The sequence below is a fragment of the Jiella mangrovi genome (genome assembly GCF_017815135.1).
GTDB classification, from domain to species: domain Bacteria; phylum Pseudomonadota; class Alphaproteobacteria; order Rhizobiales; family Rhizobiaceae; genus Jiella; species Jiella mangrovi.
On the sequence record NZ_JAGJCF010000014.1, the window covers coordinates 1 to 57,671 of the forward strand.

A 57,671-nucleotide genomic window follows, 5' to 3' on the forward strand; every position below is an offset into this window, starting at 1 on the left:
CTTGGGTCATCCCATAAACTCGACAGAACCGAAAAGGATATCGATCCAGCCAAGCCGCAGAAACAACCGCCGCCCACGCTTCTCTTTCTTGTCTCAACTACCAACAATGTCAAAGAGCACGATCCCAAAGAAGGACCGTCGGGTGAAAAGGCGTTGCCGCATCACCACCCATTTTGCAGTTCTGACCGAAGTCTGAAGAACCTGTTTGACTGCGTTTCGGCTACCTCAGGGACGAACCGTCTGGCTCGCCGGCGGCGCCGCTGCCGTCGATGAGCGGCTTATAGGCCCTTCCCGTTTTCGAAGTCAACGCGTTTTTTTGAAAAAGTTTCAGCCCCCCTCAAACCGGCTGTTTTTGCGCAAAATACCTGGTTTCATGGGGTTCGGGCCGTCATGGACCGGTCATGATGACGAATCGACGTCGAAAATTTTTGGCCGGAGGATTCGATTTTTTCGCCTCGCGGGCGGCTCCGACCGGGCGATCGTCGCCGCCGGGGCTGCGTTTTCGGCCGGACCGGAAGGGAAGGCTAATTTCGGCTTCCGGACCGCACCTGGCTCCCGCGCGAGGCTCCTGCGCCCCAAAAGCCTGTTCTTGACCGATGCGCGAGAGCCCCTCGGTTCATCTTGAACCTACTATGGGCGGGGGAACGGCGAAGACGCCCCGTCGCTCGGCCCCGATGGCCCTCGCGTGTGGAGGCCGGGAACCGGCCCGAGGCGGGCCTCAGAAGCCGCCATGCAGAAAATCCCAGACCAGCTTGGCATTCAGCGCCACGATGACGACGGCGATCACGCTCGTCACGGCGAGGAGCCACAGGGCGGGCATATGCGCGCCCATCTTCCTTTTCTGGGCCGAGAACATCACCAGGGGAATCACCGCGAATGGCAGCTGCAGCGACAAGACCACCTGGCTGAGAACCAGGAGTTCGGCCGCGCCCTTTTCGCCATAGGCGACGATGACCGCGGCCGCGGGGACGATGGCGATGCCTCGCGTGATGAGCCGCCGCACGACGATCGGCAGGCGCAGCTTCAAGAAGCCCTGCATGACGATCTGGCCGGCCAGCGTCGCGGTGACGGTCGAGGAAAGGCCGGAGGCGAGCAGCGCCACGGCAAAGAGGATCGGCGCCAGCGACGAGCCGAGCAGCGGCTGCAGCAGCGCATGGGCATCGGTCAGATCGTCGACCTGGCCGGAGCCCGAGCCGTAAAAGGCGGCGGCGGCCAGAATCAGGATCGAGGCATTGACCAGAAAGGCGAAGCCGAGCGCCGCCGACGAATCGATCGTGGCGTATTTGATCGCCTGCTCACGTCCCGCGTGGTCGAGCTCATAGGCCCGCGTATGGAGGACGCCCGTATGGAGATAGAGATTGTGGGGCATCACCGTCGCGCCGAGAATGCCGAGGGCGAGGTAGAGCATCTGGTTGTTGGTGACGATGTCGGGGGAGGGGATCAGCCCCTCCAGCACCGCCGCGACCGAAGGCTGGGCGAGAATCAGCTGGCCGACGAAGCAGACGGCGATGACGAGGATCATCGAGGCGACGAAGGCTTCCAGCCGGCGAAAGCCTTTCGATTGCAGATAGAGAATCAGGAAGACGTCGAGCGCGGTGACGACGACGCCCCAGACCAGCGGCAGGCCGAAGAGCAGCTGCAGGGCGATGGCCGTGCCGATCACCTCGGCGAGATCCGTCGCGACGATGGCGAGTTCCGCCAGGATCCAGAGCGGGAAGGAGAGCCAGCGGGGAAAATATTCCCGGCACGCTTCGGCGAGATCGAGCCCGCTGGCGATGGCGAATCGGGCGCAGAGCGCCTGCAGGAGGATCGCCATCAGCGAGGACAGAAGCACCGCGGCCAGCAGCGTATAGCCAAATTGCGAGCCGCCGGCGATCGAGGTCGCCCAGTTGCCGGGGTCCATATAGCCGACGGCGACGAGATAGCCGGGGCCGAGAAAACCAATGAAGCGGCGCAAGGGCGAGCCGCCGCGAACGGAAATCGAGCGGTAGGACTGATCCAGTGAGGCCTCCCGCGGGTTCGCGGCAAGGCCTGGCGCCGATTCGATCCGGTCTTCGAAGGCAGCCATCTCTACTTCATCCCCTTTACGCATCGTCGCCATGCCGATTGCGCCGGCCGTGCTGGCCGTGCTGGCCGTGCTAGCCCGCAAGGACCAACATGGCACGTCTTGATAATAATGCAAATCATTTGCAAAAAGAATTCGAGAGGCGATCGCGGCGCCGGGTACCCTCGCTCGCAACGAGGGGAGAGGGCACCCTTCTAGCCGGCCGGCCCGGCGGGGGCCGGTGCGCATGGCCGCGAGGCAGCCGGGCGCGGCCGGCTGTTGCCACGCTCGCCCGAACCGGGCAGGAGGTTTGCCACGAAAGCGTGAACGGGGCAGTGTCGTAAGCACCATGACGGACAGACGGGACAATGGCGGGACCGACGATCTCGAGGCGGCGCTGCGGGGCGCCGGCCTGAGAATCACGCGGCAGCGCCGGGTGATTCTCGCGATTCTCGCCGGCGGCGACGACCATCCCGATGCTCTTGCCCTGTTTCGCCGCGCCGCGCGCCAGGACCCGTCGATCTCCCTGTCGACGGTCTACCGGACGATGAAGGTGCTCGAGGAACGGGGCGCGATCCAGCGCCACACCTTCGAAGGCGGCCCGGCCCGCTTCGAGCCGGCCGACGGCGTGCACCACGACCATCTGATCGACCTCGACAGCGGCGAGGTGATCGAATTTCGCTCCGAGCGGATCGAAAAGCTTCAGGACGAGATCGCCCGCGAGCTCGGCTACGAGATCGTTTCGCACCGGCTGGAGCTTTATGGCCGGCGGCGCAAATGATGAGCTAAGCCGACGCTGCGACGAATTTTCCTTCGCAACGACCCGCCCGCCGGTCCCGACAGGGATGCCGCCTGCGCCCGGCGCAAGCGAAGTCGCGCGACTGCAAATAGCTTCTAAGCTTCCATGACTTTTCGGCGTCTCGACGCGTTGAAGTCCGAGACCGCCGCAAACGTGGCGCGAAAAGCCGGGATCACCTCATGTCAAAAAAGACCAAAGCAGCCAGCGCGCAATCGCGTGGCGAGACACTCCATGCCGGCAATGGTGGCGAAATCCACCAGACCGCCGGTGGCGACGTGCCCGTCATGACCACTCAGGGCGGGATGCCCGTCTCAGACGACCAGAACTCGCTGAAAGCCGGGGCGCGCGGGCCGACGCTTCTGGAAGACCAGCATTTTCGCGAGAAGATCTTCCACTTCGACCACGAGCGCATCCCCGAGCGGGTGGTCCATGCCCGCGGCTACGGCGCCCACGGCGTCTTCGAGACCTACGAAACGCTCGCCGACATCACCAAGGCCGATCTGTTCCAGCGGGCCGGCGAGAAGACCGAGATGTTCGTCCGCTTCTCGACCGTCGCCGGCAACAAGGGATCGGGCGATCTCGCCCGCGACGTTCGCGGCTTTGCCACGCGCTTTTACACCAAGGAGGGCAACTGGGATCTCGTCGGCAACAACATCCCGGTGTTCTTCATCCAGGATGCCATCAAGTTTCCCGACCTCATCCATGCCGCCAAGGCCGAGCCCGATCGCGGCTTTCCGCAGGCACAGACCGCCCATGACAACTTCTGGGACTTCATCTCGCTGACGCCGGAAGCCATGAACATGGCACTGTGGATCATGTCCGACCGGACGATCCCGCGCTCCTTCCGCTTCATGGAAGGCTTCGGCGTCCACACCTTTCGGATGATCAATGCCGAAGGCAAGTCGACCTTCGTCAAGTTCCACTGGAAGCCCAAGCAGGGCCTGCAGTCGGTGGTCTGGAACGAGGCCCTGAAGCTCAACGGCGCCGATCCGGATTTCCATCGCCGCGATCTGTGGGACGCGATCAAGGCCGGCGACTATCCCGAATGGGAACTCGGCCTGCAGCTGTTCGACGAGAAATTCGCCGAAGAGTTCGAATTCGACGTCCTCGATGCGACCAAGATCATTCCCGAAGAGCAGGTGCCGATCCGCATCGTCGGCAAAATGACGCTCGATCGCTGCGTCGAGAATTTCTTCCAGGAAACCGAGCAGGTCGCCTTCCAGACCGGCAACGTCGTGCCCGGGATCGACTTCTCCAACGATCCGCTGCTGCAGGGGCGCAACTTTTCCTATCTCGACACCCAGCTGAAGCGCCTCGGCGGCCCGAACTTCACCCATATCCCGGTCAACGCGCCGCGCTGTCCCGTCCATAGCTTCCAGCAGGACGGCCACATGTCGATGCGCAATCCGAGGGGACGGGCCAATTACGAGCCGAACTCCTGGGGCGGCGAAAAGGGCGGTCCGCGCGAGGCGCCGGAAGCCGGGTTCTCGAGCTATCCCGAGGAGATCTCCGGCCAGAAGGCGCGCGTCCGCTCCGAGACCTTTGCCGACCATTACAGCCAGGCACGGCAGTTCTACCTGTCGCAGACCGAAACCGAGCAGACCCACATCGGCAACGCCTTCGTCTTCGAGCTGTCAAAGGTCGAGACCATGGCGATCCGGTCGAACGTCGTCGCCCATCTGCGCAATGTCGACGAGGATCTGGCGAAAACCGTTGCCGACGGTCTGAGGTTGCAGGAAATGCCGGCGGCCGCGAAGGCGGCGCGTCCCACCATCATGGATCTCGCCAAGTCCGACAAGTTGTCGATCATCCTCAACGGGCCGGACAGCTTCAAGGGCCGCAAGATCGGCATCCTCGTCAGCGACGGCGTCGATACCGCGCTCCTCGACGGGCTGAAGGCGGCGATCGCGGCGGAAGGAGCGATGATGGAAATCGTGGCGCCGATGGTCGGCGGCGTGACGACCAGCGACGGCGGCTTCGTCGAAGCCAAGCAGAAGATCGATGGCGGCCCCTCGATGCTCTACGACGCAGTGGCGGTTCTGGTCTCGAAAGACGGGGCAACGCTTCTGTCGAAGGAAGCGACGGCGAAGGACTTCGTCACCGACGCCTTTGCCCACTGCAAGTTCATCGCCTACTCGCCCGAAGCCATGACGCTGTTCGAAAAGGCCGGGATCAAGGACGATCTCGACGAGGGCTGCATTTCGATGTCCTCGGCAAAGGAGGCCAAGGCCTTCATCGCGCAATGCCGAAAGTTGCGCCACTGGCCACGGGAGACGATGGTCGACGTGGTCTGATCCGGAAACGGCGACACGCTCTCTTGAAAATCGCCCCGCATGGTCAAAAGCCATGCGGGGCGATTTGCATTGATGTCTGCGCTCAGACCAGCTTGGCGTCGAGGGTGACCTCGATGGCGGCAAGCGCCTTCGACAGCGGACAGCTTTCCTTGGCCTTGTTGGCAAGCGCCTCGAAGGCCGAGGCCTCGATGCCGGGGACCTTCGCCTCGAGGGTGAGCGCGCTCTTCTTGATGGCGAAGCCTTCGCCCTCCTGCTCGACGCTGACGACAGACCTGGCGTTCAGCTCGTCGGCCGGCGTGCCGTTCTCGGCGAGCATGTGGGACAGCTGCATGGCGAAGCAGCCGGCATGGGCCGCGGCCAAGAGCTCTTCGGGGTTGGTGCCCGACTTGCCGCTCTCGTCCTCGAATCTGGCCTTGAAGGAATAGCCGTGGTCGCTGAGGGCGCCGGACTGGGTGGTGATGGCGCCGGTTCCATCGGCAAGGGCGCCCTTCCAGATCGCGGTTGCATGACGTTTCATATGATTGTCTCCGTCGTTTCGTTGAAACAGGATCGGGGCGAGCGTCCGGTCTCTCCTTGAAAGAGACTGTCCCGCCCGAAGCCCGATGATGGTGACCCATTTGGTGCATGCGTGAACCAAATCGAGGCCACGGGTCCCGGCCGTTCATGGGAAAGACTCTTTTGAGATGTCGATGGTTTCATGCCCATCACCGGATATCGCGCGAAAACCCGGAGCGATTCGCCCGAATCGGGCGGGTCCTGCGGCTTGAACCATCGAGGTCTGCGACAATGAGCGGCACCATTCTCGTCCATGCGAGCCGGGACCTCCTCGAAGAAAAGGCCGCCTGGCTGGCGACGCTTCAAAACGAGCGCAATGCCAGCCCTCACACCATTGCCTCCTACGAACGCGATCTTCGCCAGTTTCTGGTGTTCCTCACCGACTATCATGCGCGGCCGGCGACGATCGCCGATCTGGCCGACCTCAAGACCACCGACCTGCGGGCGTTTCTCGCCGGACGGCGGCGCGACGGGGCGGGTGCCCGCTCGCTCGGGCGCAATCTTTCCGGCGTTCGCGCCTTTCTGAAGCATCTGGAAAAGAAGGGCCTCGCCTCGACCGCCGGAGCGCGAGCGATGCGCGCGCCCAAGGCTGCCAGATCGCTGCCCCGGCCGCTCGCCGTCAACGACGCGCTGGAAGTCGCCGAGGAGGCCGGCAGCTTCGCGCTGGAGCCCTGGATCGCCGCCCGCGACGTCGCCGTCCTGACGCTTCTTTACGGCTGCGGCCTGCGCATTTCCGAGGCGCTGAGCCTTCCCGGCGATGCGCTTTGCGACGAAGCCGCCCGCTCGATGCCGATTTTGGGCAAAGGCGGCAAGACGCGGATCGTGCCGCTGCTGCCGGCGGTGCTGCAGGCGGTCGGCGAATATCGCCGGCTTTGTCCCTTTGCGCTCTCGCCGCAGGAGCCGCTGTTTCGCGGCGCAAGGGGCGGGCCACTGAGGCCGCAGATCGTCCAGCGGGGGATGGCGCGTCTGCGCGGAGCGCTCGGGCTTCCCGCTTCCGCAACGCCCCATGCGCTGCGCCATTCCTTCGCCACCCATCTGCTTTCGGCCGGCGGCGATCTTCGCACCATCCAGGATCTCCTCGGCCATGCAAGCCTGTCGACGACGCAGAACTATACGGCGGTCGACGCCGGCCGGCTGATGTCCATCTATCGCGATGCCCATCCGCGCGCCCGCCGCCGCGGCTGAGACGATCCTCGCCAAAGGCGACGCGGCAAAAGGAGCATCAACTTGATCAAGACCCTGACGGCCTTCTTCCGCCGCCATTCTGCAAACCGCCGCCCTCGCATCGACCGCCTGCCAGTCCTTGCAGTTCTTGCCGCTTTGTCCTTCGCGCCGACGGCAGCGATCGCCGCCGAAACGACCTGCCGGGGCGAAAGCCTCATGCCCGCCCTGTCGCAGAGCGGCGCGATGGCATCGGTCGAGGCGAAGGCCGCCAAGGTCTCGAACGGTGAGGGACGGTTCTTCAGGATCGAGAAAGCCGGCCTCGCGCCCTCCTATCTTCTCGGCACCATGCATCTGGGAGATCCGCGTCTCCTGGCCTTGCCCGAGCCGATCGATCGCGCCTTCGAAGACAGCCAACGTCTCGTCATCGAGACGACGGACGTTCTCGATCCGATGAAAATGGCCGGCGCGATGTTTGCCGATCCGGCGCTGACGACGCTTCCAAAGGGCCAGACCCTCGGCGATTTTCTCAAACCCGCCGACAGGCAGAAGCTCGCCCGGATGCTCGATGCCAAGGGCGTGCCGCTCCAGGCGGTCGAGCGGCTGCAGCCCTGGTTCCTGTCGTCCGGTTTCATGCTGCCCGCCTGCATGGCCAAGACATCCGGCGGGATGCCCATCGTCCTCGACACCAGCCTGGCTGCACGGGCGAAGGCAGCCGGCATCCCTGTCGAAGGTCTGGAAACGGCGAGCGAGCAGCTGCGCAGCATGGCGGCGATCCCGATGAAGGAGCAGATCGACGGTTTCGTCGCGCTGCTTTCGGCCGAGGATCGCCTCGACGACATCTTCGAGACGATGATCGACCTTTATCTTCGCGAACACGTCTCGACGATCATGCCGGCGATCGAGGCGGCCGTGCCCGACGGCGGCATGATGGTCGGCGCCGGCGAGGGCTATGCGGCCTTCGAGGAGAAGGTGATCACCGAGCGCAACCTGCGCATGGCGGACAGGCTGGAGCCGTTTTTGAGCAAGGGCGGCAGTTTCGTCGCCGTCGGAGCGTTGCATCTGCCGGGCGAAAAGGGCCTCGTCGCCCTGCTGCGGGCACGCGGATATCGCCTCGTCCGGGTCCCGGCGCCCGTCGGCGCAGCGCCTGCCCGGCCGCACCTCGATGACGCGGAAGCCGCGCAATCGGGCGCACCATCCCGCCCCGAACCGGCCGGAGCCCCAAGGGAGAGCGACGCCGACGACACCAAGAAGTGATTCCGCCGTGTGGTTGTGCCGCTTGCGCGGCAGGGTTTGTCGGTTAGCATTCAGACCATCGAAACCGCAGACGGAGAATGCGACTCATGAAAGTCTTTCTCGCCGCGACGGCGGCCACCGGCCTCGTCCTCGCCAGCGCTTCCGGCGCTCTTGCCTGCAGCTTCAAGAAGGACGTCACGGCCGAAGCGCCGATGACGCCGATCGTCACCGCCGACCAGTCGACCGGCGACGTCACGCCCGCGCCGACTGCTCCGGTGATCGACCAGAAGAAGGGCTGAGCCTTTCGACGCGCCGGGTCCGTTACGGCATCGGCCCGAAATCGGGATCGATTTCTGGAAAAGCACGATGCGGTGATTGAAGATGTCAGAGCGTCCTTTGTGCGTCCGTTTGGACGCACAACACGATCATCGAGGGCCGGCCACGGCTTGATCGGGAAGCCGCATCATTCGACGCTTCGTCATTCTCGGGCTCCGTCCCGAGAATCCAGAAACGCTTGACACAACAGAAGCTTCATCGGCGCACTGGATGCTCGGGACGGGGCCCGAGCATGACGAGCGCGATAAAAGCGGACGCCCAATCCCGGAGTGCCAGGCACTCGATACGCGCTGTAAGACGAGAATGTCGCGCACGCTGGCGTCCGTTCGGACGCACGGCCCTCTCATGACGGGTCCCGGCCGTCACTTCACTTCAGGATTTTTTCCAAGATCGCCGCAACCTGGCGCCGGGCGTCTTCGATCCCGGTCGAGCTATCGACGACGAAGTCCGCGCGGGCGCGCTTTTCCGCGTCCGGCATCTGTTTGGCGAGGATCGCCTGAAATTTTTCCGCGCTCATGCCCGTTCGCGCGAGCACGCGCTCCGTCTGGACCGCGAAGGGCGCCGATACGACGACGACTAGGTCGCAGCGCGCTTGCGCCCCCGTCTCGAAGAGCAGCGGAATGTCGAGAATGGCGGCTGGCGCCCCGGCTTTTTCCGACCCTTGAATGAAATCTCGCTCCGCCGCGTGCACCAGCGGGTGGACGATCGCTTCCAGCCTTTCCATCGCCGCCTTGTTCCCGACGACCCGCTCGGACAACAGGGCCCGATCGACCGAACCCTCCCGCACCGTGCCGGGAAAAGCCGCCTCGATCGCGGGCACAGCCTCGCCCGAATAAAGCGCGTGCACGGCTTCGTCCGCCGAATGGACCGGCAGCCCCGCTTCGGCGAAAAGCGCGGCGGTGGTCGACTTGCCCATGCCGATCGATCCGGTCAGACCGACGATGATCATCGCAGCGAGACCTCCTCGTCATTGACGACGAGCGCGATCAGCCACTGGCCGGAGAGATCGTTGCGGCGAAGGGCATAGCGACAGGTGAACATCGCCGCCACCTCGCCGTCGCGCCGCTCCTGCGTCCAGGACAGGACCACGAAGGCGGCGTTGCCGGATGGAACCGCCTCGAGAAGGACGAAGTCGGACCGGGCGATCTCCTCACTGTCGAAGACCCCGAACAAGGCGACGACGTTCTCGGCCATCTCGTTGGCATCGGCAAAGACCGTGCCCCTGCCATGCTGCCAGATCGTCACCGGATAGGCGAAACAATCCACCACCTTGTCGACGTCGCCGTCTTCGAAACCTTCCGAATAGCGCTGGAAAAGACCTTCGACCGCCAGATGGAAGCCGGATGGTCTCTCGTCATCCACGTCCTGCCTCATCCTCAGCGTCCGCTTTCGATATCGGCGACGAGCTTTTCGCGCAAAGCATCGGAAACACTCGGCCGCTGGCCGAACCAGCGCTCGAAGCCGGGCACCGCCTGATGCAGAAGCATGCCGAGGCCGTCGGCAAAGGCGAGCCCGCGCGCCTCGGCCGCTTTCAGGAGAGGCGTCATCAGCGGCGAATAGACGATGTCGGTGACGAGCGCGTGGTCGGGAAGAGCGCCGAGGTCGGGCAGCCTTTCAGGGAACCAGTCGGGGGTCTCGTCATCGGCGTCCCTTTCGGGGATCGGCGCGGTGTTGACGAGGAGATCGGCGCGGGCAAGGAGCGCCGCTCTCGCCTCCTCGCCATGGCCGAAGATGCGCCCGGCAAACTGCGTCTCGAACCGCGCGGCGAGCTCTTCCGCCCGCGACGGGGTCCGGTTGACGATCTCCACCCGTTTCACGCCTCTCGACAACAAAGCGTGGACGACCGCGCGGGCAGCACCCCCAGCCCCGAGGACGACCGCCGTCTCGGCTTCTGTCCAGCCCTTGAGCCGCTCATCGAGATTGGCCGCGAACCCATAGGCATCCGTGTTGCCACCGACGAGGCTCTGCCCCTCGAACCACAGCGTGTTGACGGCGCCGATCGCCTCGGCGTCGCCGTCCCGCCGCTCGACGGCGCGAAAGGCCGCGACCTTGTGGGGAATGGTCACATTGCCGCCGACGTAACCCTGTTCGCCGAGCGTTGCGAAAAACGCGTCGATCTCTTCGGGCGGAACACCCATGCGGCCATAGGAGCCGGGAAGGCCGAGCTCCTTCAGCCAGGTGCCGTGGATGAGGGGCGAGCGTGAATGCCAGACCGGCCAGCCGGTGATGAAGGCGCGTTGCCCTTCCCTCTCCGCCGGCCGGCTGGCGGGATCGAAGATCGAGCCCTCGCCGCGCGGGCGGTCGGCGCCGCTCACATAAGGAGACGGCGTCCAGTCATCGTCCCTTTCAGCCATCGATCTCCCCCCTTGCCCGCAATTCCTTCAAGAGCGGCAGGATGGGCAATCCGATGATCGTGGTGAAATCACCGTCGATCGCCTCCATCAGCTGCACGCCCTCCCGTTCGATCTGATAGGCGCCGACACTCGTCAGGGCTCTCGCGCCGACCGAGGCGAGGTAGCGCCCGATGAAGCCGGGATCGAGTTCACGCATGGTCAGTCTCGCGACGGCGACATGCTGCCAGGTCACGACGCCGTTCTCGACGAGGACGACCGCACTGTTGAGTGTATGGGTCCTGCCGGACAAGGCGAGCAGCGTGCGCCGCGCTTCCTCCATCGTCGGCGGCTTGTGAAAGACGCGATCGCCGAGCGCCAGCGTCTGGTCGGCGCCGATCACGATCTCGCCGGGATGGTTCTGCGAAACATCGGTCGCCTTCGCCTCGGCCAGAACGGCGGCGACATCCTCCGGCGTCGCGCCGCTATCAAGAAGCGGCGCCTCGATCGCCCGCTCGTCGAGCTCGGACGGTCGCACGGTGAAATCGACACCGGCATTCTTCAAAAGCTCGCGGCGATGGACGCTGCCGGATGCGAGCACGATACCTTTGGGCATGGATCGGTACCTTTTTAGTGAAATCTTCACGATTCGGGATGCTTGATAGCCCCGTGACAGGGAAGACCCAAGGGGCGGGATTCGATTCTCCTTCCCGTGGCAAGCCAAAGCTTACGGAACGCACGGGATTCTCGGCGGCCTGTGGGAAGCCTGGTGTAAACCGATGGGTTTGCCGGCAGGGCTTTGTGTCCCTGTTCATCAAACCGTCACCTGTCCACAATCTCTCATCGATTTCGCCTTGTGAGCGGCGCCAGGCGAATCTGTGGCAAAGCCCCGTCAAGCCATCTTGCGAAATCAACGACCGGTCGACATCGGCGCCGGCCAAGCCATGATCGGCAAGCCCTTTTGATCATTTGCCGAATCCCGCGCCTCCCCGAACTTCACACCGCCCGGTGAAAGAGCGTTTCCCCGCCCTTGCGTCAAAGCCGTCGATGATCGGTCAAAATTGGCGCTCGGTGTGAATCCCGGCTATCCACCGACTCTAAGAATCATCAAATCTCTTTAAGATGGATTCTTTTAAGATTGGGAGATCGCTGCCTATGGAAGAGAAAAAGCTCCTGAGGGTGCTCGCCGGGGAAACGGTCTATCCCCCTCCGGTCTGGCTGATGCGCCAGGCGGGGCGTTATCTTCCAGAATATCGCGAGACCCGGGCAAAGGCCGGCGGCTTTCTCGATCTTTGCTACGATCCCGATTTTGCCACCGAGGTAACTCTGCAGCCGATCCGTCGCTTCGGCTTCGATGCGGCGATCCTGTTCTCCGACATTCTCGTGATCCCCGATGCTCTCGATCGCGGGCTCCATTTCGTCACCGGCGAGGGACCGAAACTGACGCCGATCCGCGAAGACGAGATCGCAGGCCTCGACCCAAGCCGGGGTGAAACTCATCTGGCGCCCGTAATCGCGACGGTCGCGAGGCTGCGGGACGAGCTGCCCGCCGAAACGACGCTGATCGGCTTTTGCGGTGCGCCCTGGACGGTCGCCACCTACATGATCGCCGGCCACGGCACGCCCGACCAGGCGCCGGCGCGGCTGTTCGGCTATCGCCATCCCGAGGCGATGGAAAAGCTTCTGTACCTCCTCGCCGAGATGAGCGCCGACTACCTGATCCGCCAGCTGACGGCCGGAGCGGACTGCGTCCAGATCTTCGATTCCTGGGCCGGTGTCCTCGATGAGGCGAGCTTCGAGGCCTATGCGATCGGGCCGGTGCGCCGGATGGTCGAAAAGGTGCGGGCCGCAAAGCCCGACGCCAAGATCATCGGTTTTGCCAAGGGTGCCGGGGCATTTCTGTCGACCTACCGGGAAAAGACCGGCATCGACGCGGTCGGACTTGACTGGCAGGTGCCGATGGATTTCGCCAAGGGTCTCCAGGCAAAGGGCGCCGTCCAGGGCAATCTCGATCCTTTGCGCCTGATCGCCGGCGGAAGGGCCCTGGAAGAGGGCGTCGACCGGATCCTCGAAAATCTCGGGCAAGGCCCGCTGATCTTCAATCTCGGCCACGGCATCACCCCCGACGCGCCGATCGCCCATGTCGAGGCGCTGTTGAAGCGGGTGCGGGCATAAGCCGGCGTAAGGCTCGCCAACAGCTTTCCCACAGGGGTATCTGTATGAGCGGGGTTTCGGCCGGCAACCGCTTTCGGTGAATTGACTCCGCACCTTCAAGCGAGTCACCAACGGGCCATCGCGAAAGGCGGGCGACTCGGCAGACCGGCCGCCCGCCGCCGCGGTGAAGCCGCCGCCCGAGAGGTTTGCCCAAGGCCCCGATGAAAAACGCGCTGATCGCCCTTGCCATCACTGTTCTTGCCGCGTTGCTGATGTTTCTCGTCTTGCCCGATGCGGCGTATCTGTGGGTGAAGTCGGTGCATGTCTTCGCGGTCATCGCCTGGATGGCCGGGATGCTCTATCTGCCGCGGCTTTTCGTCTATCACGCCGATGCCGAAATCGGCTCGGTCCAGTCGCAGACCTTCAAGGTGATGGAACGCCGGCTTCTCAAGGGGATCATGAACCCTTCGATGATCGCCACCTGGGTCGCGGGCATATGGCTCGCCGTTTCGGGGGGATGGCTCGCCAGCGGCGACGTCTGGATCCAGCTCAAGATCCTGCTCGTTCTCGCCATGTCCGCCATCCACGGCATGCTTTCGGCGGCGACCCGCCGCTTTGCCGAGGACCGCAACGAGAGATCGGCGCGCAGCTGGCGCATGCTCAACGAGGTGCCGGCAGTCTTGTTGATCGGGATCATCATTCTGGTGGTGGTAAAGCCGTTTTAAGCGCTTTTTGCGCTCAGCAAGCCGGGCCCCCATGAGGCTTGCTCCGCGGCGGCCAAGCGGCAAGGCCAGTCTCTGACACGCGGCTCATCGCCCTGCGAGCGCGACGTCAGATGTTCGCGAGCTGCCCATATTGCTGCGAAGGTTTCCGTCACCACACCAGTTGCGGCGCTTGCCGCCGCCATAGGGCGCGACGAGGCCTTCCTTCAACAGCGTCTTGCCGAGGTCCCGGTTGCCATCGACCGACAGTTTGGCGAGGACGCGGCCGAAATACTTGTCGCCGGAAATGTCGCTGAGAAAGACCCTGTCCTGGCCGACAAGCTCTTTCAGCCGGGCCGTCGCTCTGGCTGCGGCCGCTTTTTCGCCGTCGCATTTGCCGCGTTTTTCCGGCGCGTCGATGCCGCGCAGGCGCACGGCAACGTGAACACTCTGCATCGGCCAGACGAAGGCCTCGACCTCGACCGTGTCCCCATCGCGCACCTTCACCACTTTCGCCAGAACCGGTCCGGCGATCTCGCGCTCATAGGGCTTGTCGCCAGCCTGGGCACCGCCCGCAGCGATAATACAGCCTATGAGGGAAAGACACGCGAACGCGCGCATGGGGTCGATGCTCCAGATATGAACATCTTCCTATGTATGAATTATGCCTCGATTCGGCAAGGGGGGGTCGCGGGCACGGTCGCTGCGGCGGTCGGCTTCACCAGCGCTGACATTGAGACGGTGAAATCCTGATCCGCAGATTGGCTGAACGCTACGACTGCGGCTGCCATATTGAATCGTCAAGAGGGACGCGGCTCGGATCCACGAGAGCTAGGACGATGCACCTACACGCATAAGTTTATACCGCCTTATCAATCGCCTTCAAAAGTCCGAGATGATGCCGTTTTTTTCCCAGTCGCCGTAGCGGATCGGCTCCGGTCCGTCGCGGCCGGCGATTTCCTTGGGCAGGTCGCCGGGATGAACCTTCTCCGCTTCGCGTTTCTTGCGCCGCTCCTCCGCCTCGGCGAGGGCGCGCTGGGCGGCCGGCGTCAGGTTCCGGCGTATCTCGCCCTTCGCCGGCTGTTCGGAGGAAAGCCGCATGGCGGCGAGCGCTGGATCTGCGGCGTCTGCCGCATCGGCCCTCTTGTTTCGATCGTCACTCATCGCGTGTCCCATCCCGTATTGCCGATTCACACAGCCCACACATAGAACCTCGAGGCCTCGGTCCAAAGGGGGGGACGGAATGCTACGGGCCAGGGCCCGGCCGCGGGCGTCAGCCTTCAAGCTCGCCCCAGGCCGGATCCCACTCGACGCCGACTTCCATCTTCACCAGAACCTCGGTGTCTCCGAGCATCTCGCGATGGTTCTCGACCGTGCGAAAGGCCTCTTCGGGGTCCATTTCCTCGCTGGGAAAGATGGTCGGCTCGGCGGTGTCGCCGGTGTCCTTGTGAGCGATGATCATCGCTTTGACCATGTCGCCCTCGTTCAGGAGCTGTACGACGATCTGCCCTTCGTCGCGTTCGCCCTCGAGCCGTCGATATCGTGCCATTCCGATTTCTCCATGCGTTCAATGGATGAGCTTTGAGCTAAACATCGGTCGGCTCTGAAGGCTCCGGACTTGACGCGGAAAATCCTCGCGCCGGCCAGCGGCCTCGCGGGCATGGCGGTTCGAACTTGAAGAGGACGCCCGAACCCCCCAGATTTGCGGCGATCGGGCGGTACAATGCCCTTGTTGGATCTCCTGGTGCGAGGCACCCCATGAACATGATCAAGACGGCGATGCTGATCGCCTTTCTCACCGCGCTCTTCATGGGCGTCGGTCTTCTGATCGGCGGCCGGGGCGGCATGATGATCGCGCTGGTCATCGCGCTCGGCATGAACCTCTTGGCCTATTGGAACGGCGACAAGATGGTTCTGAAGATGTATGGCGCGCACCAGGTCGATCGGCGCTCGGCGCCGGAATTCTACGGGATCGTGGAGGCGCTGGCGGCCAGAGCCGGCCTGCCCATGCCCCGCGTCTTCGTCATCGACAGCGAGCAGCCCAACGCCTTTGCCACCGGCCGCAATCCCGACAACGCAGCCGTTGCGGCAAGTGTCGGGCTCCTGCAAAGCCTGTCGCAGGAAGAGGTCGCGGCCGTCATGGCTCACGAGCTCGCCCATGTCGAGCACCGCGACACGCTGACCATGACGATCACCGCGACGCTGGCCGGCGCGATTTCCATGCTGGCCAATTTCGGCTTCTTCTTCGGCGGCGGCCGGGGTAACAACAGCCCCTTCGGATTCGTCGGCGTCATCGTCGCGATGATCGTCGCGCCGCTCGCGGCGATGATGGTGCAGATGGCCGTGAGCCGTACGCGCGAATACGAAGCCGACCGGCGCGGCGCGGAAATCTGCGGCGAGCCGATGTGGCTCGCCTCGGCTCTCGGCAAGATCGCCGGGTCCTCCCGCCGCATTCCCAATCGCGGCGCCGAACGCAATCCCGCGACGGCGCATATGTTCATCATCAATCCCTTGAGTGGCCAACGCATGGACAGCCTGTTTTCGACCCACCCCGCGACCGAAAACCGGATCGCGGCGCTGCGCCAGCTGGCGGCGGAGATGGGCGCCAGAGGCGGCTCTGTCGGCGTCGATGCGCATGGCCGGCTCGGCGCTGGCGGCCACGAGAGCGACGGGCCGTGGGGGCAATCGTCGCGGCGCGACACGCGCAGCGGCACCGGCAGGGTCGGCCCCTTCGACGGCCGGGCCTACGATCCGCAAAAGGACGATGATGAGCCCGGCGAGCGCGGTCCGTGGGGTCGCGGCGGGTCTTCGCACAAGGGCTCCAATCGCGGGCCCTGGGGTTGAGCGCCCGGGAAGGGGGGGCCGGCGGCAGCACGGCGCGGTCACAGCGCCCGCAGCGCAGCGGCGGCAGGCGCGGCCCGGCAGGCCGCGTCGAGGCTTCCGGCGACGATCGCCCCGGCCTGAAAGCCCGGCAGGTGGCGGCGCGGCTGCTTGCGGCCGTCATCGACAAGAAGACCTCTCTCGACGGCCTCACCGACCCTTCCAACGGCCACCCGCATCTCAGACAGCTGGAACCGCGAGACCAGGCGCTGGTCAAAGCGATCCTTACCTCGGCCCTGCGGTTTCGCGGCTCGATCGACCGGGAAATCACTGTCCGGCTCGATCGCCCCCTGCCGCCCAACGCCTCGTCGCTGCGCCATATCCTGCATGTCGGGGCGGCGCAGATCCTGTGCCTCGACGTGCCGGTCTCGGCGGCCGTCGATCTCGCCGTCGCCAGCGCCTCCGGCGATCCGCGGGCCCAAAGGTTCTCCGGGCTCGTCAATGCGGTTCTCAGGCGGATCGCCCGCGAAGCGACGCGGCTTCCGGACGCAAGCGCCGATCCGCGGGAAAACTGTCCGGACTGGCTGTGGAGCCGTCTGGTGTCGCAGTTCGGCGCGGAGCGGGCGCTCTCGATCGCGCGCACCCATCTGTCACGCGCGCCGATCGATCTGACGGTGAAATCGGACGCTGCCGGCTGGGCCGACCGGCTCGGCGGCCGCGTTCTCGGGGCGGCGAGCGCAACAGGCACCGTGCGGCTTTCCGATTTCGAGGGCTCTGTCACGGGGCTCGAAGGCTACGACGCGGGCGAATGGTGGGTGCAGGACGTCGCCGCGGCGCTGCCCGTTCGGCTTCTCGGCGACATTTCGGGCAAGCGCGTCGCCGATCTGTGTGCCGCGCCGGGCGGCAAGACCGCGCAACTGGCGGCTGGCGGGGCAAATGTGACGGCGCTCGACCAGTCGTCCTCGCGGATGAAGCGCTTGGCGGAAAATCTCGAGAGGCTGCAATTTTCGGCCGAGACGGTGGTCGGCGATCTCATGGACTTTCAGCCGGAGACCGCTTTCGATGCGGTGCTTCTGGACGCGCCATGCTCCTCGACGGGCACGATCCGCCGCCATCCCGACGTCCTTTACACCAAGGATGACGGCGAGGTCGAAAAGCTCGCCGCCTTGCAGCTGCGCCTGCTTCTGGCCGCTGCCGAGCGCGTCTCGCCGGGCGGGCTCCTCGTCTTCGCCAATTGTTCGATCGACGCCCGCGAGGGGGAAGACGTCGCAAGTGCCTTCCTGTCAAAGCGGCCCGATTACGGGCTGATGCCGGTCGATCGACAAGAACTTCCAGGCTTCGAATTCGCCGTTTCCAGCGCCGGGCATCTTCGCACGACACCCGACATGCTGGAGGACGGCGGCCTCGACGGCTTTTTTGCCGCAAGGTTCAAACGAAAAACAGCTTGATCATCGGGTAAAACCGGCACCAGATTTCCTCAACGTCAAACGCCGCGATGGTAAGCCTTTATTTACCTTGTAGGCAGAAACTTGGCTCTCGACTGGCCGTATGCGCGCTCTCCCGTCAGGGCGCACGCCACGGCGTTGATGCGGTTCGAGACTTCGGCAAGGCCGGAGATGGGGTGAGCTGGAGTGTCGATGTCCTTGGTGGACAAGCCGCAGATCGCGGTCCTGACGTTCAAGGAGGCCTGGCGCCGCCTTCGCCGGCGGCTGCGCACCGGTCCGATCCACCATCTGCGCTTCGTCGGCATGGCGCCCGAACGTCTGGCCCTCGTTCCCCCGACGCTGCATCAGGGCGACCCCTTCGTCGCCGAGGCGATCTATGGCGGCCGTTTCCATCTCGCCGGCCGGCTGGTCGAGGCGGGTCGCGGATCGATCTTCCAGATGCCGGCGCCATCGCCGGAATTTGCAGCCGAGCTGCACGGCTTTTCCTGGCTCTGCCACCATGCCGCGATCGGCGACGCGCTGGCGGCGCAGAACGCCCGGGCTCTGGTCTCGGACTGGCTGAGGCACTGCTCGAACCAGCTGTCAGGCCCCGCCTTCGAACCGGAGGTCGCGGCGCGGCGGCTCATCGCCTTTCTCGTCAATGCCGACCTCCTTCTCGGCTCGGCGCAATACGACTTCTACCGGCGTTTCCTCAAAAGTCTGACGTCCCAGACCCGGTATCTGCGCTCGATCGCGCCCGAGGCGCCGGCCGGCCTGCCGCGCCTGATGGTTCGCATGGCGCTCGTCCTTTCCGCGCTCTGCCTGCCGCTGCCGCCGGCAAGGGCCCGCGCCGCGGTCCAGCATCTGGCCGACGAACTCGACCTGCAGATCCTGCCCGATGGCGGTCATTCGAGCCGCAATCCGGCGGCTGTGGCGACGATCCTCGCCGAGCTTCTGCCGATCCGCGAGACGCTGCTCTCGAACGGCCAGCCGGTGCCCAAGGGGATCTACTCGGCCATCGACCGGATGCTGCCGGCGCTCCGCTTCTTTCGCCATGCCGATGGAACGCTGGCCTTGTTCAACGGCACCGGCGCGTCCGACATGCGGCTGATGACGACGCTGACACGCTTCGACGAGACCCTCGGGGAGCCGCTGTCCAACGCCCGCCACTCGGGCTATCGCAGGCTCGCCTGCGGGGGAACGGTGGTGATCGCCGATACCGGCTGCCCGCCGCAGGTCGCCCTTTCCCGTCACGCCAATGCCGGGACGCTCGCCTTCGAGCTTTCTTCCGAGACCGGCCGCATCGTCGTCAATTGCGGCACGCCACAGGCCGGGCATCCCGATCTTCGGCGGCTGTCTCGCTCGACGGCCGCCCATTCGACGGTGACGGTCGGCGACCGGTCCTCGTCGCGCTTTGCCGCCCAGGCAAATCTCGACCGGTTCCTGGGATCGCCGCTGGTGCCGGGGCCGACCATGGTCGAGGTGAACGACCTCGAAACGGACGGCCCCGAGCGTGCGATCGGTTTCGAGGCGCGCCATGACGGCTACGAGCGCGACTTCGGCTTCGTGCACATGCGCCGGCTCGAACTTTGCGAAGGCGGCAGGAAGCTCGTCGGCCGAGACCGGCTGGTCGAGACGCGGCGCCATCGCGGCTACGAGGAGGCGCCGGCCGCCGCGGTGCGCTTTCATCTCCACCCGCAGGTCAGTGTCGAGACGATCGGCGACTTCGCCCGCCTGTCCCTGCGCGGCCAGATCTGGCGCTTCACGGCGGATCAGCCGGTGACGGTCGAGGATTCGATCCTGTTTGCCGACAGTTCCGGATCACGGCGGACCCTGCAGCTCGTTCTCACCGTCGATCCGGTGCTGACGCGGGAGATCGTCTGGGCGTTCGAACGGCTTTCCTGATCCGCGTCCGGTGACGAGCCGCGGCGTTTTCGACCCCCGGCTGGACCTTGGCGATCGTCCGGCCCAGATCTGATGGATGAAATCCTCCCGCCTTCCTCTCCTCGTCGTTCTCGCCCTCCTGCCGCTCGCTGGCGCCTGCGGCGGCATGAACCGCGCGGTGACCACGGTGCCGAAGACCTTCGACGATCTGGCAGTCGAGACCGCGCCCTTGCGGGACGGCCGGCGCGTGCTGGTGGAAGGCGGCTCGGCGCAGGCGTCCTGCTGATGGTGCGGCGGCGCTGATGCCAAAAAGGTGACGCACCGTTCTGATGCAGTGCACAATCGGGCCGGTTTTCGTCACCTTCGCGGCATTTTCTGGCTGAAATCAGGGCGCAACTGCGCTAAAGGCACGATCACCGCGCCGAGCTTCGGGCCGTCGTTCACCAGACCGTGGCGATCCTTGCGCGAACTTAATGCCGGCAGCGGCATTATGAGGCTGACAATCGCCTCTCGGCTGTCCACATTGTGCCCTTATCAGGGCAGACCGAGGGTGGAACGAGGTATGCCCTGACGACGACGTTGTTGTAGGATCGCCCAGCGAAGCGCCCGCGACAGGCAAGCCGCCCGCGATCCGCTCGGATCAGTCCCCCACATCTTCCCATATCGGCTCGTCCCTTACGGCAATCTCCGCCGCCAGGGATGTTGTAACGGAGTACGGCCGTCACGGCCGCTCGATCATGATCGACACCATCGCAGACGCTTCGCACAATGCCCGCTCCGACCAGGGCGCGGCTCTCAATCTCAGCTTGACGATCGGGGCGCTCGGCGTCGTCTTCGGCGATATCGGGACGAGCCCGCTCTATGCCTTCAAGGTAGCCCTGGCCGCGAGCGGCAGTGCCGGGCAGACCGCGGTCTTCGGCGTGCTTTCGCTGATCGTCTGGGCGCTCGTCATCGTCGTCACGGCCAAATACGTCTTCTGGATCCTGCGCGTCGACAATGCCGGCGAAGGCGGCATTCTGGCGCTCGCGGCCCTGCTGCGGCTCGATCGTCGCCATGACATGAAGCCGTACAGCTTCATGCTTCTCGCTATCGCCCTGGCCGGGGGTGCGCTGTTGTTCGGCGACGCCGTCCTGACGCCGGCGATCTCGGTGCTCTCGGCCGTCGAAGGGCTCGGCGAGATCACGTCCAGCCTCGATCATCTCATCGTCCCGGTGGCGCTGGCCATCGTCATCGGCCTGTTTGCCGTGCAGTTTCTCGGCGCCGGTCGGATCGGCAAGGCGTTCGGCCCGATCATGCTCGTCTGGTTCGCGATGCTGGGCGTTTCGGGGATCATCCAGATCGTCAGGATGCCGATGGTGCTCGAGGCGGTGTCGCCGGTCTATGCGATCCTGTTCCTCGCCAGCCACCCGGCCATAGCCTCGGCGATCGCCGGCGCGGTCTTCCTGGCGGTGACGGGCGGCGAAGCGCTTTATGCCGATCTCGGCCAGTTCGGCCGGCGCGCGATCACCAGCGCCTGGATGTTCATCGCCTTCCCGGCGCTCGTCCTCAACTATTTCGGCCAGGGCGCGCTCGTCCTGTCCGGCGGCGCGACCGACAACACCTTCTACGGCCTCTTCAACGGCCTCTGCCTGCCGTTCGCCGTCGTTCTCGCGACGCTCGCCTCGATCATCGCCTCGCAGGCGGTGATCACCGGCATCGCCAGCCTCGCCAGCCAGTCGATGCGCCTCGATTTCCTGCCCTCGATGCGGATCCAGTATTTCTCCCCCACGAACCCGCACGATCTTCTCGCACCGGCGGTCAACACGATCGTCGGCATCTGCACCGCCATCGTGGTGCTCAGCTTCCGCTCGTCCGACGCTTTGTCCAACGCCTATGGCATCGCGGTGGCGGGCGCGATGCTGAGCACGACGGCGCTCTATCTCGCCCATCGTGTCGCGCAGCCGGGCAGTGGCGTGTGGCGCACCCTGTCGGTGGGCATCACCGTGCTCTTCCTCCTCCTCGACCTCGTCCTCGTCGCGGCCAATCTCGGCAAGCTGGAGGCTGGCGGTCTCCTGCCGATCGGGCTTGCCTTCGCGGTCGTCTTCCTCGCTTTGTCCTGGAGGATCGGCCAGATGCGCATGGGGCGCCTGCAGGAGGCGGACGAGCAGGGACTGCGCGACTATCTGAAGTCATGCGCCAATCTGCCGGCGACGACGAAGCGCTCGGCGGTGTTCCTCGTCAGGCGCGGGGCGAACGTTCCGCATACGCTGGTCGAGCTGACCGACCTTGCCGCCGCGCGCTTTGCCCACAGCATTCTCGTCTCGGTGCGCACGCGGGCGGTCCCGCGCGTCTCCCAGGAGGATCGGATCCAGCGCAGCGAGATCCGGCCCGATCTCACCCGCGTCGTCGTCAATGTCGGCTATCTGCAGCGGATCAACCTGCCCTCGCTGATCGCCGCCGATCTGCAGAGCCTCGGGGTCGATCCCGAGGACACCGTCTATATCGTCGGTCTGGAACGGCCGGTCTCGCCCTCGATCTTCTCGCGCTGGCTCGGCCCGTTCTACGTCGCCTATGCCGCCATGGCGCGGCTGGCTTTGCGGCCAGCCGATCGCTTCAACCTTCCGCCGACCCGGACCCTCGAGCTCGGCATGCCGCGCTATCTGTGATCGGCGAGCTTGGGCAAAGGGCCATTGTCGCGGCGCGGCAAGCCGACTATCAGGTCCAAAGACCTGCGGCGACGCCAGCCGCCGCGCAAAATCGCCCATGCGTCTCGCCATCTCCAGGCTGACGGCGGCGGGCGAATGTGAGGAAGACCACCATGTCCGTCAAAGCCAATGCCACGCCGCTGCCCGATCGGGTGAAGATCCGCCGGGCCCTGATCTCGGTCTCCGACAAGACCGGCCTCGTGGATTTTGCCAAGGGCCTCGCCGATCTTGGCGTCGAACTCGTCTCGACCGGCGGGACGGCGAAGGCGCTGGCCGAGGCCGGTCTGGCGGTCCGCGACGTTTCCGATCTCACCGGCTTTCCGGAGATCATGGACGGTCGGGTGAAGACCCTGCATCCCGGCGTCCATGGCGGCCTGCTCGGCATTCGCGACGATGCGGCCCATGCCGCCGCGATGGACGAGCATGGCATCGCCGCGATCGATCTTCTGGTGGTCAATCTCTATCCCTTCGAGGAGACACGGGCCTCCGGCGCGTCCCGCGACACCATCGTCGAGAACATCGACATTGGCGGGCCGGCGATGATCCGCGCCGGCGCCAAGAACCACGGCTATGTCGCCGTCGTCGTCGATCCGGCCGATTATCAGGAAGTCCTCGGCGCCCTGAAGGAAAACGCCGGCGAAACCTCGATCGCGCTCCGCCGCCAGCTGGCGGCACGCGCCTATGCGCGCACGGCCGCCTATGATGCGGCGGTTTCCGGCTGGTTCGCCGAAAGCCTCGGCGAGACGACGCCGAAGCGGATCGCCTTTGCCGGCGAACTCGCCGAGGCCCTGCGCTATGGCGAAAATCCGCATCAGTGGGCGGGCTTCTACAGGACGGGCGAGGCGCGGCCGGGCGTCGCCACGGCCCGGCAGCTCCAGGGCAAGGCGCTTTCCTACAACAACATCAACGACACCGATGCCGCCTTCGAGCTGGTCGGCGAGTTCGATCCCGCCCGCACGGCGGCCGTCGCGATCATCAAGCACGCCAACCCCTGCGGCGTCGCCGAAGGTGGCGATCTCGTCGCGGCCTACAAGGCGGCGCTCGCCTGCGATCCGGTCTCGGCTTTTGGCGGCATCGTCGCTTTGAACGGGCGGCTCGATGCGAGAACGGCCGAAGAGATTGTCAAGGTCTTCACCGAGGTCATCATCGCGCCGGAAGCCGACGACGAGGCTATCGCAATCGTCGCCGCCAAGAAGAACCTGCGGCTGCTTCTGACCGGCGGTCTGCCCGATCCGCGCGCCGGCGGGCGCTTCGTCAAGTCGGTCGCCGGCGGGCTGCTGGTCCAGTCGCGCGATGCCGGCGTCGTCGACGACCTTGATCTCAAGGTCGTCACCAGGCGCGCGCCCAGCGAGGCGGAGCTGACCGATCTGCGGTTCGCCTTCAGGGTGGCCAAGCACGTGAAGTCGAACACCATCGTCTACGCCAAGAACGGCGCCACGGTGGGCATCGGGGCAGGGCAGATGAGCCGGGTGGATTCGGCGCGCATCGCCGCCCGCAAGGCCGAGGATGCGGCAAAGGCGGCCGGCGCCGACAAGCCGGCCACCATTGGCTCGGTCGTCGCATCGGACGCCTTCTTTCCCTTTGCCGACGGGCTGCTTTCGGCGGTCGAGGCCGGCGCGACGGCGGTGATCCAGCCGGGCGGATCGATGCGCGACGACGAGGTGATCGCGGCCGCCGACGAGCATGGCATCGCCATGGTCCTGACCGGCATGCGCCATTTCCGGCACTGACCGCATCGGGCGGAAGGGCGAAGCTCGCGGCGAATTGATGCAGCGGTCCTGAGGGAAGCGGGAGAAGCGTTTCCGCCCGTTCTGCGCGGCCCTAGATCCTTCGCCATGACCGCGACCCTGTCCGACTGCCCGAACTGGAAGTATCTCCTCCAGGAGTTCGACACGCTGTATCGCTACGGCTCGGCTGGCGGCAGCAAGGCGATCAGAAGCCACCGCAAACGGGTGCGCGACGCTCTGTCGGCGATCATCGACACGAACCCGGAGATCGTCGTCGTCGAGCCGACGCGAAAGCCCGTCGTCGAGCATCTTCCAAGGGCGCTCGATCTCGGCGCGCGAGCCGCCGTCAGCGGTGTCGCGCGGGCGCTCGGCCATGTCGCGGCCCATCTTGCCTGGGACTACGGCTATCCGAGCGTGCCGAAATCGCTGTCGAAGAAATACGCCTATGCGGAGATATTGGGGCCGAAGGGGCCGGTCAGGGCCCAGGGGCTGATCCTCGGCTTCGTCCTGTTCGCCCCCGGCACCACCTATCCCCAGCACGCCCATCAGGACATCGAGGAAAGCTACGTCTCGGTCGCGGGCGCCTGGTCGGAAAACGACAATGCCGTCTATGCGCCGGGATCGCTGATCCTCAATCGATCGGGGGTGGAGCACCGGATCACCACCGGAGACCTCGATCCGTGCCTTCTAGCCTATGCCTGGGCCGGGCCGCGGGAACGGCTGGCGGCCCCCGGCATGAAGTTTTCGGCAAGGCGCGGTAGTGCAAGGGACGGCACCTGATCCCGCCCGGGGCGCGCCACGGGACGCTTTCGGCGCTTTCGGCCAGGTGCCGATACGGGGCCCATTGCCGCCGCAATTTGCTCCGCCGACGAAATCGCAGCGAAACATAAGTCTCATAAGAGGCCCCGACGCGTCTCATGATGGTCCGGGGGCGGATCGCTCATCAGTGGCGCGCGGGTTTACGGGCACGGCACAATCGATAGGATGAAGACGCATCGGTTTCACGCGGGACGGCGGGTTCCGGCGCGCGTGTCGGTGGCGTTCGGGGCAGGGCGGTGGTTGTGGCGCGTCACGATCTGAGCTTTCATCCCGAGCCTTCGCCGGCGCCACCTGAAACCGCGTCCGTCAGAAAGGGCCACGGCATCTTCCGGCTCTCGATCACGCGCAGGGTCTTCCTCGTCGGAGCGATCCCGATCGCGCTGGCCGTCGTTCTCGGCATCGCGTCGATCATCCTCCTCGACCGTGCCGATCAGGCCCGCCGCGACGCACTTGCCGTGTCCACCGTCTTTCGCAACGTCGTCTCGGCGATGAGCGCCCGCGACGATTTCATCAATGCCGCGCCCTCCTCGCGCAGCACCCATCTCGGCGCCTTCATGGCGAATATCGGCGCGGCCACCACGGGCCTTTCGCAGATCGGTGCTGACACCGACGACGCCGACAACGCGGAGGCTATCGCGACGACCATCGCCTCGCTCGAGCGCTTTCGCCGCGCCATGGGCGAGTTGCAGAGCGCGATCAGCGAGAACGACCAGCGGGCGCTTTTGATGGACACCCGCATCGACCGGCTGATCACCCTTGCCGAGGAAGCCAGGGCCCGCCAGCACGCCGCCAATACCGGCGTCGTGGAACAGCTTCGCCAGCGCGATGCGACCCTCGAGGCATCGCTCGATCTGTCGGTCTCTGCGGTGCAGATGCGCCAGGCCGTGGTCGACGCCTGGGTGCGCCGCTTGCGGCTGGAGGCAAGTGCGGCGGAGGCGGGAGAGCCGGGCGGCGGCGCGGGCGCGGCGTCGACGGGCGCACAGACGGCCGTCACCGTCGTCCCCGCGCGGGACGACCAGCTCGCGGCGGCGCGGCTTTCCAACGCCGCGGACGATTTTCGCGCCGCCTTTCGCAGCGCCGGACGTGGGCAGAAGCTGGGGGATTTCGAGGCGGCGCTCGCCGCCTTTCGCGGCGGCGGCTCGCCCGAGGACCTCATCGTTTTCCTCGATCGCTGTCTCAAGGTGGACGGGACCGCGGTCCAGGCCGCACAGGATGCGTTTTCGCAACTGCTCGACGTGGCGGTCGCAGCCCAGGGCGCCGAGCAGGAGGCCCAGAACGTTGCGGTCGAGACCATCCGCCTCGGCGAGCGGACGCGCGAGGCGATGCGCCGCCGCGACAGCCGCGCGATCGGCGGAACGATCGACCGGAACGCCAGCCTGCGGGAGACCGTCGCTCGGCTTGCGATCTCGCCTCTCGTCCAGTCGCAGATGCTCGATGCGCTGGACTCCTGGCGCCAGGAGCTGATCGCCGCCCGGGACGGGCTGTCGGCCCAGGAGGCGATCCTCAGGCGGATGGCCGTTGCCTCGAGCGGGATCGTCTTCGAGGTGGCCAATCTCAACGCGGCGCTGTCCGACAATGCCGACGACATCGGCATGGCCGCGCGCCGGATCCTCCTCGTCAGCGCCGCTCTGTGCCTCTTCGTGGCGACGATGTTCGGGCTTGGCGTCGCGCGGTCGATCACCCGCCCCCTGAAGCGGCTGGAGCAGGGCATGCTCGCCCGGGCGGCCGATTCGAGCCTCGGGCCGCTCGACGAGGCCGAGCGGGGCGACGAGGTCGGCCGGATGACCCGCGCCACCAACCATTTCCTCTCGGAGCTGAAAAAGCGCGAGGCCTCGCTCCAGCTTGCCAAGGACGAGACCGATCGCGCCCTCGCCGAACTGAAGCGGACGCAGGGCGAGCTGATCCAGAGCGAAAAGCTCGCGTCCCTCGGCCAGCTCGTCGCCGGCATTGCCCACGAGATCAACACGCCGCTCGGCGTGGCGCTGACCACCGCCACGGTGATGCGCCACGAGACCGACAAGTTTCGCAAGGCAACGAGCGAGGGCAAGGTCACCCGCCAGGCCTTCGACGACTTCATCGAGCGCACCGGGGAGGGAACCGAACTCCTCGATACCAATCTGGCGCGCGCGGCGGCGCTCGTCGTCAGCTTCAAGCAGATGGCCGCCGATCAGGCCAGCGGCGAGAAGCGCAGCTTCGTGATGGCCGATTTCGTCGACGACCTCTTCCGCAGCCTCGGCCCGATGCGCCGACGCGCCGGGCACGAACTCGCGCTCGACTGTGAGGACGGCATCACCATGTCGACCTATCCGGGCGCGCTCTCGCAGGTGCTCACCAATCTCCTGACCAACAGCTATGCCCACGCCTTCGGCGAGGGTGAAAAAGGGACGGTCCGGGTTCTGATCCGGCGCAACGGACCCGACCGGGTCCGCATCACCTTTTCGGACGACGGGCGGGGCATTGCCGACGCAAACCTTGCCAGGATCTTCGATCCCTTCTTCACCACGGGCCGGGCTTCGGGCTCGACCGGCCTTGGCCTTCACATCGTCTACAACCTCGTGGTGGCGACCCTCGGCGGCACGATCACCGCGACGAGCGAGGCGGGTAAGGGCACCAGCTTCGTCGTCGATATCCCAAGGGTGCGCATGGACGCGTCCAAGGAAGGCGAAACCCTCGGCGCTTCGCCGAAGGGCGAGCCGGCGGTCAACGCCTGACGCCGCGTGAAAGGAATTTTGTCGTGACCCGTCTTCTGCGCGCCCTCGGCCTTGCCCTTGCCACCGTGATGGCCGGCCCGGCGCTCCATTCGGCCGCCGCCAAGACGCTGGTCTTCTGCTCGCAGGGCAGTCCCGAGACCCTGTCGCCGGACGCCGCGGTCTCGAGCCTTGCCATGGACGCGGTGAGGCCGGTGTTCGACACGCTGGTGACCTTCGCGCCCGGCACCACCGACGTCGTGCCTTCGCTGGCGACGGGCTGGACGATCTCGCCGGACGGTCTCGACTACACCTTCACGCTCCGCGAGGATGTCGCGTTCCAGACCAGCGCGATCTTCGCGCCGACCCGGTCGATGAACGCCGAGGACGTCGTCTTCAGCTTCGAGCGGCAACTGCCGGGGCCCGGAGCGGCAAAGACGCTCGGCGGCGTTTATGCCCAGTTTCGCGGCCCGCGCCTCGCTTCGCTGGTCGAGAGTGTCACGAAGCTCGACGAGCGCAGTGTCCGGTTTCGGCTGAAGCGGCCGGCGGCCCGCTTCCTCGCCGATCTCGCAATGCCGGTCAATGCGATCCAGTCGCTCGAATATGGTTACAGGATGCAGCAGCAGGGCACGCCCGAGCGGTTCGACACGCAGCCGATCGGCACCGGCCCGTTCCGTCTCGTCGACGATCGCAGGGACGTCGCCATCCGCTACCAGGCGTTCGAGGACCATTGGCGCGGCCGGCCGAAGCTCGACACCCTGGTTTATTCGATCACCCCCACGGCATCGGCGCGGCTGCACAAGCTGAAGTCCGGCGAATGCCATGTGGCGGCGGCGGTGGATCCGGCCGATGCGGCGGCGATCGCCACCGATCCGCAGTTGCGGCTTCGTGCCATCCCCGGTCTCACCCTCGGCTATCTCGCCATCAATACGCGCCGCAAACCCTTCGACGACGTTCGCGTGCGCCGGGCGATCAACATGGCGATCGATCGCGAGACGATCGTTTCCGCGATCTATCCCGGCGCCGGCTCGCTGGTCGAGACGCCGCTTCCCCTCGCATCCTGGGCGAGCGACGATCAGGCAAGAGCCTATCCCTACGATGCAAAGGAGGCGCGCCGCCTGCTGCTTCAGGCGGGTGTGACGGCCGGCCTGAAGGCTGACCTGTGGTTTCCGCCCGACAGTCGCTCCTACAATCCCGACGCAAAGCGCATGGCGCGGATGATTGCGTCCGACCTGGAGCCGCTCGGCATCAAGCTGGAGCTGAAGTCAGCCCCCTGGGAGAGCTATTGGAGCCAGCTCATGAAGGGCGACAGCACGCTCGCGCTCGCCGGTTGGATCGGCGACAATGGCGATCCGGACGAGTTCATGGAAACGCTCCTCTCCTGTGCGGCGGCAAAGGACGGCGGCACGAACATCGCCCGATGGTGCGATGCCCGTTACGATGCGCTGGTTGGCGAGGCGAGCCGGATCACTGAACGGGAGACGCGGGCCGATCTCTACGCCCGCGCGCAGGCGCTCTTCCACGAGGCGGCGCCCTGGGTCCCGATGGCCAGCGCAAGGCTCCTCGACGGCGCGAGAGCCAATGTCGAAAACTTCGTTATGAGCCCGCTCGGCTCCCACGATTTTTCGGCGGTCGATCTTGGCGACTGACGAGCAGTTTCGTCATTCGAGCCCGATGACCCGGATCATCGCCGGCCCGAGAATGACGGCAAACAGCACCGGCAGGAAGAACACGATCATCGGCACGGTGAGCTTGGGCGGCAGGGCGGCGGCCTTCTTCTCCGCCATATTCATGCGCATGTCGCGATTTTCCTGGGCCATGACGCGCAGCGCCTGACCGAGCGGCGTGCCGTAGCGCTCGGCCTGAATGAGCGCCGTGCAGACCGCCTTGACGCCGTCGAGGCCCGTGCGGGCGACGAGATTCTCGTAGGCGGCCTTGCGATCGGGGAGGAAGGAGAGCTCCGCCGTCAGGAGAATGAGCTCTTCGGCGAGCGGGATCGACTGGATGCCGATCTCCTCGGCGACCCGTCGAAACGCCGCCTCGATGGAGTTGCCCGATTCCACGCAGATGAGAAGCAGATCGAGCGCGTCCGGCCAGGCCCTCGAGATCGATTGCCGGCGCTTGGTCGCCTTGTTCTTCACGAGGATGACGGGAATGTAGAAGCCGATATAGCCGGCGATCAGAAAGACGAGGATGCGGACCGTGCCCGGCCAGGAGGCCATGAAGCCAAGACCGAAGATGTAGAAGGCCGCGATGGCGAAGAAGACGAGCGGGAGCGTGACCCGGGCGAAGAGGAACATCGTCAGCGGACGCTGGCCGCGATAGCCGGCGGCCCGCAAGGCGGCGACGGTGTTATCATCGACGAGGGCCTTGCGCAGATTGAGCCGCTCGACGACGGCGCCGGCAAAGCCGCGGCTGTCTTCCTGGCGCAGCCCGCGGCTGCGCTCCTTTTCCGTGGCGAGCCTTGCCCGCTCACGGGCGCGGATCTGATCGCGCTCGAGCGCCACCGCCTTCATCCGGCTCTTCAGCTTGCTGCCGCTCAGCGCCGGCAGCGCGACGGCGAGCAGCGAGGTGAACACGCCCAGCGTCACGATCGCCACGAGGACGATCTGGCTCGACAGTCCGAAGGATTTCAGGATTTCATCCATGGCACACGGCCCTCAGGAACGGCTTTGCGACGGGCGGTCGAGGGCTCGGGCGAGCGCTTCGATCGGTGGCTGATCGAGCTTGGCGATTTTGTCGCCCCGCTCTGTCAGCCTGTTGGGCATCGACTGGCCTAAGAACCGGTTCCGACTTTCCCGGGTCATTTTCTTAGAAATCGAAATTGATCATCTTCTTCATGATCATGATGCCGAGCAACATCCAGAAGGCGCTGATCCCCATCAGGATCTGGCCGTAGATGTTGGTGTAGAGCAGGCTGATATATTCAGGATTGGTCAGGGTCACGAGGCCGAACACCACGACGGGCAGCGAGCCGATGATCCCGGCCGATGCCTTGGCTTCCATCGACACCGCCTGGATCTTGTCACGCATCTTCTTGCGTTCGCGAAGAACCCTCGAAAGGTTGCCGAGGGCTTCGGAGAGGTTGCCGCCGGCCTGCGCCTGGATGCCGATGACGATGGCGAAGAAGTTCGCTTCGGAGGTCGGGATGTTGCGGTAGAGCCGTTCCACCGCCTCGGTGATCGGCATGCCCATCTGCTGGCTCTCGACGATGCGGCGAAACTCCGAGCGGACCGGCTCGGAGGTCTCGGAGGCGATCATCTTCAAGGTGTCGTTGAGCGGCAGGCCGGACTTGACGCCGCGCACGATGAGATCGATCGCGGTTGGAAATTCCTGGGTGAAGGCGTTGAAGCGTTTCTTCCTCGCCCGGGCGAGGAAGAAACGCGGCAGGCCGAGACCGGCGATGATCATGACCCCGAGCGTGATCAGCAGCGGCGTTCCGAAAAGCAGGCAAAGCAGCGCCGCGAAGAGGCCGAGACCGGCGCCGATCAGCCAGAACTGGGCGACGCCGATGGTCCAGCCGGCCTGTTCGATGCGGCGGTTGAGAGGCACCTTGGAGACGTGCTTGTCGCGCTCCTTCTGGCGATCCTCGAGATCCTTCAGCGAGTTCTGGATGGTCTTGCGCCGCTTGACCTGCTCCTGCAGCCGGTCGCGGCTGGCCTTGTGGGCCAGCCGATCGCTATCGCTGCGGCTGACGACGTTGCGGCGCTGGAGGGTCTTCTTCTCACGGGCAATCGTCGGCTGCAGGACAGCGAAGGCGAGACCGCCGGCCGCGACCGTGGAGAGAATGACGAAAAGAAGGAGCGTGCCGGTCTCCATGGCCTAGCTGCCTGCCTCGATATTGTCGACGGAGCTCGAATCGAGCGCCCGGGCGAGCCGCTGTTCCTCGCCGAAATAGCGGGCCCGGTCCCAGAAGGCGGGGCGGCCGATACCGGTCGAACGATGGCGGCCGATGAGCCGGCCGCTCGCATCCTCGCCGAGGATCTCGTAGACGAAGAGATCCTGGGTGGTGATGACGTCCCCTTCCATGCCGAGCACTTCGGTGATGTGGGTGATCCGGCGCGAGCCGTCGCGCAGGCGGGCGGCCTGGACGATGATGTCGACGGAGCCGGTCATGATCTCCTTGACCGTGCGCGAGGGCAGCGAATAGCCGCCCATGGCGATCATCGATTCCATGCGGTTGAGACATTCGCGCGGCGAGTTGGAGTGGATCGTGCCCATCGAGCCGTCATGGCCGGTGTTCATCGCCTGGAGAAGGTCGAACACCTCCGGGCCGCGCACCTCGCCGACGATGATCCGCTCGGGCCGCATGCGCAGGCAGTTCTTGACGAGGTCGCGCATGGTGATCTCGCCCTCGCCCTCGATGTTGGGCGGACGGGTCTCGAGCCGCACCACATGGGGCTGCTGCAGCTGCAGCTCAGCCGAGTCCTCGCAGGTGATGATGCGCTCGTCTTCGTCGATATAGCGGGTCAGGCAGTTGAGGAGCGTCGTCTTGCCCGAGCCGGTACCGCCGGAGATGACGACGTTGCAGCGAACCCGGCCGATGATCTGGAGGATCTCCGCGCCGGCCGGCGTGATCGCTCCGAACTGGACGAGCTGGTCGAGGGTCAGCTTGTCCTTCTTGAACTTACGGATGGTCAGTGCCGCGCCGTCGATGGCGAGCGGCGGCGCGATGACGTTGACGCGTGAACCGTCGGGAAGGCGCGCGTCGCAGATCGGCGAGGTCTCGTCGACGCGCCGGCCGACCTGGCTGACGATGCGCTGGCAGATGTTGAGGAGCTGCTGGTTGTCGCGGAAGCGGATTGCGGTCTGCTCCACCTTGCCGGCGACTTCGATGAAGGTCTGGCGGGCGCCATTGACCATGATGTCGGCGATGTCGTCGCGGGCGAGAAGCGGCTCCAGCGGTCCGTAGCCGAGCACGTCGTTGCAGATGTCGGAGAGGAGTTCTTCCTGCTCGGCGATCGACATCGCGAAGTTCTTGATCGCGATGATGTCGTTGACGATGTCGCGGATTTCCTCGCGCGCCGCGTCCTGTTCCATGCCGGCGAGCTGCGACAGGTCGATCGTGTCGATCAGTGCGGCGAAGACCTGGCTCTTGCGGTCATAATATTCCGGCGAGCGCTCGGACACGGGCTGCGGCGGCGAGACCGGACGCGCGGAGGCAGACGCCTTCGGCGCCGCCGGTATCACCGGTGCCGTCGGGGCGGCCGGCCGGGGCGCGGCCGCCGGAGCTTGAGCCTGGGCCGGCCGCGGCATTGTCGCGACGGACCTTGGGGGCGCCTTGTCGTTTCCGCGCTTGCCGAACATTGATGAGCTCCGATCCCGAAGGCCTTACGATTTCACACGAAACCGGTCGAGGAGACCCGGCTTTTTCGGCTTCTTGACCTCTCCGCGCCCGGTCAGGACGTGGGCGATATGATTGAACACGGCGACCGAGGGATGCTTGGCATCGGTCTCGGCGATCATCCGGCCGCTGTTTGCCGCATTGCCGAAGACGCCCGGATCGAACTGGATCTCCCCGAGCGGTTCCAGGCCGAGCGGTTCGGTGAATTCGGCGGCCGAGATCTCCGGGCGCTTGGGCATGGCGAGCTGGTTGAGCAGCAAGAGGGGCGGGCCGTCATTGGGCCGGATCTTGGTCAGCGTGTCGACGAAGTTCTTGGCGTTGCGCAGATTGGCGAGATCAGGCGCGGCGGTGATGACCACCTGATCGGCCCGCGACAGGACGGTGCGGGTCCACTCGTTCCAGGCATGCGGCACGTCGAGAAGGACGGCCGGCGCGCCGTGCTGGGCGGTCTCGATCAGGGCGTTGAAGGCGTCGCCGTCGAAATCGTAGGTCCTGTCGAGCATCGAGGGCGCGGCGAGCAGGGAAAGATGCTCGGCGCACTGGGCCAGCAACCGGTCGAGATAGACGTCGTCGATCCGATCGGCCGACTGCAGCGCCTCGGCGATGCCCTGGGCCGGATCCTGGTCGAAATTGATGTTGGCCGTGCCGAAGGCGAGGTCGAGATCGGCGAGGACGACGTCGGTCGAGAAGAGTTTCGAGATCGACCATGCGACATTGTGGGCGATCGTCGACGAGCCGACGCCGCCCTTGGCGCCGACGAAGGCGATCGACCGGCCGAGGGGCGCTGCGCCATCAGCGACGAACATCTCCCCGATCACCGTCATGATGTCGCCGACCGAGATCGGGGCGACGAGATATTCCGATATCCCGCGATGGATCAGGTCGCGATAGAGCGCGACGTCGTTGTGATGGCCGATGACGACCACTTTCGAACCGGGATCGCAGACATCGGCGAGAAGCTCGAGCTCGGGGACGAGATCGAGCGGCGAAAGCCGCGATTCCAGGATCACGAGATTGGGCGTCGGCGCCGACTGGAAATGCTCGGTCGCCGCCTTGATGCCGCCCATCTGGACCTTCAGATGGGCTTTCGCCATGCGCCGGTCCGTGCCGGCCTTGTCGATCGGGAGGGCGACGGCTTCGGTCTCGCAGAAGGCCTGGATCGAGATCCGCGGGATCGGGCGCACCTTGTCGATCTGTTTGCGATCTTCCGGTCCAAGCGGCGCGGTGTCGGCGGTGAGCGTCTGTTCCATCGACTTGTTTCCCATCACCAGTCGTAGTCGGATTCGGCATCCATCGCGTCGGCGCTCGTCACTTCGCCGTTGCGATATTTGTCGATCACGGTCGTACGGCGCTGCGCGTCGGCCGGATCCATGCCGCGAGGCCCGAGAAGATCGCGCGGATCGGCGATCTGGGCGGCAAGGTTCTGCTGGCTGGCGCAGCCGAAGTTGAAGTAGTTCTTGTTCTCGCTCGTGTCCCCGAGATCGGCCGGCCAGCGCCCGCAGGGACCGGTCTTGGCGACTAGGGTCGAATAGGCGAGCCGGATCGGCGTCGGCCCGGTATCGCCGACCGCCGAATAGGGCATGACCATGATCTGCCGGCCGCCGACATGGTTCTTGCGCAGCACCTTCACGACATCGCGCGAGACCTGTTCGGCGGCGCGTTCGTTGGCCGAGCCGTAGGGCACCAGCACGCGCATCGTGTCGATCTTGTCGGCGTTGAAGTGGCGGGCGAATTCCTCGACCCGGCTGCGACTGGACAGGGTCAGTTTTGATTCCGACGAACTCACCGGGATGTCGATTGCCGTTTCCGCCTGGGAGACGACGATCGGATGGCGCGTCCTGTAGTCGTCGGGGATCGCCCCCACCTCGACATTGTGGACGTTGCCGCAGGCTGAAAGGAGCGCCAGCGCGCTGAAGGCGAGGCCGAGGCGGGCCGGCGTCGAGGCCGAGCGCTGCTGCCGGGGCGGGTTTGCCGGGGCGAGGCGCGAAGCGGAAGGATGCTGTGTCACGGTCGTCGATCCCTCGAGCGATTACTTGTAGATGAAGCCGACGACGCCGTAGTAGCGGCCGGGCGGAAGCTTCGTTTCCATGTGCCCGTAGATCCGATTGAGCCGGCCGAGGAAGTTGGCCGAGCCGTCGCTCGAGAGGGCGAGGCCGTCGTCGGGCCGGGCCAGGGCCTGGCGGGCGACGGGGCGCACGAGATAGGGCGTCACGATGACGACGAGCTCGGTCTCGTAGCGCTGGAAGTCGCGGCTGCGAAACAGGGACCCGATCACCGGGATCTTCGACAGGCCCGGGAAGCCGGAGATGACCTGGCGTGCCTCGTCGCGCATCAGCCCGGCGATGACCAGGGAGCCGCCGGAGGGAAGCTCGACCGTCGTATCGGCCAGGCGCTTCCGAAGGCCGATGAGGCCGACGCCCGGCCCGTATTTGTCGCCGTTGATGTTGAACGGCTGTTCGAATGTCGGCTCGGAGACGCTCGTGCGGATCTTCAGATTGATCCGCCCGGCCGAAAGAACCACCGGGGTGAAGTCGAGGCCGATGCCATATTCGATCTGCTTGGTATCGATGGTGGCGTAGCCTTCGGTCTGCACGTTGCCGTCATCGTCGTAGGAGGGCGGCGTGAAGCTTCGTCCGCTCGGCACGGTGAACTCGCCGCCCACCTTGAAACTCGCCTTCTCACCCGAGATCGCGGTCAGGCTCGGCTCGGCGAGGGTCCGCATGACGCCCGCCTGCTGCATGGCGTCGACTTCGGCGCTGATGGAGGTATCGCCGATCGTCTTGGCGATGCCGATCGCGCTGTTGGAGATCGCCTTGCCGAGCGCGAAGGGATTGTCGATGGTGGCCGCATAGCTGATCCCGTCGGAGACCGAGCCGTTGAGCCCGAGCTGCTTGACGACGGAGCGCTGCACCTCGGCGACGGTGACCTTGAGCGTGACCTGGTCCTCGCCGGCGATCTGCAGGAGATTGACGATCTGGCTCGAGCGGCGGTTTTCCTGGGCGAAGGCGACGTCGGCGCCGCTTCCCTCGCCGGAGCCGGTCGCGGAGGCGGACTGGATGTACTGGCCGGTCGTGCCCTCGCCGCCGGTGACGAAGAGCTTGGCAAGCCGTTCGACCTTGGCGGCGTCCTGGGGCGTCTGCACCTGGCCGGTCAGGACGACGTTGTCGTTGAGCATTTCGACGTTGACGCTGGAATCCGGCACATATTTGCGGATCGAGGCCTCGAGGCCGGTGATGTCGCGCTCGATCGCCAGATCGATCGCGGCGATCTGGCGGCCGCGTGCATCGAAGACGACGATGTTGGTCTGGCCGATCTGCTTGCCGAAGACGTAGATCCGCCTTGCGTCGCGGGTAACCGCGTCGGCGACTGCCGGATTGGCGACGAGAATGTCGTGGGCATCGGCCGAAAGCACGATAACCTTCGACTTGTTGAGGCCCAGCTTCACCGTCTGGCGCGCCTGACGCACGTTGACGACGGCGTCCTCGGCTGCGGCCGGGGTGACCTGCACCATCGGGGCAAGACCGGTCGAGAGCGCGGCGATGCCGATGACGGCCTTGCGCAGCACGGTCGAAACGGCCTTTGAGGAGAAAAGGGTCGGCATCTGTCTCACCCTCACTGCGACGTGGTGACGTCGTCGATCCGGCCATAGCGGACGACGCGGATCTTGTTGCGTTGAGCCTTTTCCTGCTCGAGCAGGAAGCGGGCGTAGCCGGGCGAACCGGGGACCGAATCGGCGAGCGAGCGGAGCGAAAGCACCAGCCGGTCGGCAATCTGCTGGGCCGCGGTCAGCGCCTCGGCCTGGGAGGGGTCCACCTCGAGCGTCGCTGTCTGGCCGACGACGACCTTCTGGCCGTCCTGCTCCTGGACCGACTGATCGACGGCGAGGACCCTGAGATTGCGCAGCACCGTTTCGGTCGAGACCCGTTCGCCCTTGCCGTCCGCGCTGGCGGCGCGGCGGGTCATGATCACGTCGACATGGTCGTTCGGCAGGATGAAGCCACCGGCGGCTGTTTCGGCCGAAATGCGAACGGCGACGGCGCGCTTGCCTTCGTCGAGGATCGCCGACAGGAAGCCGTGGTCGGGCCGGATCAGCTTGGATTCGCGAACCGGCTCGCCCGCGAAGAAGGACTGCCGGGCGATCGCGCCGTTGAATTCGTCGACCGCATTCGGCTTGGCGGCTTTCAGGATGAGATCGGGGCCGACGCCGTCCTCGGGCCATTTCTGCCAGCCCAGCGTTCCGGTCACCGCCGAGCCCATCGGCACCTCCTTCTTCGTCACGAGGACATCGACGAGGCGGATCGGCGGTTGCGCGGGAGCGGCGGTGATGATGACCGGCTCTTGCGGCTTGGAACTCGAAAGCTGCATCGCCAGCAATCCGGCGCCCAGCGCGGCGACGGTCGCTACACCTATCACTGCGATACGTGCAAGGCTCATCAGATAACTCCCGTGAAACGGACCGGCGATCCGGCTGTTCAGGACAGTTATCGACTTCAAAACCTCAATGTATGGTTAACAAAACCTACCCGGATGCAGGATTTCGTAAAACTTTGCGGCAGGAATGGTTTTCGCGCCAAACTTTCTCAAGGGAAGCATCCGGTTTTCGAGTCAAACGACCCGTGCTTTTTCAGATCATCGGGCGGGGCGGGCATGGCCTGCCTGCCGGAGCCCCCCGGTCGCGGGCTGAACGCAGACCTTCAGCAAGGCTTCGTTCGCAAGGTCTTGCGGCGCGGGCGCGAAAACGGAACGGCCCCGCCCGAAGGCGAGGCCGCGAAACTCTGGCGGCGCCTTTGCCAGCGCCGCCGTCACGATCGTGTGCGGTGTCAGACCCGCCCGAGCGAAAACTCGGGATAGGCCTCGACGCCGACTTCGGTGCGGTCGAGACCGAGCGCCTCTTCCTCTTCGGAGACCCGGATGCCCATCACGGCCTTCAGGATCGCCCAGACGATGAGGCTGGCGACGAAGGTGAAGACACCATAGGCCACGATGCCGATCAGCTGGACGCCGTAGCTGGCATCGCTGTTGGAGGCCGGGACGATGATCGTGCCCCAGATACCGGCACACAGATGCACCGGGATCGCGCCGACGACATCGTCGATCTTCAGCTTGTCGAGCAGCGGCACGACGAACACCACGATCACGCCACCGACGGCACCGACGATGATCGCCCACAGCGGCGAGGGCGCCAGCGGCTCGGCGGTGATCGACACCAGACCGGCCAGTGCGCCGTTCAGAACCATCGTCACGTCAACCCGCTTGTAGATGACCTGCAGCAGGATCATCGTCGCCACGACGCCGCCGGCAGCCGCCAGATTGGTGTTGGCGAAGATGCGCGAGACATCCGAGACGTCGTTGATCGTGCCCATGGCGAGCTGCGAGGCGCCATTGAAGCCGAACCAGCCGAGCCAGAGGATGAAGGTGCCGAGCGTGGCCAGCGGGATCGACGACCCCGGCATGGCGATGCCGCCCTTGCCATCCTTGGAGAAGCGGCCGTGACGGGCACCGAGGAGCAGTGCACCGGCAAGCGCCGCCCAGCCACCGACCGAGTGGACGAGGGTCGAACCGGCGAAGTCCTGGAAGCCCATGGCGTCGAGCCAGCCGGCGCCCCACTTCCACGAACCGGCGATCGGATAGAGGAAGCCGGTGAGGACGACGGTGAAGATCATGAAGGGCCAGAGCTTGATGCGTTCGGCCAGGGTTCCCGAGACGATCGACGCTGCCGTGGCGACGAAGACCATCTGGAAGAACCAGTCGGAGGCCGTCGAATAGCCAGTGTCGAGAGCATTGCCGCCGACCGGATCGAAGGCATAGGGCGCAAAGGTGCCGATATAGCCACCGTTCACGTCAGTATACATCAGGCTGTAGCCGACGATCCAGTACATGATGCCGGCAATGGAGTAGAGAGCGATGTTCTTCAGGCACTGCATCGAGACGTTCTTGGAACGCACGAGGCCAGCCTCGAGCATCGCGAAACCGGCCGCCATCCACATGACGAGGAAGCCACCGATCAGAAACAGCAATGTGTTGAAGATATAGGCGACCTCGGGGCTCGGTGCTCCGGAGACGGCAGCCGTGGCTGCTTCCGATCCCTGTCCGGCCGCTTCGGCGGCGGCGGGGGCTGCATCCTGGGCGAAGGCCGCGGTCGCGGCCATGCCGACCAAAAGGCCGGCGCTGAAAATGGCTGTCTTCAATCGCATCAGCGGGTCGTTCTCCTTGAGTTTATCTGGTCGCGTCAAAGCGCGTCGGCGTCGGTCTCGCCGGTGCGGATGCGCACCGCGGAATCGATGCCGAAGACGAAGATCTTGCCGTCGCCGATCTGGCCGGTCTTGGCGGCCTGCTGGATGGCATCCACGGCCCGGTCGACCATGTCGACGGGAACGGCAACCTCGATCTTCAGCTTGGGCAGGAAGCTCACGGCATATTCGGTGCCGCGATAGATTTCCGTGTGCCCCTTCTGGCGGCCATAGCCCTTGACCTCGGTGACGGTCAGTCCCTGGATTCCGACGCCGGTCAGCGCTTCACGCACCTCGTCCAGCTTGAATGGCTTGATGATCGCCATCACGATTTTCATGTTCACCTCGAATCTTGGGCGGCATCGCCATGGACGCCGCGTTGAACCGTTTCCCCGGACGGCATGAACGCGCACGGGTAACGATGGTCATAGATTCAAGGAACGTGCCAAACGGCCTTGGACGTGTCAGTTTTCCGCAAGGTGGCGCGTAGAACCGCCGTCAGGGCGACGGAACGAAGTGGGAGACAGCCGCCAAACCCAGCAAATTGCACGAGTTATGTGCAAATGCCTAAATAATGGTCGCATTGGCCGCGACGACTTGTGGTTTTGCCTCAGGCCGATTGCGACAGGCGCTCTTCGTTGGAAAGGCCGAGATAATCCGAGATCCTGGCCGCCGGCATCGGTCTCGCAAACAGGAAGCCCTGGCCATATTCGCAGCCCAGTTGCTTCAGCAGTTCGAGCTGGGAGGTGGTCTCGATGCCCTCCGCAAGAGTCGCGACGCCGATGCCGTGCCCGAGGCCGATGATCGAGCGGACCACCGAGGTCTGCTTGAGGCTGTCGCCGCAACTGCGGGTGAAGCTGCGGTCGATCTTGATCTTGTCGAAGGGCATGTTGGCGAGCTGGCCGAGGCTGGAAAAGCCGGTGCCGAAGTCGTCGAGCGCCACCTTGATGCCGCAGTCCTGCAGCTGGCGAATGGTTTTGATCGCGCCGTCGAAGTCTGCGACGACAGCGCTTTCGGTCATTTCGATCTCGAGCCGGCTCGGCGGCAGCCCGGTCTCCTTGAGGATCTGGATGATGCGCAAACCGAGCAGGGGATCTGCGAACTGCAGCGGCGACAGGTTGAACGTCAGGACGGCGCTTTCGGGCCATTCCTTCGCGTCGGCGCAGGCGCGGCGCAACAGCCTTTCGGACAGCTCGGTGATCAGGCCGGTCTCTTCGGCAAGCGCAATGAACACCACGGGGGGAATCGACGTCCCGCTGGCCGTCGTCCAGCGCGCCAGCGCCTCGAAACCGCGGATTTCGCCGGTGTCCAGCTGGATGAGAGGCTGGTAATGGGGCTGGATCAAGTCGTCCTGCAGCGCTGCACGAAAAGCGCTCTCGAGCTCGATCCTTTCGCGGAAGCCTGCCAGCATGGCCGGCTCGAACCGCCTGACGCTGCCCGCGCCGTCGCGCTTGGCGGCATACATGGCAAGGTCGGCGTTGCGCATTTCGGCCCTCAGATCGGCATTGGTTTCCGCAAGGACGGCAATGCCAAGGGATGCGCCGACCTCGACTACAAGGCCGTCGATCGAGATCGGCCTGCCGATCGCCTCGTGGAGCTTGCGGCCGATACCGACAAGCTCTGCTTCGCTCGCGCGCGGCGCGACCACGAGGAATTCGTCGCCCCCGATCCGGGCGCAGATCGCCATCGGCAACGTGTCCGTGAGGCGCCCGGCGATCGCCGCGAGCAGCTTGTCGCCGACCTGATGCCCGAGCAGATCGTTGACCTTCTTGAAGCCGTCGAGATCGATGGCGATGATCGTACCGAGACTTGTGTCCCTGGCGCAGAGCTCGGGCAGGCGCGTCTCGACATAGCGGCGATTGAACAGGCCGGTGACGATGTCGTTATAGGCGGCGAAGATCGCGCGGCCCTCGGCCGCGTCGCGCACCATCACCGCTCGCCGGAGGTCCAGCATCCGCCGGTATGCGAAGGTTATCGCACCGAGGCCGGCAATCGTGATGGCCAGAAAGATTTCGTCCGCCTGCCAGGATTCGTTGGCCGCGAAGAAAGCTTCGAACCTTTCGGCAAAATCGAATTTCAGCGACAGCAGCCAGACGATCACCGTCATCAAGGCGAGCCAGAACGCCTCGTTTCGTGCACTCTTCGTCTGGTGTTTCATTGCCCGTTCCCGTCGACTTTCGGGGCAGGGAAACACAAGAGCTCTAATATTACGTAATCGACGGATGTAGATCAGAAGAAACCTGTCAGAACCGATTTTTCGAAAGAACTATAATCGAGACTGATAATGCAAATCAAAGATGAGGGGAATGAATAAACTCGCAATCGTGGGTCACGTGAGGTGATGTGCTGTTGCGGCCCTCAGTTGCGACGTCGCGCCGATCCAGCCGTCCATCTGCAGGAAGCCATGGATCATCCCCTCAACGCGCAGGTGCCGGGCCGTGACGCCTGACGCGTGTAGCTTCGAACAGAAAAGCTCGCCCTCGTCGCGCAGCGGATCATGCTCGCAGGTGACGACGAGCGTGTCGGGAAAGCCGTGAAAATCGCGCGCAAGCAGCGGCGAGACCCTCGGATCGGATCGCTCGCGCGGATCGGGGACGAAGAGCGCGTTCTCGTAGGCGAGCGATTCTTCGGTCATGACGTTGCCGGCCTCGGTCTTCAGCGACAGGAAGGGGCGATCCGGGCGAAGATCGGTGTTGGGATAAAGCATCACCAGCTTCGCCGGCACGGCCGCGCCAGCCTCAAGAAGCGCGCGCACGACAACGGCGGCAAAAAGCCCGCCGATGGAATCGCCGCCGATCGCGACCGTGGCCGGGTGGCAGCCGAAATCGCCGGCGCGCGCCATCAGCGCCATCGTCGCCGCGATGCAATCGGTCTGCGGCGCCGGCGAGATGTGTTCGGGCGCAAGGCGATAGTCGACGGAGGCGACCAGCCGGCCGGTCGCTTCGCAAAGCTGGCGAAGGGCAATGTCGTGGCTGTCGAGAGAGCCGGCCATCGCGCCGCCGCCGTGATACCAGACGAGCATGGCGCTCGCGGGCCCGGACGGCCGATAGAGGCGAACGCGGATCGGACCGGCTCCGTCATCGGCGCAGCCGGCGGGGCGTTCCACCGAAATGTCCTCGCTCGAGACGCCCCTCGGCGCCGTGCCCGAATAGTCAGACAAGGAGGCCGTCATCGCCCGCGCCTGTGCGAGCTTTTCCCGCGCGTCGCGCGGTTCTGCCTGCGCGGCCTTCTTGCGGGCGAGATCGGCGAGAACGGCTTTTGCCTCTTGGCTCAGCATGACATCAGATCCAGCGCTTCTTGCGGAAGAACAACAACAGGCCGCCGGCGATCACGGCCATGATCGCCAGCGCGATGGGATAGCCATAGGGCGACTGGGTGAGCGGCATGTTCCATCTGGAAATCTCGGGATTGAAGTTCATGCCCCAGAGCCCGGCGAGAAAGCCGAGCGGAATGAATATGGTCGAGACGATGGTCAGGAGATTGATCACCTCGTTGGTCTTCGCCGCCGAAAGCGTCATGTGAAGGTCGATCAGCCCGGCGGCCGTTTCGCGATAGGTATCGTTGAGATCGACGAGCTGATCGCAGTGGTCCTGGACGTCGGCGAAGTAGACCTTGGTCTCTTCCGACAGAAAGGGCCGTTCGAGCCGCATGATGACGCCGAGGGCGTCGCGGGTCGGTCGCAGATAGCGCCGCATGGTGAAGAGCTCGCGCCGCATGGTGTGGAGCTCGGGCACCTGCACGGCATCGACGTCGTCGAAGATTTCGTCCTCGATCGCATCGAGCCGGGCGCCGTGGTGATCGACGACCGGGAAATAGGCATCGACGACGGCGTCGATCAGCGCGTAGGCGAGATAGTCGGCGCCGCCGGTGTGAAGCCGCGGAGCGCCCTTTTCGATGCGGTTGCGCACGGGATCGAAGGCATCGCCCGGCCGCTCCTGGAAGGTGACGACGAAGCCTTCGCCGAAAAACAGCGACAGCTGCTCGCTTTCCTCCTCGCCCGAAAGCATCCGCATCACGACGAAAGCATAGGCGTCATAGGCCTCGCATTTCGGCCGCTGGTCGGTGTTGACGACATCCTCTAGCGTCAGCGGATGCAGGCCGAAGGCAGCGCCGATCCGGCCGATGAGGTCGATGTCGGCAAGACCTGTGCAGTCGAGCCAGAGTTTGCCGCAAGTCTCGCGCAAAAGGAGCGCATCTTCCAGCGTGCAGCCGACGAGGCGCTTGGTCTCGCCGCCGCCGATGCCGGTCGCCGTCAGGCGGGTGCGCGCAGCCTCGGGATCGGCCACGAGCTGGCCGGGCGGCGCGCCGATCTCCGAGCGTTTGGCCTTTTCGCGCTTTTTCCTGCGCTTTCCTCGCCCGGTCAGATCGATCATGCTCGGCCCTTGCTTCCTGTCCATCGAAGGGATGTGACACCCGGCAAGGAAATCAGCCAAGGGCCGGGACGTTCCGAAGCGGGGTCCGTCAGGGCGTTTAGCCGCGTCCGCCGAAGACCCGCTTGGGCTTGAACGAGCCCTCCTCGACGGCGCCGAGCGCGATCAGCCGGCCATGGCCGGTGGCAAACGCCTCGTCGCAGAAGACCGGGGCGTCGCGGCCGCGCAGGATCACCGGATTGCCGGACAGGACCCGGCTCGCCTGCTCGTCGGTGAGGATCACCTCGTAGAGATCGGCAAGCGCCGCCTCCGGCGCGATGATGTATTCGTCGAGCGGCTTGAAATCGACGACGCGGGCCTTGGCGCCGGATTCGATCGCCTCGGCGTCGAGCGTCTCGCGGCCTTCCTCGGCCGCTTCCAGAAGCTCGTCCAGCGGCACCATGTCGTCCTCGCCGAAGGCGCCGACGGCGGTGCGGCGAAGCTCGACGATATGGCCGTAGCAGCCGAGATCGCGGCCGAGATCGCGGGCGATGGCGCGCACATAGGTGCCCTTGCCGCATTCGGCCTCGAAGACGGTGGTCTCGGCGTCGGGTTCCTCGACGATTTCGAGGCGCACGACCTCGACCGTGCGCGGCGCGATCTCGACGGTCTCGCCTTCGCGGGCAAGATCATAGGCGCGCTCGCCGGCGATCTTGATCGCCGAGAAGTTCGGCGGCACCTGGGTGATCTCGCCGATATAGTTCGGCAGCAGCTCTTCGATCGCCGCGCGGCTCGGCCGCTTGTCGGAGGTTTTGGTCACCGGGCCTTCGGTATCGTCGGTGGTCGTCTCGGCGCCCCAGCGCACGGAAAAGCGGTAGACCTTGCGCCCGTCCATGACGAAGGGGACGGTCTTGGTCGCGTCGCCCAGCGCGATCGGCAGCATGCCGGAGGCCAGCGGATCGAGCGTGCCAGCATGGCCGGCTTTCTGGGCGAAATACAGCCATTTCAGCTTGCCCACCGCATCGGTCGAGCCCATGCCCTTCGGCTTGTCGAGGACGATCCAGCCATTGATCGGCCGCCCCTTGGGCTTCTTGCCGCGCCGCGCCATCAGTTCTTCTCTCCATTGGTGCCGTGAGCCGGCATCGCATCCGCCGCGCCGTCGTCGTCGCCGTGATCGAGATCCCTCTGGACCTCCGGCGACTTCAAGAGGGCGTCGATGCGGGCGAAATTGTCGAAGGAGGTGTCGGTGCGAAACCGAAACTCCGGCATGTATTTCATCTGCTTGAGCGCTGGCGAAACCCGGCCGCGAATGAACCGGGCATTTTTGTTCAGCGCCGCGACGAAGGGCTCGGTGTCGTCCTGGCCGAGCACGGTGACGAAGGCGGTCGCGATCTTGAGGTCGGGCGACATGCGCACTTCCGAAACCGAGACCATGGCTTTTTCGAGCAGCGGATCGAGGATCTCGCCGCGCTGGAAGAATTCGGTCAGCGCATGGCGGACCTTCTCGCCGACCGAGAGCATGCGCTGGGACGGCGCCGAAGTCGTTGGGCGGGCCATGGTGATACCCCCTTGAATGTGAGCGGCCGAAAAGTTGGACTTTCCGGACAGCCCATATGGAAAGACTCAAACATCGGCCCGAAAATCGGAATCGACCTTCGGAAAGCACGATGTGTAGATTCAAACACTTAGAGCGCCCTTTCTGCGTCCGGTCGGATGCAGGGCGCTCTAAGAACGGGATCGACCGCGCCGGAGCGTCCGGGACTTCGCCCGGATCCGGCTCGGCGACGCGGCTCCTGCCGGCTATCGCCCAACGGCATGTCTGCGGCGGCTGGCGGGCAGTCGATCCGCTACCGTTCGAGCGAGAGCTGATGGATATGCAGCCCTGTTAAGTGGGAAGACTCGCGATGACAAGGCCTCCACCGGAGAAGAGGGCGTTTGCCCCTCCGCGTGGACAGGGGGCGCTTTCGTTACGATTTGATGAATCCCGTGTCGCCGGGCCATGCAGAAACTGCACCCCTGATGTGCAGATTGCTGCACTTCTTTTGGGCATCGATGCCGAATATATGAGCGTCAAGAGATCGGAGCCTTCGCCCTCGCGGTGGAACTTCAGACCTCGAACCTTTGAAAAACACACCATTCGCCAGTTCGAGCATCGGGCCCATTCCGGTCGCCGTGCCCGTAGGCCTCGAGGAGTACCATCATGTTCCGTCAGTTCGCAGACCGCATCAAATCCATGCGCAACGTCCGCAGCGACATCCGTCAGCTTCAGCTCATGGGTGACCGCGAGCTCGCCGACATCGGCGTCATGCGCGCCGACATCGAAAGCGCCGTGCGCTTCGGCCGTCGCTGAGATCGGCCGGCGACGCAGACGTCGCCGCGACCTATGAGTAGTAGAGTGCCATAGCGGGCACTCGCCCAAAGAGCGCCTGTCCCTGAAAAGGGGCGGGCGCTTTTTTTGTTTGGAGTTCACCGCAAGCGCGGCGGCAGGTAAACCGCCTTTCGGCGTCCGCCGTCCGGTCCTTATCTGACCGGGCCGAGTTTGGCGCCCGTGGCCGAGCGAAGCTGCAGCGGCACGACCTCGAAGACGTGATTGGGCGAACCGGCGGCCGCCCAGACCGTGGCGTATTGGAAGAGGTCCTCGTCCATGTAGACGGCAAGATCGCCGGTCGCGCCGAGCGGCGCGACGCCGCCGATGGCAAAGCCGGTCACGTCGCGGACATAGGCGGCATCCGGGCGCACCAGCGTTTCGCCGAGATGCTCCGCCATCAAGGCCTCGTCGACGCGGTTGGCGCCGGACACCAGCAAGAGATGTGGCCGGCCGCTTTCCTTGCCGCAAAACACCAGCGACTTGACGATCTGGCCGACCTGCGCCCCGACGGCCTCCGCCGCCTCTTGCGCCGAGCGGGCGGATTTCTGGGTCTGGACGATCTTCACCTTCAGGCCCTTGGCAGTGCAGGCCTCGGCGACGTGCTGGACGGCAGGGGGATGGGGCTCGGTCATGGTGTCTCGGTCTCTTCTGGCTTCGTTGCGAAAACCGTCTGGGGCGCTGCGCAGCCAAGGAATACGAGACTGATCGCCTTGCAGCGTTTCATGCAGGCGCAGAACTGTGCGGCTATGTCGTGCCGCCATTCCCTCGCCCTTCGAGGTTCGCTGCGCTCACACCTCAGGATGAGGGAATGGGAAACCGACTCGGCAGGCTTTGCTACTGCAAAAGCGAATTGCCTTCATAAGAATAACGGCGCTCGCTCGGTTCCGGCGCAAAAGCTCTCCGCGGTCGAACTCAAAGCCCGACACCCTGCATAACCCGCGATACGACAACCGCGGCGCATCCCGCCGCCTCATCCTGAGGAGCGAGCGAAGCGAGCCTCGAAGGGCGAGGGGGCGCCGCGCCGTTGCATCCATCTCTTCTGCCGTGAACACGCACCAGAACTACGGGCAGCAAAGACCGCCACAGGAACCTGCCCCGAAGCGATGCCGCCTTTCACCTCTCACGTATTCATCGAATCGAAGAAGTCCGAGTTCGACTTGGTCTGCTTGAGCTTGTCGTTGAGGAACTCGATGGCGTCGGTCGTGCCCATGGGCGCGAGGATGCGGCGCAGGACGAAGATCTTCTGCAGCTCCTGGCGCGGCACGAGGAGGTCTTCCTTGCGCGTGCCGGATTTGAGGATGTCCATGGCCGGATAGGTGCGCTTGTCGGCGACCTTGCGGTCGAGCACGATTTCCGAGTTGCCGGTGCCCTTGAACTCTTCGAAGATGACTTCGTCCATGCGGCTGCCGGTGTCGATCAGCGCGGTTGCGATGATGGTCAGCGAGCCGCCTTCCTCGATGTTGCGGGCCGCGCCGAAGAAGCGCTTGGGGCGCTGCAGGGCGTTGGCATCGACACCGCCGGTCAGCACCTTGCCCGAGGACGGGACGGTGGTGTTGTAGGCCCGGCCGAGGCGGGTGATGGAATCGAGAAGGATGACCACGTCGCGGCCGTGCTCGACCAGACGCTTGGCCTTTTCGATGACCATTTCGGCCACCGCCACGTGGCGGGTCGCCGGCTCGTCGAAGGTCGAGGAGACGACCTCGCCCTTGACCGAGCGCTGCATGTCGGTGACTTCCTCCGGCCGCTCGTCGATGAGCAGCACGATGAGGTAGCACTCGGGGTGGTTGGCGGTGATCGAATGGGCGATGTTCTGCAGGAGCACCGTCTTGCCGGTGCGCGGCGGCGCGACGATCAAAGCGCGCTGGCCCTTGCCGAGCGGGGCGACGAGATCGATGACCCGGGCCGACAGATCTTTCTTCGAGGTCGGATCCTCGAGCTCCATCTTGAAGCGCTCGTCGGGATAGAGCGGCGTCAGATTGTCGAAGTGGCTCTTGTAGCGGATCTTTTCCGGATCGTCGAAATTGATCGTGTTGACCTTGAGGAGGGCGAAGTAACGCTCGCCTTCCTTGGGTGAACGGATCGGGCCTTCGACGGTGTCGCCGGTCTTCAGCTGGAATTTGCGGATCTGCGAGGGCGAGACATAAATGTCGTCGGGGCCGGGCAGATAGTTGGCTTCGGGCGAACGCAGGAAGGCGAAGCCGTCCTGCAGGATCTCGACGACGCCCTCGCCGATGATCTCGACTTCCTGGGAAGCGAGCTGTTTCAAAATGGCGAAGAGCAGCTCCTGCTTGCGCAGGACGGAGGCATTCTCGACACCGGTCTCTTCGGCAAAGGCGATGAGTTCGGGTGCGCTCTTGTTCTTCAGATCCTGAAGTTTCATTCGGGGGCTGATGCTCTTTGGCTGTCGGTCCGCACCGGTCTGCTGGTCGGACGGAACAGGTCGGGTGGGAAGGGGGAACGCTGGGGCCGAAACACGAAAGGCTCGGCAAATGGGGCGCTTCGGTAAAAACCGATCCACTGCCTCGGGAGAGGCAGGATGTTTCAGGGACATATAGCGACGGGCACGGTGCCGCGCAAGCGGTTTCGACGTATCGGCCGCCGCGCTACCCGTTTTTCTTCAACTTGAGCGGGTTTATTCTGCCGGGCAGAGAGATGCGACAGGCACCTTCGGCAGCTGTCCGGCGCGCAAGCCATCCGGCCGCCGCGCCATCGTTGTTGTCGAGGATGCTCCAGGTCGGGTGCGACCTCAGCCCCCGAAGGCGACGTAGAGCAGGCAGGCGATGGCAAAGCCGATGACGCCGATCAGCGTCTCCATCACGGTCCAGGTCTTCAGCGTCGTCTTGACGTCCATGTCCATGAAGCGGCCGACCAGCCAGAAGCCGGAATCATTGACGTGGCTGAGGGCGAGAGAGCCGGAGGCGAGCGCCACGACGATGGCGGCGAGGGGAAAGCCGGTGATCTCCTGCGAGGCGATCGCCGGCTGGATAAGGCCGGCCGAGGTGATCAGCGCCACCGTTGCCGACCCTTGCGCGACACGCAGGGCGAGCGCGATGACGAAGCCGGAGACGATCAGCGGCAGGCCGACGCCCGACAGCGTATCGGCCAAGGCATCGCCGATGCCGGTGGCCTTGAGGACACCGCCGAACATGCCGCCGGCGCCGGTGATCAGGATGATCGCGCAGACTGGGCCGAGCGCGGAGTTGAGGAGGCTCTCGACCCGCAGCTTGTCGAGGCCGCGGCGAATGCCGAGGACGTAGCTGGCGACCAGAACGGCGATGAGAAGGGCGATGGGCGTCGCGCAGATGGCTCTGAGGAACTGGAACCAGCCGGCGTCGCCATTGACCATGCCGGCGGCCCGCGCCGCGTCGAGCCCGGTGTTGACGAAGATGATGGCGAGCGGCAGCAGCAAGAGCAGGATCACCGTCGAGGGCTTCGGCGGCTCGGCCATGTCCTCCTCGCGTTCGCCGCCGGAGAGGAAGTCCGGCACCTTGAGAACGAATTTCGAGCCGGACCACACGCCATAGAGATAGCCGGCGAGAAACCAGGTGGGGATCGCGACGATCAGCCCGACGATGGTCAGGATGCCGATGTCGGCGCCGAGAAGCTCGGCGCTGGCGACGGGGCCGGGATGGGGCGGCACGAAGGCGTGCATGCAGGAAAACGCGCCGGCGACCGGCAGGCCGTAGCGCAACACGCCGCCGCCGAGCCGGCGCGCCACCGAGAAGACGATCGGCAGCATGACGACGAGGCCGGCATCGAAGAAGATCGGAAAGCCGAAGATCAGGGCGGCGATGCCCAACGCCAGCGGTGCCCGCTCCTCGCCGAACTTGGCGATCAGCGCGTCAGAGAGCGTCTGCGCTCCGCCCGAGACCTCGACCAGCCGGCCGAGCATGGCGCCGAAGCCGACGAGCAGCGCGACGGAGGCGAGCGTCGAGCCGAAGCCGCTGGTCAGAACGTCGAGAACCGCGCTGGCCGGCAGGCCGGCGACGAAGGCCGTTACCAGGGAAACCAGAACCAGCGCGATGAAGGCGTGAATCCGGAACTGGATGATCAGGACGAGGAGGAGCACGATGGCTCCGGCGGCTATCGCCAGGAGCGACCCGGCGCCCAGCGTTTGTTGAAATCCCTCCGGCACGCGGCTTCCTCCATTTTTTTGGGAATCGACTGACGAGACGTCTTGGCGCCGCCGGGCCCGGCGACGCGTTATTGGCGCGCCCTCAGGCCTCGAGGCCGAGCTTTGCAAGGATGGTGCGCACCACCTCGTCGGGCGGGGCGATGACGGGCACGCTGAAACCGTCTTCGTCGGCTTCGAGCGGTTGGAAGTCGGCGAATTGCGACTGCAGAAGCGACTTCGGCATGTAGTGGCCCTTGCGGTGCTCCAGCCGGCTCGACACGATGTCCGGATCGGCTTCGAGCGCCACGAAGCGCACCTTCGCGCCGGCCTGCCGCAAAATATCCCGGTAACTGCGCTTCAGGGCCGAGCATGTGAGCACCGTCGATACGCCGCTTTGCGCCTCGCGCGAGATCCAGTCGCGGATCGAGGCGAGCCAGGGCGCGCGATCCTCGTCGTTGAGGGGGACGCCCTTGGTCATCTTTTCGATGTTGGCCTTGGGGTGAAACTCGTCGGCCTCGGCGAAGGGCCAACCGAGCCTTGCTGCGATCAACTCGGCCGTGGTCGACTTGCCGACCCCGGATGGCCCCATGATCACCAGGGCCGTCGGTTGCTCGGCATCGTCCATTTTACGTCTCCGTTCAAACCCTCACGACCCGCCGGCCGGTGAAAACAGCGATGAATATAAGGGCATCATGCTGATTGGAAATGCATTTGCAGATTGTTTCTTTGTCTTTGCGACACCAGGGTGACAGCCCTTGAACCCGGATGGGCAGGGACGTTACCGCGATCGGGTAGTGGCGCGGCGCAGCGAATGCCGTGCCGTCGCGGCCTCAGTCAACCTGACGGACGGCGCCCTTGGCGGCGCTGGTCGTCAGCGCCGCATAGGCCTTCAGCGCCTGGGTCACCTTGCGCGGGCGCGCCTCGGCGGGTTTCCAGCCTTTCGCCTCCTGCGCTTCGCGCCGGCGGGCGATCTCGGCGTCGTCGACGGCGAGGTGGATCTTGCGGTTCGGAATGTCGATCTCGATGGTGTCGCCTTCCTCGACGAGGCCGATCGTGCCGCCCTCGGCCGCTTCCGGCGAGACGTGGCCGATGGACAGGCCCGAAGAGCCGCCGGAAAAGCGCCCGTCGGTGACGAGAGCGCAGTCCTTGCCGAGGCCCTTCGATTTCAGATAGCTCGTCGGATAGAGCATTTCCTGCATGCCGGGGCCGCCGCGCGGGCCTTCGTAGCGGATCAGAACGATGTCGCCGGGCTTCACCTGATTGGACAGGATCGCCTTCACCGACGCGTCCTGGCTCTCGAAGATGCGGGCGGGGCCGGAGAAGGTGAGGATCGAGGCATCGACGCCGGCGGTCTTCACGATGCAGCCCTCTTCGGCGAGATTGCCGTAGAGAACGGCAAGGCCGCCGTCCTTCGAGAAGGCATGCTCGGCATTGCGGATGGCGCCAGCCTCCCGGTCGAGATCGAGATCGTCCCAGCGCCGCTCCTGGCTGAAGGCGGTCTGGGTCGGCACGCCGCCGGGCGCGGCGCGGTAGAAATCGTGGACGGTGGTGCTTTGCGTGCGCATGACGTCCCAGCGGTCCAGCGCGTCGGCGAGGCTCTCGGCATGGACCGAGCCGACCGTCGTGTCGAGCAGCCCGGCGCGGTCGAGCTCGCCGAGGATCGCCATGATGCCGCCGGCCCGGTGGACGTCCTCCATGTGGACGTTGCCGACGGCCGGCGCGACCTTGCACAGGACGGGAACGCGGCGCGACAGACGGTCGATGTCGGCCATGGTGAAATCGACCTCGCCCTCATGGGCGGCGGCCAGAAGATGCAGCACCGTGTTGGTCGAGCCGCCCATGGCGATGTCGAGGGTCATGGCGTTCTCGAAGGCGGCGAAGCTGGCGATCGAACGCGGCAGGACGGAATGATCGTCCTCTTCGTAATGGCGGCGGGCGAGGTCGACGATCAGATGCCCGGCCTCGACGAAGAGGCGGCGGCGGTCGGCATGGGTGGCGAGCGTCGAGCCGTTGCCGGGCAGCGACAGGCCGAGCGCCTCCGTCAGGCAGTTCATCGAATTAGCCGTGAACATGCCCGAGCAGGAGCCGCAGGTCGGGCAGGCGGAGCGCTCGATCGTCGCGACGTCCTCGTCCGAGATCCGGTCGTCGGCGGCGGCGACCATGGCGTCGACGAGGTCGAGCGCCTTCTTCTCGCCGGTGGAGAGGATCACCTTGCCGGCCTCCATCGGCCCGCCCGAGACGAAGACGACGGGGATGTTGAGGCGCAAGGCCGCCATCAGCATGCCGGGCGTGATCTTGTCGCAATTGGAGATGCAGACCATGGCGTCGGCGCAATGGGCGTTGACCATGTATTCGACCGAGTCGGCGATGAGCTCGCGCGACGGCAGCGAATAGAGCATGCCGTCATGGCCCATGGCGATCCCGTCATCGACAGCGATGGTGTTGAACTCCTTGGCGACGCCGCCGGCCTGTTCGATCTCGCGGGCGACCAGCTGGCCGAGGTCCTTCAGATGGACGTGCCCGGGCACGAACTGGGTGAAGGAATTGACCACGGCGATGATCGGCTTGCCGAAATCGCCGTCCTTCATGCCGGTGGCGCGCCACAGGCCGCGCGCGCCGGCCATGTTGCGGCCGTGGGTGGTGGTGCGAGAGCGATAGGCGGGCATGGCGGTTCCTCCGGACGTCTTGTCGATTTGTTTGCTGCCTTGCGGATATATCCGATCGCCCGGCGTTCCAACTCGCCAGGCGAAAAAACCTGACGGCGAGCGAGGGAAAGGCCCGAACGCAAACGGCGGGCGGCGTGTCTGCGCCATCCCGCCGTCAGTTTCGCATCACGCCGGTCGGGCGATCCCGACAGGCCGCCTTCAGACGAAGGCGCCGTGGCAGTGCTTGAACTTCTTGCCCGAACCGCAGGGGCAGGGCTCGTTGCGGCCGACCCGGCCCCAGGTCTCGGGCGAGTTCGGATCGAGCGTGGTCCGGTCGGCGGGTTCGCCGAGGGCGCTGGTCGGGAAATAGCCGCCGCCCATCTCGTCATAGCCGGTATCGGGGTCGAGATGGTGGCCCTCGACGTCCGGCGCTTGCGGCATCTCGTGGGCTTCCGGCTGGACGAGTTCCACGCGCATCAGCTGGCGGGTCGTGCGCTCGCGCAAGTTGCCGAGCATCGACTGGAAGAGCTCGAAAGCCTCCGACTTGTACTCGTTGAGCGGATCGCGCTGGGCATAGCCGCGGAAACCGACGACCGAGCGCAGATGGTCGAGATTGACCAGATGCTCGCGCCACAGGCCGTCGAGCGTCTGCAGCACGATTGAGCGCTGGACATAGGTCATCACGTCGGGGCCGAAGCGTTCCGCCTTTTCCTTGGCGGCGGCATCGGCGGCGGCGGTGATGCGCTCGCGCACGTCGCTGTCGTCGATGCCTTCCTCGGCCGCCCATTCGGGGATCGGCAGGTCGAGATTGAGAATGTCGGCGACCTCTTCCTTGAGCTCGGCGGTCGACCACTGCTCGGGATAGGCCTTTTCCGGAATGTGCCTGGCGACCAGTGCCTCGATGGTCTCCTCGCGCATGTCGGCGACGGTCTCGCCGAGCTCGGTCGCGTCCATCAGCTCGATGCGCTGGTCGAAGATGACCCGGCGCTGGTCGTTCATGACGTCGTCGTATTTCAGAAGGTTCTTGCGGATGTCGAAGTTGCGCGCCTCGACCTTCTTCTGCGCCTTTTCCAGCGCCTTGTTGATCCAGGGATGGACGATCGCCTCATCCTCCTTGAGACCGAGCCGCGTCAGCATCGAATCCATCCGCTCGGATCCGAAGATCCGCATCAGATCGTCCTGGAGCGACAGGTAGAACTTGGACCGGCCGGGATCGCCCTGGCGGCCGGAGCGGCCGCGGAGCTGGTTGTCGATGCGCCGCGATTCATGGCGCTCGGTGGCCAGAACGTAGAGGCCGCCGGCCTCCAGCGCCTTGGCCTTCAGGCGCTTGATGTCCGCCTTGATCGCCTCTTCCTTGGCGTCGCGTTCCGGGCCCTCCGGCATGTCGGCGAGCTCGCGCTCGATGCGCATGTCGGCATTGCCGCCGAGCTGGATGTCGGTGCCGCGGCCGGCCATGTTGGTGGCGACGGTGACGGCGCCGGGCACGCCGGCCTGCGAGACGATATAGGCTTCCTGCTCGTGATAGCGGGCGTTCAGCACCTGGAAGTCCTTGACCCCCTCGCGGCGCATCATGTCGGCGAGGAGCTCGGACTTCTCGATCGAGGTCGTGCCGACGAGGATCGGCTGGCCGCGTTCCGCTGCGTCCTTGATCTCGCGCACGATCGCCCGGAACTTCTCCTCGAAGGTGCGGTAGACCTCGTCGTCCTCGTCGAGGCGCTGGATCGGCAGGTTGGTCGGGATCTCGATGACGTCGAGGCCGTAGATGTCGCCGAATTCGGCGGCTTCCGTCTGCGCCGTGCCGGTCATGCCGGCCAGCTTCTTGTACATGCGGAAGTAGTTCTGGAAGGTGATCGAGGCGAAGGTCTGGTTCTCAGGCTGGACGGTGACGCCCTCCTTGGCCTCGAGCGCCTGATGCAGCCCCTCCGAATAGCGCCGGCCCGGCATCATGCGGCCGGTGAACTCGTCGATCAGGACGATCTCGTCGCCGCGAACGATGTAGTCCTTGTCGCGCTGGAAGAGGGTGTGGGCCTTCAGCGCATTGTTGACGTGATGGACGATGGCGACGTTCTCGATGTCGTAGAGCGACGTGCCGACCAGATGGCCGGCCGCTTCCAGAAGACGCTCCAGCTTCTCGGTGCCGTCCTCGGAGAACGAGACCTGCCGCTGCTTTTCGTCGATCTCGTAGTCGTCCTTGTCGAGCTGCGGGATGAAGCCGTCGATGGTCTTGTAGAGATCGGAGCGATCGTCGAGCGGGCCGGAGATGATCAGCGGCGTGCGCGCCTCGTCGATCAGGATCGAATCGACCTCGTCGACGATGGCGTAGTGATGGCCGCGCTGGACCATCTGGTCGCGCTCGTATTTCATGTTGTCGCGCAGATAGTCGAAGCCGAGCTCGTTGTTCGTCGCGTAGGTGACGTCACAATGATAGGCGGCCCGGCGCTCCTCGTCGGAGATGCCGTGCACGATGATGCCGACGGTCAGCCCGAGGAAGCGGTAGACCCGGCCCATCCATTCGGCGTCGCGCGAGGCGAGATAGTCGTTGACCGTGACGACGTGGACGCCCTTGCCCTCGAGCGCGTTGAGATAGACCGCAAGGGTGGCGACGAGGGTCTTGCCCTCGCCGGTCTTCATCTCGGCGATGGAGCCGGAGTTCAGCACCATGCCGCCGATCATCTGAACGTCGAAATGCCGCATGCCGAGAACGCGCTTGGCCGCCTCGCGGACGACGGCGAAGGCCGGGACGAGCAGATCGTCGACGGTCTTGCCGGCGGCGAGTTGGGCCTTGAAGGCTTCCGTCTTGCCGCGAAGCTCTTCGTCGGAAAGCCCGGCCATCTCGTCTTCCAGCGCTGCGATGGCTGCGATGCGGGACTGGAAGCGCTTGACGACGCGGTCGTTCGCCGACCCCAGCAACTTCCGGGCAAGCCCGCCAAAACTGACCATGAAAGGGTCCTTCCAAATACTTATGTGAGAGGCGACGACAGCGTTTGACCGTCGGCCTTGGCCGCCGTCCCGGTCGATCGTGGCGATGTCGGGAGCCTGCAATCTCAGCGGAAGGCGGCTGGACTTTCAGTTGGCGCGAGAGATAAGAGGGGGCAAATCCGATGTCAACGGCGCCGGAGCACCGGCGTTGCGGAAGGCGGCCGGAACCGCCGGGAATTGAGCGGCATGCCGAGCCTCGGTAAACCCCGTTTGGTCAGATGCCCGTGGAAGGAAACCACCTGATGGTCAGAAATCTCGCTGTCCTGCTTTCGGCAGGCGCTCTCATCGCCGTAAGCCTTGCCGGCCCGGCCGCTGCGGCCGACGACACGGTGATTGCCAAGATCGGCAAGACCGAGGTCACCGAGGCCGAGCTGAAGGCCGCGGAGGCCGAGCTCGGCCCGCAGTTCAAGCAGATGGCGCCCGATCGCCGGCGCTTCGCCGTGCTTTCGGCGCTGATCGACATCAAGGCTCTGGCGGCCGAGGCCGAGAAGGCCAAGCTCCAGGACGATCCCGAGGTTTCCGCGCAGCTCGAATTCGAGCGCGACCGGACCCTTCACAATGCCTATTTCGCCAAGAAGGGCGTTGCGGAGGTCTCCGACAAGGAGCTGAAGGCGCGCTACGACAAGGAGATCGCGGCAATGCCGCCGCGCAAGGAAGTCCATGCGCGGCACATTCTCCTGAAGACCAAGGAAGAGGCCGAGGCGGTCATCAAGGCGCTGAACGACGGCGCCGATTTCGACAAGCTCGCCAAGGAAAAGTCCACCGGCCCGTCCGGCCCCGACGGCGGCGATCTCGGATTCTTCAGCCAGGGCCAGATGGTCCCGGCCTTCGAGAAGGCGGCTTTCGCGCTGAAGCCCGGCGAATACACCAAGGAGCCGGTGCAGACCCAGTTCGGCTGGCATGTGATCGAAGTCGTCGAGACCCGCGACGCGCCGGCGCCGACCTTCGATCAGGTCAAGGACCAGCTGAAGCAGCTCGTCCTGCGTGAAAAATACATGGCGATGGTCGGCAAGGCACGGCAGGATCTCGGCGTCGAATATGTCGACCCGAAGATGAAGAGCCAGGTCGAGGCGATCGAGAAGGAAATCGAGAACGGCGCCCCGGCCGAAGGGTCCGCAAACACCGCGAACTGACGTGAGACGCGGCCGGGAGCGATGCGCTGCCCGGCCGCCTTTGCGATCCCCAGCCCGCCCGTCTTTTCGCGTCGCTTCGAGAAAGCCATCGAGATGTCCGTTCCCGTCTCCCCGCTCGCACCGCCGGCACTCGCCGCATTGCCCGAAATTGCGGGCGTTCGGATCGCCACCGCCGAAGCCGGCATCAAGTACAAGAACCGCACCGATCTCCTGATGATGGTGTTCGACCGGCCAGCTGCCGTGGCCGGTGTCTTCACCCGGTCGAAATGCCCATCGGCGCCGGTCGATCTGTGCCGGGACAATCTCGCCCAGGGCTTCGCCCGCGCGCTCGTCGTCAATTCCGGCAATGCCAACGCCTTTACCGGCCGCCGCGGCCGCGAGGCGACGGCGCTGACCGCCGAAGCGGCGGCGAAGGCGGCGGGATGCGAGCCTTCCGAGGTGTTCCTCGCCTCGACGGGCGTCATCGGCGAGCCGCTCGACGCGGCCCGTTTCGCCCCGCTCCTCGAAGGGCTGGTGACGAGCGCCGGCGCCGATCGCTGGCGCGAGGCCGCCGAGGCGATCATGACCACCGACACCTATCCCAAGCTCGCGACGCGCAGCGTCTCGATCGACGGCTGCGCGGTGACGATCAACGGCATCGCCAAGGGCGCCGGCATGATCGCGCCGGACATGGCGACGATGCTGTCCTTCCTCGCCACCGACGCTGCGATCGCCGCGCCGGCGCTCCAGGCCATGCTGAAGGAGGCCGTCGAGCCGAGCTTCAATTCCGTCACGGTCGACAGCGACACGTCCACCTCCGATACGCTTCTGCTTTTCGCTACGGGCTCGGCTGCGGCACGCGGCTGCCCGGCGAT

At 65.3% G+C, this 57,671-nt stretch carries 50 protein-coding genes (1 of these 50 running past the window's edge); 20 read left to right on the forward strand and 30 right to left on the reverse strand.

What is annotated here, in order from left to right:
- Positions 1-273, forward strand: a 273-nt coding sequence (locus tag J6595_RS16180; protein WP_209595623.1) for a hypothetical protein, incomplete at its 5' end; no start/stop codon positions are given.
- Between the two features lie 445 nt (positions 274-718).
- Here J6595_RS16180 and J6595_RS16185 read toward each other — a convergent pair.
- Positions 719-2,068, reverse strand: a complete 1,350-nt coding sequence (locus tag J6595_RS16185) for an Nramp family divalent metal transporter (RefSeq protein WP_209595624.1) — start codon at positions 2,066-2,068, stop codon at positions 719-721.
- Positions 2,069-2,393: 325 nt separating this feature from the next.
- On the opposite strand from J6595_RS16185, the gene J6595_RS16190 reads away from it, so the two are divergent.
- A complete protein-coding gene (locus J6595_RS16190; protein WP_209595625.1) occupies positions 2,394-2,825 on the forward strand; it encodes a Fur family transcriptional regulator in 432 nt (143 codons plus the stop codon).
- Positions 2,826-3,022: 197 nt separating this feature from the next.
- Positions 3,023-5,137 (forward strand): catalase, encoded by a 2,115-nt coding sequence (locus J6595_RS16195; protein WP_209595626.1) that lies wholly within the window; start codon positions 3,023-3,025, stop codon positions 5,135-5,137.
- A gap of 82 nt (positions 5,138-5,219) precedes the next feature.
- Here J6595_RS16195 and J6595_RS16200 read toward each other — a convergent pair whose 3' ends face one another.
- The gene (locus J6595_RS16200; RefSeq protein ID WP_209595627.1) at positions 5,220-5,654 is read right to left on the reverse strand and encodes an OsmC family protein; all 435 of its coding nucleotides are present in this window, start codon (positions 5,652-5,654) and stop codon (positions 5,220-5,222) included.
- Positions 5,655-5,923: 269 nt separating this feature from the next.
- Between J6595_RS16200 and J6595_RS16205 the strand changes: the two genes are divergently transcribed.
- From J6595_RS16205 to J6595_RS16215, 3 genes are all read left to right on the forward strand, one after another.
- On the forward strand, positions 5,924-6,877 hold the full coding sequence (locus J6595_RS16205; RefSeq protein WP_209595628.1) for a tyrosine recombinase XerC: 954 nt from the start codon (positions 5,924-5,926) through the stop codon (positions 6,875-6,877).
- A gap of 42 nt (positions 6,878-6,919) precedes the next feature.
- The gene (locus tag J6595_RS16210; protein ID WP_245198579.1) at positions 6,920-8,110 is read left to right on the forward strand and encodes a TraB/GumN family protein; all 1,191 of its coding nucleotides are present in this window, start codon (positions 6,920-6,922) and stop codon (positions 8,108-8,110) included.
- Between the two features lie 86 nt (positions 8,111-8,196).
- On the forward strand, positions 8,197-8,388 hold the full coding sequence (locus J6595_RS16215) for a hypothetical protein (RefSeq protein ID WP_209595629.1): 192 nt from the start codon (positions 8,197-8,199) through the stop codon (positions 8,386-8,388).
- A 404-nt stretch (positions 8,389-8,792) separates the two neighbouring features.
- Here J6595_RS16215 and coaE read toward each other — a convergent pair whose 3' ends face one another.
- From coaE to J6595_RS16235, 4 genes are read right to left on the reverse strand one after another with little or no spacing between them, the layout of a single operon-like run.
- A complete protein-coding gene (coaE, locus tag J6595_RS16220; protein WP_209595630.1) occupies positions 8,793-9,374 on the reverse strand; it encodes a dephospho-CoA kinase in 582 nt (193 codons plus the stop codon).
- On the reverse strand, positions 9,371-9,799 hold the full coding sequence (locus J6595_RS16225) for a hypothetical protein (RefSeq protein ID WP_209595631.1): 429 nt from the start codon (positions 9,797-9,799) through the stop codon (positions 9,371-9,373). The genes coaE and J6595_RS16225 overlap by 4 nt, the downstream gene beginning before the upstream one ends.
- Before the next feature lie 2 nt (positions 9,800-9,801).
- Positions 9,802-10,779 (reverse strand): shikimate dehydrogenase, encoded by a 978-nt coding sequence (locus tag J6595_RS16230; protein WP_209595632.1) that lies wholly within the window; start codon positions 10,777-10,779, stop codon positions 9,802-9,804.
- Positions 10,772-11,371 (reverse strand): Maf-like protein, encoded by a 600-nt coding sequence (locus J6595_RS16235; RefSeq protein ID WP_209595633.1) that lies wholly within the window; start codon positions 11,369-11,371, stop codon positions 10,772-10,774. The genes J6595_RS16230 and J6595_RS16235 overlap by 8 nt, the downstream gene beginning before the upstream one ends.
- A 539-nt stretch (positions 11,372-11,910) precedes the next feature.
- Here J6595_RS16235 and hemE point away from each other — a divergent pair.
- Both hemE and hemJ read left to right on the forward strand, forming a co-directional pair.
- A complete protein-coding gene (gene hemE / locus J6595_RS16240; RefSeq protein WP_209595634.1) occupies positions 11,911-12,930 on the forward strand; it encodes a uroporphyrinogen decarboxylase in 1,020 nt (339 codons plus the stop codon).
- A gap of 200 nt (positions 12,931-13,130) precedes the next feature.
- The gene (hemJ, locus tag J6595_RS16245; protein WP_209595635.1) at positions 13,131-13,634 is read left to right on the forward strand and encodes a protoporphyrinogen oxidase HemJ; all 504 of its coding nucleotides are present in this window, start codon (positions 13,131-13,133) and stop codon (positions 13,632-13,634) included.
- Positions 13,635-13,718: 84 nt separating this feature from the next.
- Here the strand turns inward: hemJ and J6595_RS16250 are convergent, their stop codons facing one another.
- The 3 genes from J6595_RS16250 to J6595_RS16260 all read right to left on the reverse strand — a co-directional run bounded on the left by J6595_RS16250 (position 13,719) and on the right by J6595_RS16260 (position 15,159).
- Positions 13,719-14,231 (reverse strand): thermonuclease family protein, encoded by a 513-nt coding sequence (locus J6595_RS16250; protein ID WP_209595636.1) that lies wholly within the window; start codon positions 14,229-14,231, stop codon positions 13,719-13,721.
- Between the two features lie 261 nt (positions 14,232-14,492).
- Positions 14,493-14,711, reverse strand: coding sequence for a DUF1674 domain-containing protein (locus J6595_RS16255; RefSeq protein ID WP_209595772.1), 219 nt, complete (start codon positions 14,709-14,711; stop codon positions 14,493-14,495).
- Positions 14,712-14,883: 172 nt separating this feature from the next.
- Entirely contained in the window at positions 14,884-15,159 is a 276-nt protein-coding gene (locus tag J6595_RS16260) for a hypothetical protein (RefSeq protein WP_209595637.1), read from the reverse strand.
- A gap of 209 nt (positions 15,160-15,368) precedes the next feature.
- Between J6595_RS16260 and htpX the strand changes: the two genes are divergently transcribed.
- From htpX to J6595_RS16280, 4 genes are all read left to right on the forward strand, one after another.
- Entirely contained in the window at positions 15,369-16,454 is a 1,086-nt protein-coding gene (gene htpX / locus J6595_RS16265; protein ID WP_209595638.1) for a zinc metalloprotease HtpX, read from the forward strand.
- Positions 16,451-17,878 carry an RsmB/NOP family class I SAM-dependent RNA methyltransferase gene (locus tag J6595_RS16270; protein WP_209595639.1) on the forward strand — a complete coding sequence of 476 codons (1,428 nt, stop codon included), beginning with the start codon at positions 16,451-16,453 and terminating at the stop codon, positions 17,876-17,878. Before htpX ends, J6595_RS16270 begins: the two co-directional genes overlap by 4 nt.
- 189 nt (positions 17,879-18,067) lie before the next feature.
- Positions 18,068-19,759 carry a heparinase II/III family protein gene (locus tag J6595_RS16275; RefSeq protein ID WP_209595640.1) on the forward strand — a complete coding sequence of 564 codons (1,692 nt, stop codon included), beginning with the start codon at positions 18,068-18,070 and terminating at the stop codon, positions 19,757-19,759.
- Between the two features lie 76 nt (positions 19,760-19,835).
- Entirely contained in the window at positions 19,836-20,024 is a 189-nt protein-coding gene (locus J6595_RS16280; protein ID WP_209595641.1) for a hypothetical protein, read from the forward strand.
- Between the two features lie 71 nt (positions 20,025-20,095).
- Here J6595_RS16280 and J6595_RS16285 read toward each other — a convergent pair whose 3' ends face one another.
- Positions 20,096-20,260 (reverse strand): hypothetical protein, encoded by a 165-nt coding sequence (locus tag J6595_RS16285; RefSeq protein WP_209595642.1) that lies wholly within the window; start codon positions 20,258-20,260, stop codon positions 20,096-20,098.
- A gap of 215 nt (positions 20,261-20,475) precedes the next feature.
- Between J6595_RS16285 and J6595_RS16290 the strand changes: the two genes are divergently transcribed.
- The 5 genes from J6595_RS16290 to J6595_RS16310 all read left to right on the forward strand — a co-directional run bounded on the left by J6595_RS16290 (position 20,476) and on the right by J6595_RS16310 (position 29,304).
- Positions 20,476-22,383 carry a KUP/HAK/KT family potassium transporter gene (locus J6595_RS16290; protein WP_209595643.1) on the forward strand — a complete coding sequence of 636 codons (1,908 nt, stop codon included), beginning with the start codon at positions 20,476-20,478 and terminating at the stop codon, positions 22,381-22,383.
- Positions 22,384-22,535: 152 nt separating this feature from the next.
- Positions 22,536-24,152, forward strand: coding sequence for a bifunctional phosphoribosylaminoimidazolecarboxamide formyltransferase/IMP cyclohydrolase (gene purH, locus J6595_RS16295; RefSeq protein WP_209595644.1), 1,617 nt, complete (start codon positions 22,536-22,538; stop codon positions 24,150-24,152).
- A 105-nt stretch (positions 24,153-24,257) separates the two neighbouring features.
- Positions 24,258-24,929: a dimethylsulfonioproprionate lyase family protein gene (locus J6595_RS16300; RefSeq protein WP_209595645.1), complete on the forward strand. Its 672-nt coding sequence runs from the start codon at positions 24,258-24,260 to the stop codon at positions 24,927-24,929.
- 281 nt (positions 24,930-25,210) lie between these two features.
- The gene (locus J6595_RS22870; protein WP_209595646.1) at positions 25,211-27,679 is read left to right on the forward strand and encodes an ATP-binding protein; all 2,469 of its coding nucleotides are present in this window, start codon (positions 25,211-25,213) and stop codon (positions 27,677-27,679) included.
- 23 nt (positions 27,680-27,702) lie between these two features.
- On the forward strand, positions 27,703-29,304 hold the full coding sequence (locus J6595_RS16310; RefSeq protein ID WP_209595647.1) for an ABC transporter substrate-binding protein: 1,602 nt from the start codon (positions 27,703-27,705) through the stop codon (positions 29,302-29,304).
- Between the two features lie 12 nt (positions 29,305-29,316).
- Here J6595_RS16310 and J6595_RS16315 read toward each other — a convergent pair whose 3' ends face one another.
- From J6595_RS16315 to rbfA, 14 genes are all read right to left on the reverse strand, one after another.
- Positions 29,317-30,303: a type II secretion system F family protein gene (locus tag J6595_RS16315; protein WP_209595648.1), complete on the reverse strand. Its 987-nt coding sequence runs from the start codon at positions 30,301-30,303 to the stop codon at positions 29,317-29,319.
- Between the two features lie 163 nt (positions 30,304-30,466).
- A complete protein-coding gene (locus J6595_RS16320; RefSeq protein WP_209595649.1) occupies positions 30,467-31,474 on the reverse strand; it encodes a type II secretion system F family protein in 1,008 nt (335 codons plus the stop codon).
- A 3-nt stretch (positions 31,475-31,477) separates the two neighbouring features.
- Complete coding sequence (locus tag J6595_RS16325) at positions 31,478-32,911, reverse strand: TadA family conjugal transfer-associated ATPase (protein ID WP_425342166.1); 1,434 nt, start codon at positions 32,909-32,911, stop codon at positions 31,478-31,480.
- Between the two features lie 75 nt (positions 32,912-32,986).
- Complete coding sequence (locus J6595_RS16330; protein WP_245198582.1) at positions 32,987-34,249, reverse strand: CpaE/TadZ family protein; 1,263 nt, start codon at positions 34,247-34,249, stop codon at positions 32,987-32,989.
- A gap of 14 nt (positions 34,250-34,263) precedes the next feature.
- Positions 34,264-35,007 (reverse strand): CpaD family pilus assembly lipoprotein, encoded by a 744-nt coding sequence (locus J6595_RS16335; RefSeq protein ID WP_209595652.1) that lies wholly within the window; start codon positions 35,005-35,007, stop codon positions 34,264-34,266.
- A 21-nt stretch (positions 35,008-35,028) separates the two neighbouring features.
- Positions 35,029-36,600 carry a type II and III secretion system protein family protein gene (locus J6595_RS16340; protein ID WP_209595653.1) on the reverse strand — a complete coding sequence of 524 codons (1,572 nt, stop codon included), beginning with the start codon at positions 36,598-36,600 and terminating at the stop codon, positions 35,029-35,031.
- Between the two features lie 11 nt (positions 36,601-36,611).
- Positions 36,612-37,433 (reverse strand): Flp pilus assembly protein CpaB, encoded by an 822-nt coding sequence (gene cpaB, locus J6595_RS16345; RefSeq protein WP_209595654.1) that lies wholly within the window; start codon positions 37,431-37,433, stop codon positions 36,612-36,614.
- Between the two features lie 386 nt (positions 37,434-37,819).
- On the reverse strand, positions 37,820-39,193 hold the full coding sequence (locus J6595_RS16350) for an ammonium transporter family protein (protein ID WP_209595655.1): 1,374 nt from the start codon (positions 39,191-39,193) through the stop codon (positions 37,820-37,822).
- A gap of 35 nt (positions 39,194-39,228) precedes the next feature.
- Positions 39,229-39,567: a P-II family nitrogen regulator gene (locus J6595_RS16355; RefSeq protein ID WP_209595774.1), complete on the reverse strand. Its 339-nt coding sequence runs from the start codon at positions 39,565-39,567 to the stop codon at positions 39,229-39,231.
- A gap of 272 nt (positions 39,568-39,839) precedes the next feature.
- Positions 39,840-41,387, reverse strand: coding sequence for a putative bifunctional diguanylate cyclase/phosphodiesterase (locus tag J6595_RS16360; RefSeq protein WP_209595656.1), 1,548 nt, complete (start codon positions 41,385-41,387; stop codon positions 39,840-39,842).
- Positions 41,388-41,558: 171 nt separating this feature from the next.
- The gene (locus J6595_RS16365; protein WP_209595657.1) at positions 41,559-42,506 is read right to left on the reverse strand and encodes an alpha/beta hydrolase; all 948 of its coding nucleotides are present in this window, start codon (positions 42,504-42,506) and stop codon (positions 41,559-41,561) included.
- A 4-nt stretch (positions 42,507-42,510) separates the two neighbouring features.
- Positions 42,511-43,602 (reverse strand): magnesium/cobalt transporter CorA, encoded by a 1,092-nt coding sequence (corA, locus tag J6595_RS16370; RefSeq protein WP_209595658.1) that lies wholly within the window; start codon positions 43,600-43,602, stop codon positions 42,511-42,513.
- A gap of 97 nt (positions 43,603-43,699) precedes the next feature.
- Positions 43,700-44,686 carry a tRNA pseudouridine(55) synthase TruB gene (gene truB, locus J6595_RS16375; protein WP_209595659.1) on the reverse strand — a complete coding sequence of 329 codons (987 nt, stop codon included), beginning with the start codon at positions 44,684-44,686 and terminating at the stop codon, positions 43,700-43,702.
- Positions 44,686-45,135, reverse strand: a complete 450-nt coding sequence (rbfA, locus tag J6595_RS16380; RefSeq protein WP_209595660.1) for a 30S ribosome-binding factor RbfA — start codon at positions 45,133-45,135, stop codon at positions 44,686-44,688. Before rbfA ends, truB begins: the two co-directional genes overlap by 1 nt.
- A gap of 643 nt (positions 45,136-45,778) precedes the next feature.
- Between rbfA and J6595_RS16385 the strand changes: the two genes are divergently transcribed.
- Positions 45,779-45,928 carry a YjiS-like domain-containing protein gene (locus J6595_RS16385; RefSeq protein WP_209595661.1) on the forward strand — a complete coding sequence of 50 codons (150 nt, stop codon included), beginning with the start codon at positions 45,779-45,781 and terminating at the stop codon, positions 45,926-45,928.
- A 170-nt stretch (positions 45,929-46,098) separates the two neighbouring features.
- Here the strand turns inward: J6595_RS16385 and J6595_RS16390 are convergent, their stop codons facing one another.
- The 6 genes from J6595_RS16390 to secA form a co-directional block, all read right to left on the reverse strand.
- A complete protein-coding gene (locus tag J6595_RS16390) occupies positions 46,099-46,578 on the reverse strand; it encodes a YbaK/EbsC family protein (protein WP_209595662.1) in 480 nt (159 codons plus the stop codon).
- Positions 46,579-47,066: 488 nt separating this feature from the next.
- Complete coding sequence (rho, locus tag J6595_RS16395) at positions 47,067-48,326, reverse strand: transcription termination factor Rho (protein WP_209595663.1); 1,260 nt, start codon at positions 48,324-48,326, stop codon at positions 47,067-47,069.
- A 366-nt stretch (positions 48,327-48,692) separates the two neighbouring features.
- The gene (locus J6595_RS16400) at positions 48,693-50,081 is read right to left on the reverse strand and encodes a GntP family permease (protein WP_209595664.1); all 1,389 of its coding nucleotides are present in this window, start codon (positions 50,079-50,081) and stop codon (positions 48,693-48,695) included.
- An 82-nt stretch (positions 50,082-50,163) separates the two neighbouring features.
- The gene (locus tag J6595_RS16405) at positions 50,164-50,685 is read right to left on the reverse strand and encodes a gluconokinase (RefSeq protein WP_245198584.1); all 522 of its coding nucleotides are present in this window, start codon (positions 50,683-50,685) and stop codon (positions 50,164-50,166) included.
- A gap of 205 nt (positions 50,686-50,890) precedes the next feature.
- Entirely contained in the window at positions 50,891-52,726 is a 1,836-nt protein-coding gene (gene ilvD, locus J6595_RS16410) for a dihydroxy-acid dehydratase (protein WP_209595665.1), read from the reverse strand.
- Between the two features lie 198 nt (positions 52,727-52,924).
- On the reverse strand, positions 52,925-55,645 hold the full coding sequence (secA, locus tag J6595_RS16415) for a preprotein translocase subunit SecA (protein ID WP_209595666.1): 2,721 nt from the start codon (positions 55,643-55,645) through the stop codon (positions 52,925-52,927).
- Positions 55,646-55,926: 281 nt separating this feature from the next.
- Here secA and J6595_RS16420 point away from each other — a divergent pair, with 281 nt between their 5' ends.
- On the forward strand, positions 55,927-56,817 hold the full coding sequence (locus tag J6595_RS16420; protein WP_209595667.1) for a peptidylprolyl isomerase: 891 nt from the start codon (positions 55,927-55,929) through the stop codon (positions 56,815-56,817).
- A 93-nt stretch (positions 56,818-56,910) separates the two neighbouring features.
- Positions 56,911-57,671: the 5' portion of a bifunctional glutamate N-acetyltransferase/amino-acid acetyltransferase ArgJ gene (gene argJ / locus J6595_RS16425; protein WP_209595668.1), read on the forward strand. The gene runs 481 nt beyond the window's last position; the window shows 761 of its 1,242 coding nt (coding positions 1-761); it begins with the start codon at positions 56,911-56,913; the stop codon falls past the right edge of the window.

Bases quoted from the DNA above. Each gene is read 5' to 3' on its own strand.
- hemJ (WP_209595635.1), top strand. From the start codon at position 13,131: ATGAAAAACGCGCTGATCGCCCTTGCCATCACTGTTCTTGCCGCGTTG.
- truB (WP_209595659.1), bottom strand. From the start codon at position 44,686: ATGGCGCGGCGCGGCAAGAAGCCCAAGGGGCGGCCGATCAATGGCTGG.
- J6595_RS16185 (WP_209595624.1), bottom strand. From the start codon at position 2,068: ATGGCTGCCTTCGAAGACCGGATCGAATCGGCGCCAGGCCTTGCCGCG.
- J6595_RS16390 (WP_209595662.1), bottom strand. From the start codon at position 46,578: ATGACCGAGCCCCATCCCCCTGCCGTCCAGCACGTCGCCGAGGCCTGC.
- J6595_RS16365 (WP_209595657.1), bottom strand. From the start codon at position 42,506: ATGCTGAGCCAAGAGGCAAAAGCCGTTCTCGCCGATCTCGCCCGCAAG.
- J6595_RS16195 (WP_209595626.1), top strand. From the start codon at position 3,023: ATGTCAAAAAAGACCAAAGCAGCCAGCGCGCAATCGCGTGGCGAGACA.
- J6595_RS16250 (WP_209595636.1), bottom strand. From the start codon at position 14,231: ATGCGCGCGTTCGCGTGTCTTTCCCTCATAGGCTGTATTATCGCTGCG.
- J6595_RS16325 (WP_425342166.1), bottom strand. From the start codon at position 32,911: ATGCCGCGGCCGGCCCAGGCTCAAGCTCCGGCGGCCGCGCCCCGGCCG.
- J6595_RS16355 (WP_209595774.1), bottom strand. From the start codon at position 39,567: ATGAAAATCGTGATGGCGATCATCAAGCCATTCAAGCTGGACGAGGTG.
- coaE (WP_209595630.1), bottom strand. From the start codon at position 9,374: ATGATCATCGTCGGTCTGACCGGATCGATCGGCATGGGCAAGTCGACC.
- J6595_RS16320 (WP_209595649.1), bottom strand. From the start codon at position 31,474: ATGGAGACCGGCACGCTCCTTCTTTTCGTCATTCTCTCCACGGTCGCG.
- cpaB (WP_209595654.1), bottom strand. From the start codon at position 37,433: ATGAGCCTTGCACGTATCGCAGTGATAGGTGTAGCGACCGTCGCCGCG.
- J6595_RS16315 (WP_209595648.1), bottom strand. From the start codon at position 30,303: ATGGATGAAATCCTGAAATCCTTCGGACTGTCGAGCCAGATCGTCCTC.
- corA (WP_209595658.1), bottom strand. From the start codon at position 43,602: ATGATCGATCTGACCGGGCGAGGAAAGCGCAGGAAAAAGCGCGAAAAG.
- rbfA (WP_209595660.1), bottom strand. From the start codon at position 45,135: ATGGCCCGCCCAACGACTTCGGCGCCGTCCCAGCGCATGCTCTCGGTC.
- secA (WP_209595666.1), bottom strand. From the start codon at position 55,645: ATGGTCAGTTTTGGCGGGCTTGCCCGGAAGTTGCTGGGGTCGGCGAAC.
- J6595_RS16340 (WP_209595653.1), bottom strand. From the start codon at position 36,600: ATGCCGACCCTTTTCTCCTCAAAGGCCGTTTCGACCGTGCTGCGCAAG.
- J6595_RS16215 (WP_209595629.1), top strand. From the start codon at position 8,197: ATGAAAGTCTTTCTCGCCGCGACGGCGGCCACCGGCCTCGTCCTCGCC.
- J6595_RS16275 (WP_209595640.1), top strand. From the start codon at position 18,068: ATGTCCTTGGTGGACAAGCCGCAGATCGCGGTCCTGACGTTCAAGGAG.
- J6595_RS16300 (WP_209595645.1), top strand. From the start codon at position 24,258: ATGACCGCGACCCTGTCCGACTGCCCGAACTGGAAGTATCTCCTCCAG.
- J6595_RS16230 (WP_209595632.1), bottom strand. From the start codon at position 10,779: ATGGCTGAAAGGGACGATGACTGGACGCCGTCTCCTTATGTGAGCGGC.
- J6595_RS16225 (WP_209595631.1), bottom strand. From the start codon at position 9,799: ATGAGGCAGGACGTGGATGACGAGAGACCATCCGGCTTCCATCTGGCG.
- rho (WP_209595663.1), bottom strand. From the start codon at position 48,326: ATGAAACTTCAGGATCTGAAGAACAAGAGCGCACCCGAACTCATCGCC.
- J6595_RS16280 (WP_209595641.1), top strand. From the start codon at position 19,836: ATGAAATCCTCCCGCCTTCCTCTCCTCGTCGTTCTCGCCCTCCTGCCG.
- J6595_RS16350 (WP_209595655.1), bottom strand. From the start codon at position 39,193: ATGCGATTGAAGACAGCCATTTTCAGCGCCGGCCTTTTGGTCGGCATG.
- J6595_RS16405 (WP_245198584.1), bottom strand. From the start codon at position 50,685: ATGGACGATGCCGAGCAACCGACGGCCCTGGTGATCATGGGGCCATCC.
- ilvD (WP_209595665.1), bottom strand. From the start codon at position 52,726: ATGCCCGCCTATCGCTCTCGCACCACCACCCACGGCCGCAACATGGCC.
- purH (WP_209595644.1), top strand. From the start codon at position 22,536: ATGTCCGTCAAAGCCAATGCCACGCCGCTGCCCGATCGGGTGAAGATC.
- J6595_RS16200 (WP_209595627.1), bottom strand. From the start codon at position 5,654: ATGAAACGTCATGCAACCGCGATCTGGAAGGGCGCCCTTGCCGATGGA.
- J6595_RS16190 (WP_209595625.1), top strand. From the start codon at position 2,394: ATGACGGACAGACGGGACAATGGCGGGACCGACGATCTCGAGGCGGCG.
- htpX (WP_209595638.1), top strand. From the start codon at position 15,369: ATGAACATGATCAAGACGGCGATGCTGATCGCCTTTCTCACCGCGCTC.
- J6595_RS16255 (WP_209595772.1), bottom strand. From the start codon at position 14,711: ATGCGGCTTTCCTCCGAACAGCCGGCGAAGGGCGAGATACGCCGGAAC.
- J6595_RS16290 (WP_209595643.1), top strand. From the start codon at position 20,476: ATGATCGACACCATCGCAGACGCTTCGCACAATGCCCGCTCCGACCAG.
- J6595_RS16205 (WP_209595628.1), top strand. From the start codon at position 5,924: ATGAGCGGCACCATTCTCGTCCATGCGAGCCGGGACCTCCTCGAAGAA.
- hemE (WP_209595634.1), top strand. From the start codon at position 11,911: ATGGAAGAGAAAAAGCTCCTGAGGGTGCTCGCCGGGGAAACGGTCTAT.
- J6595_RS16260 (WP_209595637.1), bottom strand. From the start codon at position 15,159: ATGGCACGATATCGACGGCTCGAGGGCGAACGCGACGAAGGGCAGATC.
- J6595_RS16330 (WP_245198582.1), bottom strand. From the start codon at position 34,249: ATGGAACAGACGCTCACCGCCGACACCGCGCCGCTTGGACCGGAAGAT.
- J6595_RS16360 (WP_209595656.1), bottom strand. From the start codon at position 41,387: ATGAAACACCAGACGAAGAGTGCACGAAACGAGGCGTTCTGGCTCGCC.
- J6595_RS16235 (WP_209595633.1), bottom strand. From the start codon at position 11,371: ATGCCCAAAGGTATCGTGCTCGCATCCGGCAGCGTCCATCGCCGCGAG.
- J6595_RS16420 (WP_209595667.1), top strand. From the start codon at position 55,927: ATGGTCAGAAATCTCGCTGTCCTGCTTTCGGCAGGCGCTCTCATCGCC.
- J6595_RS16385 (WP_209595661.1), top strand. From the start codon at position 45,779: ATGTTCCGTCAGTTCGCAGACCGCATCAAATCCATGCGCAACGTCCGC.